At 71.0% G+C, this 57,671-nt stretch carries 48 protein-coding genes and 2 tRNA genes (2 of these 50 only partly in view); 11 read left to right on the top strand and 39 right to left on the bottom strand.

The features are described from left to right. The 9 genes from ACIOEW_RS02215 to hrcA all read right to left on the bottom strand — a co-directional run. A protein-coding gene (locus ACIOEW_RS02215) for an adenosine deaminase (protein ID WP_401960555.1) crosses the window boundary here: on the bottom strand, positions 1–96 show its 5' portion. 897 nt of this gene lie to the left of the window's left edge; only the first 96 of its 993 coding nucleotides appear in the window; its start codon is at positions 94–96; its stop codon lies off the left edge, out of view. Positions 97–132: 36 nt separating this feature from the next. Continuing rightward, positions 133–1,041 (bottom strand): ribonuclease Z, encoded by a 909-nt coding sequence (locus ACIOEW_RS02210; protein WP_401960553.1) that lies wholly within the window; start codon positions 1,039–1,041, stop codon positions 133–135. A 15-nt stretch (positions 1,042–1,056) separates the two neighbouring features. After that, positions 1,057–1,416: a histidine triad nucleotide-binding protein gene (locus ACIOEW_RS02205; protein WP_362540830.1), complete on the bottom strand. Its 360-nt coding sequence runs from the start codon at positions 1,414–1,416 to the stop codon at positions 1,057–1,059. A gap of 149 nt (positions 1,417–1,565) precedes the next feature. Beyond that, positions 1,566–4,781 (bottom strand): S41 family peptidase, encoded by a 3,216-nt coding sequence (locus ACIOEW_RS02200; protein ID WP_401960550.1) that lies wholly within the window; start codon positions 4,779–4,781, stop codon positions 1,566–1,568. Between the two features lie 68 nt (positions 4,782–4,849). After that, positions 4,850–5,353, bottom strand: a complete 504-nt coding sequence (locus tag ACIOEW_RS02195; protein WP_401960547.1) for a hypothetical protein — start codon at positions 5,351–5,353, stop codon at positions 4,850–4,852. 123 nt (positions 5,354–5,476) lie between these two features. Further along, on the bottom strand, positions 5,477–6,223 hold the full coding sequence (locus tag ACIOEW_RS02190) for a 16S rRNA (uracil(1498)-N(3))-methyltransferase (protein WP_401960545.1): 747 nt from the start codon (positions 6,221–6,223) through the stop codon (positions 5,477–5,479). Next, positions 6,220–7,293, bottom strand: a complete 1,074-nt coding sequence (locus ACIOEW_RS02185) for a nitronate monooxygenase (RefSeq protein WP_362540818.1) — start codon at positions 7,291–7,293, stop codon at positions 6,220–6,222. The genes ACIOEW_RS02190 and ACIOEW_RS02185 overlap by 4 nt, the downstream gene beginning before the upstream one ends. Before the next feature lie 124 nt (positions 7,294–7,417). After that, positions 7,418–8,554, bottom strand: coding sequence for a molecular chaperone DnaJ (gene dnaJ, locus ACIOEW_RS02180; protein WP_219573124.1), 1,137 nt, complete (start codon positions 8,552–8,554; stop codon positions 7,418–7,420). Beyond that, positions 8,555–9,571 (bottom strand): heat-inducible transcriptional repressor HrcA, encoded by a 1,017-nt coding sequence (gene hrcA, locus ACIOEW_RS02175; RefSeq protein ID WP_219573125.1) that lies wholly within the window; start codon positions 9,569–9,571, stop codon positions 8,555–8,557. It abuts the gene before it with no gap. 185 nt (positions 9,572–9,756) lie between these two features. On the opposite strand from hrcA, the gene ACIOEW_RS02170 reads away from it, so the two are divergent. Together ACIOEW_RS02170 and ACIOEW_RS02165 are read left to right on the top strand one after the other, a co-directional pair. Then, positions 9,757–10,488, top strand: coding sequence for an MBL fold metallo-hydrolase (locus tag ACIOEW_RS02170; RefSeq protein WP_362540813.1), 732 nt, complete (start codon positions 9,757–9,759; stop codon positions 10,486–10,488). A gap of 25 nt (positions 10,489–10,513) precedes the next feature. Next, complete coding sequence (locus ACIOEW_RS02165) at positions 10,514–11,335, top strand: DUF3097 domain-containing protein (RefSeq protein WP_362540810.1); 822 nt, start codon at positions 10,514–10,516, stop codon at positions 11,333–11,335. A gap of 101 nt (positions 11,336–11,436) precedes the next feature. Here ACIOEW_RS02165 and hemW read toward each other — a convergent pair whose 3' ends face one another. The 4 genes from hemW to lepA form a co-directional block, all read right to left on the bottom strand. Then, positions 11,437–12,669 (bottom strand): radical SAM family heme chaperone HemW, encoded by a 1,233-nt coding sequence (gene hemW / locus ACIOEW_RS02160; RefSeq protein ID WP_326736132.1) that lies wholly within the window; start codon positions 12,667–12,669, stop codon positions 11,437–11,439. Between the two features lie 89 nt (positions 12,670–12,758). Next, positions 12,759–14,663, bottom strand: coding sequence for a SpoIIE family protein phosphatase (locus ACIOEW_RS02155; RefSeq protein ID WP_401961504.1), 1,905 nt, complete (start codon positions 14,661–14,663; stop codon positions 12,759–12,761). Between the two features lie 213 nt (positions 14,664–14,876). Further along, a complete protein-coding gene (locus ACIOEW_RS02150; protein ID WP_401960541.1) occupies positions 14,877–16,766 on the bottom strand; it encodes an AMP-dependent synthetase/ligase in 1,890 nt (629 codons plus the stop codon). 285 nt (positions 16,767–17,051) lie between these two features. After that, positions 17,052–18,926, bottom strand: coding sequence for a translation elongation factor 4 (gene lepA / locus ACIOEW_RS02145; RefSeq protein WP_362540802.1), 1,875 nt, complete (start codon positions 18,924–18,926; stop codon positions 17,052–17,054). Positions 18,927–19,139: 213 nt separating this feature from the next. Between lepA and rpsT the strand changes: the two genes are divergently transcribed. Next, positions 19,140–19,406, top strand: a complete 267-nt coding sequence (rpsT, locus tag ACIOEW_RS02140; protein ID WP_136325190.1) for a 30S ribosomal protein S20 — start codon at positions 19,140–19,142, stop codon at positions 19,404–19,406. A 406-nt stretch (positions 19,407–19,812) separates the two neighbouring features. Here rpsT and holA read toward each other — a convergent pair whose 3' ends face one another. Then, positions 19,813–20,799 carry a DNA polymerase III subunit delta gene (gene holA, locus ACIOEW_RS02135; RefSeq protein WP_401960539.1) on the bottom strand — a complete coding sequence of 329 codons (987 nt, stop codon included), beginning with the start codon at positions 20,797–20,799 and terminating at the stop codon, positions 19,813–19,815. Positions 20,800–20,951: 152 nt separating this feature from the next. On the opposite strand from holA, the gene ACIOEW_RS02130 reads away from it, so the two are divergent. Next, on the top strand, positions 20,952–21,197 hold the full coding sequence (locus ACIOEW_RS02130) for a hypothetical protein (protein ID WP_362540796.1): 246 nt from the start codon (positions 20,952–20,954) through the stop codon (positions 21,195–21,197). 138 nt (positions 21,198–21,335) lie between these two features. On the opposite strand, the gene ACIOEW_RS02125 is transcribed toward ACIOEW_RS02130, so the two are convergent. Both ACIOEW_RS02125 and ACIOEW_RS02120 read right to left on the bottom strand, forming a co-directional pair. After that, positions 21,336–22,220, bottom strand: a complete 885-nt coding sequence (locus ACIOEW_RS02125; RefSeq protein ID WP_401960537.1) for a YceI family protein — start codon at positions 22,218–22,220, stop codon at positions 21,336–21,338. A 185-nt stretch (positions 22,221–22,405) separates the two neighbouring features. Then, a complete protein-coding gene (locus ACIOEW_RS02120; RefSeq protein WP_401960535.1) occupies positions 22,406–23,236 on the bottom strand; it encodes an arylamine N-acetyltransferase in 831 nt (276 codons plus the stop codon). 101 nt (positions 23,237–23,337) lie between these two features. Between ACIOEW_RS02120 and ACIOEW_RS02115 the strand changes: the two genes are divergently transcribed. Continuing rightward, a complete protein-coding gene (locus ACIOEW_RS02115) occupies positions 23,338–23,793 on the top strand; it encodes a pyridoxamine 5'-phosphate oxidase family protein (protein ID WP_401960533.1) in 456 nt (151 codons plus the stop codon). An 8-nt stretch (positions 23,794–23,801) separates the two neighbouring features. Here ACIOEW_RS02115 and ACIOEW_RS02110 read toward each other — a convergent pair whose 3' ends face one another. From ACIOEW_RS02110 to leuS, 5 genes are all read right to left on the bottom strand, one after another. Further along, on the bottom strand, positions 23,802–26,342 hold the full coding sequence (locus ACIOEW_RS02110) for a ComEC/Rec2 family competence protein (protein ID WP_401960531.1): 2,541 nt from the start codon (positions 26,340–26,342) through the stop codon (positions 23,802–23,804). Then, the gene (locus ACIOEW_RS02105; RefSeq protein WP_401960529.1) at positions 26,339–27,028 is read right to left on the bottom strand and encodes a helix-hairpin-helix domain-containing protein; all 690 of its coding nucleotides are present in this window, start codon (positions 27,026–27,028) and stop codon (positions 26,339–26,341) included. Before ACIOEW_RS02105 ends, ACIOEW_RS02110 begins: the two co-directional genes overlap by 4 nt. Positions 27,029–27,736: 708 nt before the next feature. Then, on the bottom strand, positions 27,737–28,582 hold the full coding sequence (locus tag ACIOEW_RS02100; RefSeq protein ID WP_362540778.1) for a DegV family protein: 846 nt from the start codon (positions 28,580–28,582) through the stop codon (positions 27,737–27,739). Between the two features lie 245 nt (positions 28,583–28,827). After that, the gene (locus tag ACIOEW_RS02095; protein WP_401960526.1) at positions 28,828–29,532 is read right to left on the bottom strand and encodes a hypothetical protein; all 705 of its coding nucleotides are present in this window, start codon (positions 29,530–29,532) and stop codon (positions 28,828–28,830) included. 163 nt (positions 29,533–29,695) lie between these two features. Further along, complete coding sequence (gene leuS / locus ACIOEW_RS02090) at positions 29,696–32,563, bottom strand: leucine--tRNA ligase (RefSeq protein WP_401960523.1); 2,868 nt, start codon at positions 32,561–32,563, stop codon at positions 29,696–29,698. Between the two features lie 394 nt (positions 32,564–32,957). Here leuS and ACIOEW_RS02085 point away from each other — a divergent pair, with 394 nt between their 5' ends. Beyond that, complete coding sequence (locus ACIOEW_RS02085; RefSeq protein ID WP_362540769.1) at positions 32,958–34,289, top strand: hypothetical protein; 1,332 nt, start codon at positions 32,958–32,960, stop codon at positions 34,287–34,289. Next, entirely contained in the window at positions 34,286–35,863 is a 1,578-nt protein-coding gene (locus ACIOEW_RS02080) for a ferredoxin (protein WP_401960520.1), read from the top strand. The genes ACIOEW_RS02085 and ACIOEW_RS02080 overlap by 4 nt, the downstream gene beginning before the upstream one ends. 60 nt (positions 35,864–35,923) lie before the next feature. On the opposite strand, the gene ACIOEW_RS02075 is transcribed toward ACIOEW_RS02080, so the two are convergent. The 9 genes from ACIOEW_RS02075 to ACIOEW_RS02035 form a co-directional block, all read right to left on the bottom strand. Further along, a tRNA-Ala gene (locus ACIOEW_RS02075) sits at positions 35,924–35,996 on the bottom strand. Positions 35,997–36,139: 143 nt separating this feature from the next. Then, positions 36,140–36,373 (bottom strand): hypothetical protein, encoded by a 234-nt coding sequence (locus ACIOEW_RS02070; RefSeq protein WP_362540763.1) that lies wholly within the window; start codon positions 36,371–36,373, stop codon positions 36,140–36,142. Between the two features lie 423 nt (positions 36,374–36,796). Continuing rightward, positions 36,797–36,869 (bottom strand) — tRNA-Ala (locus ACIOEW_RS02065). Between the two features lie 128 nt (positions 36,870–36,997). Then, positions 36,998–37,651: a histidine phosphatase family protein gene (locus ACIOEW_RS02060; RefSeq protein ID WP_326740606.1), complete on the bottom strand. Its 654-nt coding sequence runs from the start codon at positions 37,649–37,651 to the stop codon at positions 36,998–37,000. Beyond that, the gene (gene rsfS, locus ACIOEW_RS02055; RefSeq protein ID WP_350997062.1) at positions 37,648–38,079 is read right to left on the bottom strand and encodes a ribosome silencing factor; all 432 of its coding nucleotides are present in this window, start codon (positions 38,077–38,079) and stop codon (positions 37,648–37,650) included. The genes ACIOEW_RS02060 and rsfS overlap by 4 nt, the downstream gene beginning before the upstream one ends. 270 nt (positions 38,080–38,349) lie before the next feature. Continuing rightward, a complete protein-coding gene (locus ACIOEW_RS02050) occupies positions 38,350–40,164 on the bottom strand; it encodes an LCP family protein (protein WP_401960516.1) in 1,815 nt (604 codons plus the stop codon). Positions 40,165–40,183: 19 nt separating this feature from the next. Next, positions 40,184–40,801: a nicotinate-nucleotide adenylyltransferase gene (gene nadD / locus ACIOEW_RS02045; protein WP_350997056.1), complete on the bottom strand. Its 618-nt coding sequence runs from the start codon at positions 40,799–40,801 to the stop codon at positions 40,184–40,186. Positions 40,802–40,839: 38 nt separating this feature from the next. Next, positions 40,840–41,001: a hypothetical protein gene (locus tag ACIOEW_RS02040; protein ID WP_187285139.1), complete on the bottom strand. Its 162-nt coding sequence runs from the start codon at positions 40,999–41,001 to the stop codon at positions 40,840–40,842. An 84-nt stretch (positions 41,002–41,085) separates the two neighbouring features. Beyond that, a complete protein-coding gene (locus ACIOEW_RS02035) occupies positions 41,086–41,238 on the bottom strand; it encodes a hypothetical protein (protein ID WP_219571512.1) in 153 nt (50 codons plus the stop codon). A gap of 111 nt (positions 41,239–41,349) precedes the next feature. Between ACIOEW_RS02035 and ACIOEW_RS02030 the strand changes: the two genes are divergently transcribed. Next, positions 41,350–42,501 carry a M48 family metallopeptidase gene (locus ACIOEW_RS02030; protein ID WP_401960513.1) on the top strand — a complete coding sequence of 384 codons (1,152 nt, stop codon included), beginning with the start codon at positions 41,350–41,352 and terminating at the stop codon, positions 42,499–42,501. Here ACIOEW_RS02030 and ACIOEW_RS02025 read toward each other — a convergent pair. The 5 genes from ACIOEW_RS02025 to proB form a co-directional block, all read right to left on the bottom strand. Further along, positions 42,422–43,552 (bottom strand): hypothetical protein, encoded by a 1,131-nt coding sequence (locus ACIOEW_RS02025; RefSeq protein WP_401960510.1) that lies wholly within the window; start codon positions 43,550–43,552, stop codon positions 42,422–42,424. The genes ACIOEW_RS02030 and ACIOEW_RS02025 overlap by 80 nt on opposite strands. Before the next feature lie 539 nt (positions 43,553–44,091). Continuing rightward, complete coding sequence (locus ACIOEW_RS02020; protein ID WP_362540750.1) at positions 44,092–44,670, bottom strand: hypothetical protein; 579 nt, start codon at positions 44,668–44,670, stop codon at positions 44,092–44,094. Positions 44,671–44,735: 65 nt separating this feature from the next. Beyond that, the gene (locus ACIOEW_RS02015; RefSeq protein ID WP_401960507.1) at positions 44,736–46,019 is read right to left on the bottom strand and encodes a glutamate-5-semialdehyde dehydrogenase; all 1,284 of its coding nucleotides are present in this window, start codon (positions 46,017–46,019) and stop codon (positions 44,736–44,738) included. An 83-nt stretch (positions 46,020–46,102) separates the two neighbouring features. Beyond that, entirely contained in the window at positions 46,103–46,603 is a 501-nt protein-coding gene (locus ACIOEW_RS02010; RefSeq protein ID WP_401960504.1) for a hypothetical protein, read from the bottom strand. Positions 46,604–46,745: 142 nt separating this feature from the next. Next, positions 46,746–47,831 carry a glutamate 5-kinase gene (gene proB, locus ACIOEW_RS02005; protein ID WP_362541382.1) on the bottom strand — a complete coding sequence of 362 codons (1,086 nt, stop codon included), beginning with the start codon at positions 47,829–47,831 and terminating at the stop codon, positions 46,746–46,748. Between the two features lie 253 nt (positions 47,832–48,084). Between proB and ACIOEW_RS02000 the strand changes: the two genes are divergently transcribed. Then, positions 48,085–48,738 carry a dTDP-4-dehydrorhamnose 3,5-epimerase family protein gene (locus tag ACIOEW_RS02000; RefSeq protein WP_401960501.1) on the top strand — a complete coding sequence of 218 codons (654 nt, stop codon included), beginning with the start codon at positions 48,085–48,087 and terminating at the stop codon, positions 48,736–48,738. Here the strand turns inward: ACIOEW_RS02000 and rfbD are convergent. From rfbD to galE, 4 genes are all read right to left on the bottom strand, one after another. Further along, the gene (gene rfbD, locus ACIOEW_RS01995; RefSeq protein WP_401961500.1) at positions 48,719–49,600 is read right to left on the bottom strand and encodes a dTDP-4-dehydrorhamnose reductase; all 882 of its coding nucleotides are present in this window, start codon (positions 49,598–49,600) and stop codon (positions 48,719–48,721) included. The genes ACIOEW_RS02000 and rfbD overlap by 20 nt on opposite strands. 32 nt (positions 49,601–49,632) lie before the next feature. Beyond that, complete coding sequence (rfbB, locus tag ACIOEW_RS01990; protein ID WP_362540738.1) at positions 49,633–50,619, bottom strand: dTDP-glucose 4,6-dehydratase; 987 nt, start codon at positions 50,617–50,619, stop codon at positions 49,633–49,635. After that, positions 50,616–51,686: a glucose-1-phosphate thymidylyltransferase gene (locus ACIOEW_RS01985; RefSeq protein WP_362540735.1), complete on the bottom strand. Its 1,071-nt coding sequence runs from the start codon at positions 51,684–51,686 to the stop codon at positions 50,616–50,618. Before ACIOEW_RS01985 ends, rfbB begins: the two co-directional genes overlap by 4 nt. 295 nt (positions 51,687–51,981) lie before the next feature. Next, positions 51,982–52,953, bottom strand: a complete 972-nt coding sequence (gene galE, locus ACIOEW_RS01980; RefSeq protein WP_401960497.1) for a UDP-glucose 4-epimerase GalE — start codon at positions 52,951–52,953, stop codon at positions 51,982–51,984. A gap of 301 nt (positions 52,954–53,254) precedes the next feature. Here galE and ACIOEW_RS01975 point away from each other — a divergent pair, with 301 nt between their 5' ends. Further along, positions 53,255–55,486: a CDP-glycerol glycerophosphotransferase family protein gene (locus ACIOEW_RS01975; protein ID WP_401960494.1), complete on the top strand. Its 2,232-nt coding sequence runs from the start codon at positions 53,255–53,257 to the stop codon at positions 55,484–55,486. An 18-nt stretch (positions 55,487–55,504) separates the two neighbouring features. Beyond that, on the top strand, positions 55,505–57,671 hold the 5' portion of the coding sequence (locus tag ACIOEW_RS01970) for a CDP-glycerol glycerophosphotransferase family protein (protein ID WP_401960492.1). The gene runs 1,445 nt beyond the window's last position; 2,167 of the gene's 3,612 nt are visible here — the first part of the coding sequence; its start codon is at positions 55,505–55,507; the stop codon falls past the right edge of the window.

The raw sequence follows: 57,671 nt of genomic DNA, 5'->3' as shown, positions 1-57,671 counted from the left end.
CAGCGGCACGCCGTTGCGTGCGGCGAGCGCGAAGGCCAGCTCGGGTTCGAGGGTTCCTTCGATGTGGAGGTGGAGTTCTGCTTTGGGGAGATGCACGGTGTTCTCACTTACGCATGGTGATGCTGTTACGTGTCACGGGTGACGGGTCGGTACCGGGACCCGGATCAGGTCCTGGGCAATGGTCAGTTCGCCCTCGAACCCGGCCGCCCGGGCCTGGGTCTCGAAGACTTCCGGGTCCGGGTAGCGCTGGGAGAAGTGGGTGAGCACGAGGTGCCGTACACCCGCTTCCCGCGCGACCCGGGCCGCCTGTCCGGCGGTCAGATGGCCGTGGTCGGTGGCCAGTCTTCCGTCCTCGTCGAGGAAGGTCGACTCGATGACCAGCATGTCGCACCCTTCGGCGAGCACGTACACGCCGTCGCAGAGCCTCGTGTCCATGATGAACGCGAACCGCTGTCCGCGCCTGTGCTCGGAGACGTCGTCGAGGGTGACACCACCGAGGGCGCCCTCGCGCTGGAGCCGGCCGACGTCCGGTCCCGCGATGCCGTGCTCGGCGAGTTTCGCGGGCAGCATGCGCCGCCCGTCGGGCTCGACGAGCCGGTAGCCGTACGACTCGACGGGGTGCGAGAGCCTGTAGCTGCTGAGGGTGTACGTGTCCGTGGTGGCCAGCGGCCCGTCGGCGGCGACCGGGGCCTCGGTCAGCTCGACGGACTCCCGGTAGGCGGTGGCGTACCGCAGCCGTTCGAAGAAGTGCTGTCCGCTCGCCGGGTAGTGCGCGATGACGGGGTGCGGGACCTGGTCGAGGTTGATCCGCTGGATCACCCCGGCGAGGCCCAGCGAGTGGTCGCCGTGGAAGTGCGTGACGCAGATCCGGTCGATGTCGTGCGCGGCGACGCCGGCCCGCAGCATCTGGCGCTGGGTGCCCTCGCCGGGATCGAAGAGGATGCCCTCGCCGTCCCAGCGCAGCAGGTAGCCGTTGTGGTTGCGGTGCCGGGTCGGGACCTGGCTGGCGGTGCCGAGGACGACGAGTTCACGTGACGACATGGGGTGCGGCCGTCGCTAGCCGGGGGGCCACTGGAGACCGCGGCCGCCCAGGACGTGGGCGTGCGCGTGGAAGACGGTCTGCCCGGCTCCGGCGCCGGTGTTGAACACGACCCGGTATCCGGTCTCGTCGACCTTCTCCTCGGCGGCGACGTGTCCGGCCTCGCTCAGGATGTCGGCGAGGATCTGCGGCTCGGCGGCGGCGAGGGACGCGGCGTCGGGGTGGTGGACGCGCGGGATGACCAGGACGTGGGTGGGGGCCTGGGGATTGATGTCGCGGAAGGCGACCGTGGTGTCGGTCTCCCGGACGATGGTGGCCGGGATGTCGCCCGAGACGATCTTGCAGAACAGGCAGTCGGGCTGCGGTTCTCCTGCCATGGGGTGCGCTCCTCTGTCTCGGTGATCCGTTACGGGGCAGCCTAGCGGGGCACCCGGCCCCTGCGGCGTTCGAGGCGCGGGGTCCGGGGTTCAGCGGGGGTGCTGCCCCCGCTGAACCCCGGACCTCAATCGCTGGAGAGGCCTGAAGCTCACTCCGGCAGTGCCGGCGCCACCTTCGCGGGCGTGCGGGTCAGCGCCTCCAGTGCGATCCGGATCGCCTCGTCCAGCTGCGGGTCCCGGCCCGCCACGTGGTCCTGCGGCGCCATGACGACCTCGACGTCGGGATCGACGCCGTGGTTCTCGACGCCCCAGCCGTATCCCTCCAGCCAGAAGGCGTACTTGGGCTGGGTGACCAGCGTGCCGTCGACGAGCCGGTACCGGCTGTCGATGCCCACCACTCCGCCCCAGGTGCGTACGCCGACCACGGGGCCGATGTTCAGTGCCTTGATCGCCGCGTTCACGATGTCGCCGTCCGAGCCGGAGAACTCGTTCGCGACGGCCACGACGGGACCGCGCGGTGCGTCACCCGGGTAGCTGTAGGGCCGCATGCCGCGGGGCAGGTCCCAGCCGACGATGCGGCGGGCGAGCTTCTCCACCACCAGCTGTGAGGTGTGGCCGCCGCGGTTCTCCCGTACGTCCACCACCAGGCCCTCGCGGGCGACCTCGGTGCGCAGATCGCGGTGGATCTGGGCCCAGCCCGAACCGACCATGTCGGGGACATGGAGGTAGCCGAGCCGCCCGCCGGACTGCTCGTGCACGTATGCGCGCCGGCCGGCGACCCACGCGTGGTAGCGCAGGGCCTCCTCGTCGGCGATCGGCACGACGACGACGTGGCGCGGGTCGCCGCCGTCGACCGGCGAGACGGTCAGCTCGACGGGTTTCCCGGCCGAGCCGGTGAGCAGCTGTGCGGGACCGGTGAGCGGGTCGACGGGGTGTCCGTCGACTGCCACGATCGCGTCACCCGCACGGACGGCGACGCCGGGTGCGGCGAGCGGCGCACGGGCGGCCGGGTCGGAGGTCTCGGACGGCAGGATGCGGTCGATGCGCCAGCTCCCGTCGTCCGCGCGCGAGAGGTCGGCGCCGAGCAGGCCCTGCCGGGCGGAGTCGTCGCGCCAGCCGCCGGAGGGGGTCACATAGGCGTGCGAGGTGCCGAGTTCGCCCTGGACCTCCCACAGGAGGTCGATGAGGTCGTCGTGCGTGGCGACGCGCTCGAGTACGGGCCGGTAGCGGTCCAGGACGCCGTCCCAGTCGATACCGCCCATGTCGGAGCGCCAGAAGTTGTCCCGCATGATGCGGCCGGCCTCGTCGTACATCTGGCGCCATTCGGCGGCCGGGTCGAGAGTGCGGCGGACCCGGGAGAGGTCGACGGTGATGTTGTTGTCGTCGCTGTCGTCGTCGGAGCCACCGGACACCCGGCTGTCGGACGGGACGACGCGCAGCTTGCCGTGGCTGTGCAGGACGAGGCGCTTGCCGTCGCCGCTGACCGCGAACCGGCTGATGTCGGAGGCGAGTTCCTCGCAGCGCAGCTTCTCCAGGTCGTACCGCTCCAGGACGGGCTCGGGGTGGCGGGCGTCTGGGGTGGGGGCGCTCGTGCCGAGGACTCCGGTCACCGGGTGGCGCAGCCACAACAGCCCGTCCCTTGCTGCCCGCAGCGAGGAGTAGCTGGCGGCCTCGACGGGCAGCGGGACGATCCGGTCCGCGAGGCCGTCCAGGTCGATGCGGGTGACGGGGAGCGCGGTGGGGTTGTCCTCGCCGTCTCCGCCCTTCTCCTTCTCGGTCGGGCGGCCGTGGAGCTGCGGTCCGAACGGGGAGGGGGTGGTCGCGGCGAGCGTCAGCAGGTGCGGCCGGCAGGCTCCGATGAACGCCAGGTCGAAGACGTGGGAGTCGTAGACCGGGTCGAAGGCCCGCTCGGAGAGGAATGCCAGGTGCTTCCCGTCGGCGGTGAAGGCGGGTGCGAAGTCCCGGAACCGCAGCGGGGTCGCCTCCGAGACCGACAGGTCGGCGAGGTGGGCGAGCTTGAGCTGGCTCAGCGGTTCGGGGCCGGGGTGCGACCAGGCGAGCCAGGCGGAGTCGGGCGAGAAGACGAGCCCGGAGGCGTCGCCGTGCTCGCTGCGGTCCACCTCGTGGACCTCGCCGCTCTCCCGCTCGACGATGAGGACGCGTCCGTCGTGGGCGGCGACGGCGAAGCGGCTGCCGTCGGGTGCGGGGACCAGGTCGAGGACCCGGCCGATCCGGCCTGCGGCGAGGCGGCGCGGCACGGCACCCGGTCCGGTCCCGGTGGCGGGTGCGCACTCCAGCGCGTCGTCGCCCTCGGCGTCGGTGACCCAGACGACGTGCTGGTCGCCGTCGGCCTGGAAGGTGTGGGGCAGCCTGGCCCGTACGCCGGGTTCGACGGCGAGTGCGCGGGCCGGGCCCTCGCGGTGTGTGACCCAGTGGACGGCACCGCGGGACCCGACGGCGCTGCCGCGGCCGGTGCGGTCGGGGGATGCGGTGTGCAGGTGGCTGCCCGCGTGCACGGAGTGCGGCTGGAGGTCGGCGCGCTGGCCGCCGAGCCGGATGTCGAGGCGGCGGGGCGCGTCGCTCTCCAGGCTGTCCAGGAGCCACAGTTCACCGGCGGACGCGTAGGCGACGCGGGTGCCGTCGGTGGTGGCGTGCCGGGCGTAGAAGCCTTCGATGCCGGTGTGCCGGCGCAGGTCCGTGCCGTCGGGGAGGGAGGAGTGGAGCGCGCCGACGCCTTCGTGATCGGAGAGGAAGGCGATGCGGTCGCCGACCCACAGGGGGCACTCGATGTTGCCGTCGAGCTCCTCGTGGACGCGTACGAACTCCGCCGGGTCCCCCTCGGCCGCGATCCAGAGCTTGCCCGCCGTGCCGCCCCGGTAGCGCTTCCAGGTGGCGGCCTCGCGCCCCATGGTGGCCGAGAGCAGCAGGACCCGTCCGCCGGGCCCGTACGCGAGCGAGCCGACCGGTCCGTACGGGAGGGTCCGTGCCGGACCGCCGTCGACGGGGACGGCGCGGGCCCAGCTGCGCCGGAGCGAGACCTGGCCCTGGGTGCTGGTGACCAGTACGTCGCCGTCGGGTGTCCAGCCGCGCACGGCGGTCCGCGCGTCGCCCCAGTGGGTCAGCCGCCGGGAGGGGCCGCCGTCAACGGGGGCGACGTGTACCTCGGGTGCCCCGTCCCGGGTGGACGTCCAGGCGACGAGGGTGCCGTCGGGAGATATCCGCGGCTGGGTGACGGGGCGGTTGTCGGCGCTGACACGCCAGGCTCGGCCGCCGTCGAGCGGCGCGAGCCAGACATCGTCCTCGGCGGTGAAGGCGATCGAGTCGCCCTGGACATGGGGATACCGGAGGTAGGAAGGCTGTGTCACAACGATCAGCCTAGGCCGCGGCCGTGGCCGGCGGAACGATGTTGGCCGGAGTCCGCCGTCCGGGCCGCTCACTTCCCCTGGGGGTGTTCGGTGACGGTCACGGTCACGGTCACCGTCGGCCGGGCCCCTCCCCCGCCACCGCTGCCGCCGCCCCCGTTGCCCGGTGCGTGGGTCGAGGGCGGCGCCTCGCAGTTGCCGAGCAGGGTGGCCCGGAACACGGTCCGGGCGCCGGCCTTCGCGGTCAGGTCACCGCGTACGCACCGGCCGTCGACCGCCTGCCGGACCTGGCCGGTGATCTTTATGTCCCGGCCGTCCTTCGTCCTGCCGCTGCAGTCGACGTCGGCGACGCGGCGCGTGGAGGCGGTGGCCGAACCGGCCCGCGCGGACGGCGTCTTCGCCCCGTCCCCTTCCACGTTCGCCCTGCAGGTCAGCCACTGCACCTGCACGCCCTCGTGCTCCAGGGCGCTGGTGGCGGTGCGGTCCGTGGTCACGGCGATGGACGCGGTGTTCAGTCCGTCCACGGGTTCGCAGGCGGCGAGGCCCGCGACAGCTGCGGCCGCGAGGCAGATCACGGCCGGAATGCGACGGGGCCTTCGGCGGCCCCATGCCCTTGATGTCCCCATACGGGCAGCTTCCCACCGTTCCTGGCGCAGCGGTAGACCGCTTGCGGCCACAACTGCCCCGGAGGGGGGCCTCTACGACCAGCGGCCCGTGCGCCCCAGCAGCAGCGCAGTCGCCGCGGTGCCCGCCGTCGACGTGCGCAGCACGGTCGGTCCCAGGCGGCAGGTCCGGGCGCCCGCGCCGGCGAAGACGGCCAACTCCTCGGGTGAGACGCCGCCTTCAGGCCCTACGACCAGCACGATCTCACCCTCGTCGGGCAGGGCGACAGTGGCCAGCGGCTCGCTGTCGAACCCCCGGTCCTCGTGCAGCACTGCAGCGAAGTCGGCTGTGGCCAGAAGTGCGGCAACCTGTTTGGTCGTTGCCGCGTCCGCCACGTCAGGGAACCGGACCCGGCGCGACTGCTTGCCGGCCTCACGGGCCGTATTGCGCCACTTCGCCAGGGACTTGAGGCCTCGGTCACCCTTCCACTGGGTGATGCAGCGCGCGGCCTGCCACGGCACGATCGCATCGACGCCGGTCTCCGTCATCGTCTCGACGGCGACCTCGCCGCGGTCACCCTTGGGCAGCGCCTGGACGACGGTGATACGGACGCCGGGCCGGGGTTCCTCGTGGACGGACTCCAGGCCGGTGATCACCAGCCGGTCCTTGCCCTCGGCGGCGCTCACGACGCCTTCCGCCCAGCGGCCCCGGCCATCCGTCAGGACGACGTCCTCACCGGCGTGCAGGCGTTTCACGGAGACGGCGTGCCGCCCCTCGGGCCCTTCCAGAACGAAGCCCGGCCCCTGCGGCATCCGGTCGACGACGAAGACGGGTGCCGTCACTGTGTACTCCTTGTGCTCACTGCCGTCCGTGCGGCGTCCAGTTCCTCGGCCAGCAGCCTGACCAGCCGGCCGGCGGGAAGCTCGCGCGCCATCCGGTGTCCCTGCCCCGCCCACAGTGCCATGCCCTGCGCGTCCCCGGCCTTGGCCGCCGCCTTGCGCAGCACGGCGGTCAGCTGGTGCACCTGAGGATAGGCGGCGGGGGCGTAGGGTCCGTGCTCGCGCACGAAGCGGTTGACCAGTCCGCGGGCCGGGCGCCCGGAGAACGCCCGGGTCAGGGTGGTGCGGACGAACAGCGGATTGGTGAGGGCCTGCTTGTGCAGGAGATGGGCGCCCGACTCGGGGCAGGCCAGGAAGGCGGTGCCGAGCTGCGCGGCATCGGCACCCGCCGCCAGCACCGCGGCGATCTGGGAGCCGCGCATCACCCCGCCCGCGGCGATGATCGGTATCTGCACGGTCTCGCGCACCTGGGCCAGTAGGCAGAGCAGCCCGGTCCCGGCGCCGTCGATCTGCGGGTCGTCGCGGAACGTGGACTGGTGGCCGCCCGCCTCGATGCCCTGGGCGCAGACGGCGTCGGCGCCCGCCCACTGGGCGGCCTGTGCCTCCTCGGGCGAGGTGACCGTGACGACCGTGTACGTACCCACCGCGGCGAACGCGTCGAGGGTGTCGCGGGAGGGGCAGCCGAAGGTGAAGGAGACGACCGGGACGGGGTCCTCCAGCAGGATGGCGAGCTTCGCCTCGTAGCCGTCGTCGCCGCCGGTGTCGGTGTCGCCGAGCGGGGTCTCGTACCAGGAGGTCTCGCCCGCGAGCTGGTGCCGGTACACCTCGACGGCTGCCGGGTCGGCGAGGTTCGGCTGCGGCATGAAGAGATTGACGCCGAAGGGCTGGCCGGTGAGCCCGCGCACCTGCTTGACCTCGTTGTACATGCCGTCCGTCGTCTTGTACCCGGCGGCCAGGAAGCCGAGTCCGCCGGCCTCGGCGACGGCCGCGACGAGCTGCGGACAGGAGGTTCCGCCCGCCATCGGGGCCTGCACGATCGGATACCGGCAGAGATCGGTCAACGCGGATGACATGACCGCATCGTGTCATGTCCCCTGTGTCCGGTCATGCGCACCCCGCTGCCATGTTTTGTCCGCAATGCGGTACGGGCCCGGAAACCGGGCCCGTACGACATCGTTGCGCGACTCGGTCGCAGCCCTAGCGGCCGTTGAACGCGTCCTTCAGTCGCGAGAACAGGCCCTGCTGCCCGGGCTGGAACTGGCCGGTGGGCCGCTCCTCGCCGCGCAGTTTCGACAGCTCGCGCAGAAGGCGCTCCTGCTCCGGGTCCATCTTCGTCGGGGTCATCACCTCGACGTGCACGATCAGGTCGCCGCGCCCGCCGCCTCGCAGGTGCGTGATGCCGCGCCCGTGCAGCGGGACGGACTGGCCGGACTGGGTGCCCGGCCGGATGTCGACCTCCTCCAGCCCGTCGAGCGTCTCCAGCGGCACCTTGGTGCCGAGGGCCGCCGCCGTCATCGGGATGGTGACCGTGCAGTGCAGATCGTCGCCGCGCCGCTGGAACACGGCGTGCGGCAGCTCGTGGATCTCGACGTAGAGATCACCGGCCGGGCCGCCGCCGGGGCCGACCTCACCCTCGCCCGCGAGCTGGATCCGGGTGCCGTTGTCGACACCGGCGGGGATCTTCACGGTGAGCGTGCGCCGCGAGCGGATGCGGCCGTCACCGGCGCACTCCGGGCACGGCGTCGGCACGACCGTACCGAAGCCCTGGCACTGGGGGCAGGGCCGCGAGGTCATGACCTGGCCGAGGAACGACCGTGTGACCTGGGAGACCTCGCCGCGGCCGCGGCACATGTCACAGGTCTGGGCGGAGGTGCCGGGTGCGGCACCCTCACCGCTGCAGGTCGTACAGACGACGGCCGTGTCGACCTGGATGTCCTTGGTCGTACCGAAGGCCGACTCGGAGAGGTCGATCTCCAGCCTGATCATGGCGTCCTGGCCGCGACGGGTGCGCGAACGGGGTCCGCGCTGCGACGCCGTACCGAAGAACGCGTCCATGATGTCGGAGAAGTTGCCGAAGCCACCCTGTCCGAATCCGCCCGCGCCACCACCTCCGGAGGCGGACAGCGGGTCGCCGCCGAGGTCGTAGACCTGCTTCTTCTGAGCGTCCGACAACACCTCGTAAGCGGCGTTGATCTCCTTGAACCGCTCCTGGGTCTTCGGATCGGGGTTCACATCCGGGTGCAGCTCGCGGGCGAGCCTCCGGAAGGCCTTCTTGATCTCGTCCTGCGAAGCGTCGCGGCGCACGCCGAGTACGGCGTAGTAGTCCGTGGCCACTTACGACTCCGCCAGGATCTGTCCGACGTAACGTGCCACTGCGCGTACCGCTCCCATCGTTCCGGGGTAGTCCATGCGGGTCGGTCCGACCACGCCGAGTTTGGCGACTGCCTCGTCGCCCGAACCGTAGCCGACCGCGACGACGGACGTGGAGTTGAGCCCCTCGTGGGCGTTCTCGTGCCCGATACGTACGGTCATGCCCGAGTCCTTGGCCTCGCCGAGCAGCTTCAGCAGCACGACCTGCTCCTCCAACGCCTCCAGCACCGGCCGGATCATCACAGGGAAGTCGTGCCCGAAGCGGGTGAGGTTGGAGGTGCCGCCGATCATCAGCCGCTCCTCCGTCTCCTCGACGAGGCATTCGAGCAGGATCGAGAGCACGGTGGACACGGTTCCCCGGTCCTCGCTCTCGAAGGATTCCGGCAGGTCCTGCACCAGCTGCGGAACGTCCGCGAAACGGCGTCCCACGACCCGGCTGTTGAGCCGGGCCCGCAGATCGGCGAGAGAGGTCTCGCCGAACGGCGCGGGGCAGTCGACCAGCCGCTGTTCGACCCGGCCGGTGTCCGTGATCAGCACGAGCATCAGCCGGGCGGGGGCCAGGGACAGCAGTTCCACGTGCCGCACCGTCGAGCGGGTCAGCGAGGGGTACTGCACGACGGCGACCTGCCGGGTCAGCTGCGCGAGCAGCCGTACGGTACGTCCCACGACATCGTCGAGGTCGACCGCGCCGTCGAGGAAATTCTGAATGGCACGGCGCTCCGGCGACGACAGGGGCTTGACGCCCGCGAGCTTGTCGACGAAGAGCCGGTAACCCTTGTCCGTCGGGATGCGTCCCGCACTGGTGTGCGGCTGGGCGATGAAGCCCTCGTCCTCCAGCACCGCCATGTCGTTGCGGACGGTGGCCGGGGAGACCCCCAGCTTGTGCCGCTCCGTGAGCGCCTTGGAGCCGACGGGCTCCTCGGTGCCGACATAGTCCTGGACGATGGCGCGCAGCACTTCGAGTCTGCGTTCGCTGAGCATCGCGCACACCTCCAGCTGTGTACCTCGGTGGTTCTCGGGCCGTTCCCGGGTCTTCTCCTGGCACTCTGTGCGTACGAGTGCCAGCAATCCCCCGGCCAGTGTACGGCGACGGGGTAGCCCCCTAGCAAGGGCGACCGGCCACGCTACCGCGAGACTGCGCAGGTCGTTGCCGATAGCGTCGTCGTATGGACGCCTCTTGGGAAGAGTTCGGCTGGGAGCGACTCGGACACGGAGTGGGCCGGCGACGCCTTCCGGTGTGGGATGCGACGGTCGCCCTCGTGGCCGGGACCGACGGAGTACTGCTCTGCGACACCGGGTCGTCACTCCGTGAAGCGGTGGAGGTACGCACCCAGGCACAGGCGCTGCTGGGCCGAAGGGTGACGCATATCGCACTCAGCCACCCCCACTTCGATCATGTGCTGGGCACGGCGGCCTTCGCCGGGACGCAGGTGTACGGCGCGGTGGGCGCGGCGGATCTCCTGCGGCGCGGGGCGGACGAGTTGCACGCCGACGCGGTGCGGCACGGCCTGCCCGAGCACGACGCCGCCGAGTCCGCCGATGTGCTGGTGGCGCCCCCTCACGAGGTGTGCGCCGAGTGGACGCTCGATCTGGGCGGCGGGCGCGAGGTGCTGCTCGTGAACGCCGGTCCGGCGCACAGCGGTCACGATCTGGCGGTGCTGGTCCCCGGCGTCCCCGGCTCCCCCGCGATCGTGTTCTGCGGCGACCTGGTCGAGGAGTCCGGTGAGCCCCAGGCGGGCCCGGACGCCTTTCCCGCACGCTGGCCGGCGGCGCTGGACCGGCTGCTGGAGCTGGGCGGCGAGGACGCGCTGTACGTGCCGGGGCACGGGGCGGTGGTGGACGCCGCGTTCGTCCGGGCCCAACGCGACGACCTTGCTGCTCGGTTCGGCGTGTCGTAGCCCGTTCCCCGCTTATCGTCGTCCGATGCGCAGCTACCAGCCGGACCTGACCCCGCCGTGGAAGAAGTCCGCCCCCGTCCCCGAGGTGCCCGCCGAGCCCGATCTGGTCGTGGAGGACGTCGCCACCGGCTTCTGCGGCGCGGTGATCCGGTGCGAGAAGACGGCCGAGGGCCCGACGGTGACCCTGGAGGACCGCTTCGGCAAGCACCGGGTCTTCCCGATGGCGCCGCGCGGCTTCCTGCTGGAGGGCCGGGTCGTCACGCTGGTGCGCCCTTCGGCGGGCGGCCCGGTCCGGCCGGCCCGTACGGCCTCCGGCTCGGTGGCGGTGCCCGGGGCGCGGGCCCGGGTGGCGCGGGCGGGGCGGATCTACGTGGAGGGGCGGCACGACGCCGAGCTGGTGGAGCGGGTCTGGGGCGACGACCTGCGCATCGAGGGCGTGGTCGTGGAGTACCTGGAGGGCGTCGACGACCTCCCCGCGATCGTGCGCGAGTTCTCACCGGGTCCGGACGCGCGTCTGGGGGTGCTGGTCGACCATCTCGTACCGGGCTCCAAGGAGTCCCGGATCGCGGCGCAGATCTCGGACGGGAACGTCCTGGTGGTCGGCCACCCGTACATCGACGTGTGGGAGGCCGTGAAGCCGTCCTCCGTCGGGATTCCCGGATGGCCGGTGGTGCCGCGCGGCCAGGACTGGAAGACGGGTGTGTGCCGGTCGCTGGGGTGGCCTGAGAACACGGGTGCGGCCTGGCAGCACATCCTGTCGCGGGTGCGGTCCTACAAGGACCTGGAGCCGGAGCTGCTGGGGTGTGTGGAGCATCTCATCGACTTCGTGACGGCCCCTGTCGAGTAGGCCCGGCCCGCCCTCTCAACCCACCCTCGCAGGCCCGCCCTCTCAACCCACCCCCGTAGTGGCTGCGCTCTCGGCCGGCCCGCCCTCGTAGCCCTGTTCCCTCAGTCCACCAGGTCCCGCACCACCGCGTCCGCCAGCAGCCGCCCGCGCAGGGTAAGCACCGCGCGCCCCTCCCCGTACGGGCCGGGCTCCAGCAGGCCGTCGTCCACCGCCCTCCCCGCCGCCGCAAGGCCGGCCGGGGCGAGCAGCGACAGCGGGCAGCCGTCGACGAGCCGGAGCTCCAGCAGGATGCGCTCGACCCGCCGGTCCTCCGCTGAGAGGATCTCGCGGCCCGCGCCGGGCGAGCGCCCCTCGGCGAGCGCCTGCGCGTACGCCCCGGGGTGCTTCACGTTCCACCAGCGCACGCCGCCGACGTGGCTGTGCGCGCCGGGTCCGGCGCCCCACCAGTCGGCCCCGCGCCAGTACAGCTCGTTGTGCAGGCAGCGGCCCTCGGGCGTCCGGGCCCAGTTCGACACCTCGTACCAGGAGAAGCCGGCCGCGGCCATCGCCTCGTCGGCGATGAGATACCGGTCGGCGTGCGCGTCGTCGTCCGTCATCGGGATCTCGCCGCGCTTGATCCGGCGGGCCAGCTGGGTGCCCTCCTCGACGATCAGGGCGTACGCCGACACATGGTCGGGCCCGGCGCCGATCGCCGCGTCGAGGGAGGCGCGCCAGTCGTCGTCGGACTCCCCCGGGGTGCCGTAGATCAGGTCGAGGTTGACGTGCTCGAAGCCGGCCGCCCTGGCCTCGGCGACACAGGCCTCGGGCCGGCCGGGGGTGTGGGTGCGGTCGAGGATCTTCAGGACGTGCTGCCGGGCGCTCTGCATCCCGAAGGAGATCCGGTTGAAGCCGCCTTCGCGCAGCTCGGCCAGGTAGGCGGGCCCGACGGACTCCGGGTTGGCCTCGGTGGTGATCTCGGCATCGTCCGCGAGGCCGAACTCCTCCCGGATCGCCGCCAGCATCCGGACCAGGTCGGCGGCGGCCAGCAGCGTCGGCGTACCGCCTCCGACGAAGACCGTACGGACCTGGCGGGGGTCGTCCCCGAGGACCTTGCGGGCCTGGCGGACCTCGCCGATGAGGTGGGAGGCGTAGTTGTCCCGGGAGGCCAGCGCACCGCCGGAGCCGCGCAGCTCGGTCGCGGTGTAGGTGTTGAAGTCGCAGTAGCCGCAGCGGGTCGCGCAGTACGGCACGTGCAGGTAGAAGCCGAGCGGGCGTTCGGCGGCGCCTTCCAGGGCATGGCGGGGCAGCGCCCCGTCGTCGGGCACGGGCTCACCATCGGGCAGTACGGAAGGCATACCGTCCATTGTCGCGCGCCGCCCGCCGTCCGGACGCCACGCCCGGACGGCACAGGGGCGGCCGGATGGCCTCGGGCGCTTGGCCGCCGCTACTGGGCCTGCAGGACCAGCAGCGCCAGGTCGTCGTCCGGCGGGCGCTCGGCGAAGGCGTGCACGGCGTGCTTGATGCGGTCCGCGATCCCCTCCGCGGTCAGTCCGGCGCAGCCGGAGAGCGCCTGCGCCAGCCCGTCGCCGTCGTCGAACATCAGGGGGCCCGAGCGCCGCTCCGTGACCCCGTCGGTGACGCACAGGAGGCTGTCGCCGGGGGCGAGGTCAAAGCTCTGGGTCTCGTAGACGGCATCGTCCATGACGCCGAGGAGCAGTTGCGGTTCGGCGGCCGGCCGCACGGTGCCGTCGGGGCGCAGCAGCAGCGGCAACGGGTGCCCGGCGCTGACCAGGGTGCAGCGGGCGCCGCCGCCGGGCAGCGGCACGAGCTCCCCGTACAGCAGGGAGAGGAACCGGGACTGTCCGCTGTCCGCCGAGTGCTGGCCGCCGGCGGCGGCGACCATCAGTGCGGCCGCCTCGGCGGCCTCCATCGCGTCGTCGAGGAGCAGCCGGTTGAGACGGACCAGGACCTCGTCGGCCTGGAAGCCCTCACGGGCCAGCAGCCGCAGCCAGGGGCGGGCGAGTCCGGTCACGACGGCCGCCTCGGGGCCGCTGCCCTGGACGTCGCCGAGGACGAAGCACCAGCGGTCGTTGGGACACGGGAAGATGTCGTAGAAGTCACCGCCGACCACCCCGTCGTCGCTGGGCTCGTAGACCAGGGAGCTGGCGACGCCCGGTATGTCGGCGACCTTGCTGGGCAGCAGTCCGCGCTGGAGGATGCGGCTGATGGTGGCCTGCCGGGTGTAGGCGCGGGCGGCGCCGACGGCGAGACCGACCCTGCGTACGAAGTCCTCGATGAGCGCCGTGACCTCGTCGGGGACCCGGGCGATGCCTTCACGGCCGAGGAGTACGGCTCCCAGGGTGCGGCCGCCCGAGGTGATCCGGTAGGCGAGCGCGACGCCTTCGAGCCCGTCCGGCTGCCCGCCGTCCTCCGCGCTGCCGGGCCACGGCATCGACACGGGTCCGGTGCCGACCCGCTCGGGAAGCCGGAGCGGGTCGCCTTCCAGCAGGGTGCGCAGCGGCTGGATGCGGGTCTCGTCGACATGCCAGACCTTGGCGAGCCGCGGGACGGCCGCGCGGCCTGCGGTCTCGGGCTCCAGCCAGATCGCGCACCAGTCGGCGAGCCGGGGCACGAGTAACTGTCCGGCGAGCGCGGCCACGATGTCCTCGTCGAGCTGGCCGGCCAGCAGGTCCGAGGCCTCGGCGAGGAACGACAGCGCGCCGCGGCCCGCCCAGTCCGCGTCGTCGCGCAGGGCGCGGCGGGCGGTGGGGGCGAGCAGTTCGGCGGCGCGCAGTCCGCGCTGGAATCCGGCCTCCGGGCGCGCGTCGGGAAAGGGGTTCCAGTCGTCGACGGGGAGCCGGGCCCAGACGGTCTTGAGGCCGGTGCGGTAGGTGATGCCCCAGCGCTCGGCGAGGGTGGCGACGAGCTCCAGGCCCCGCCCGTACTCGGCGGGCTCCCCCGGTCCGTCCTCGCCCCCCGTGCCGTCCTCGGGACGGTCGCTGCGCACAGCGCGGGCCGGGTGGTGGTCGGAGACCTCCAGGACGAGCGCGGAGGCCTCGTCCTCGGTCGCCTCCTCCAGCCGGAAGAGCAGTTCGACGTTGGTCCCGGCGTGCACGACGGCGTTGGTGACGAGTTCGCTGACGACGACCGCCGCGTCGTCGGACAGCCGCTCGCTGAAGCCGACGGCCGCGGGCAGCCCGAGCCCGCTCCATTCGGCGAGCGCCGCCGCGACGAACCGCCGGGCCGCGGAGGGCGCGAGCAGGTTCCCGGGCAGGCTCGTCCGCGCGACGGGCTGTGCGCCCGCGGACGCGCCAGTGGTTCCGGGACGTTGCACGATGTCCCGCTGCAAGGGAATGGACCCCACAGGGCGGCTCCTGACCTGTTCTCGCTCTGCCTGTTCTCCGTTAAGACGGACCCTCTATGCGCCGCTGACGACAGGGACAGAGTGACAGATCGACCCTTCGCATACGCGTCGAGTTACCGAAGTTCCTGGAGAACACCGCCCGGCCCCACGCGCTGGGCGCGGGGGCCGGGTGCCGGGAACAGGCCGGGAGGCCGGTCGCTACGCCTCGCGGGAGCCCGCGTACATGTCTTCGATCAGGTCCTTGTACGCACGCTCGACGACCGGCCGCTTCAGCTTGAGGCTGGGGGTGACCTCGCCGTGCTCGATGTCGAGGTCGCGCGGGAGCAGCCGGAACTGCTTGATGGTCTGCCAGCGCTGCAGTCCCTCGTTGAGGCGCTTCACGTAGCCGTCGATGAGCTCGACGGTCCGCGGGGAGGCCACGACGTCCGCGTAGGACTTGCCCTCCATGCCGTTCTCGGCGGCCCAGTCGAGGATGGTCGGCTCGTCGAGGGCGATGAGCGCGGTGCAGAAGTTACGGTCCGCGCCGTGCACCAGGATGTTGGAGACGAACGGACAGACCGCCTTGAACTGGCCCTCGACCTCGGCCGGCGCGATGTACTTGCCGCCGGACGTCTTGATCAGGTCCTTCTTGCGGTCGGTGATCCGCAGGTAGCCGTCCACGGACAGCTCCCCGATGTCGCCGGTGTGGAACCAGCCGTCGGCCTCCAGCACCTCGGCCGTCTTCTCGGGCAGCCCCTGGTAGCCCTGCATCACACCGGGGCCGCGCAGGAGGATCTCGCCGTCGTCGGCGATCCGGACCTCGGTGCCGGGGAGCGGCTTGCCGACGGTGCCGGTGCGGTAGGCCTCGCCCGGGTTGACGAACGAGGCCGCGCTCGTCTCGGTGAGGCCGTAGCCCTCCAGGATGTGGATTCCGGCGCCGGCGAAGAAGAAGCCGATCTCGGGAGCGAGTGCGGCGGAGCCGGAGACACAGGCGCGGAGCCGGCCGCCGAAGGCCTCGCGGATCTTGGCGAAGACAAGGGTGTCGGCGACCTTGTGCTTGGCGCCGAGCGCGAAGGGGACGGAGGGGGTTCCGGTGCGCCGGAAGTTGTCCTGGGAGACCTTCGCGTACTCGCGGGCGACCCCGGCCGCCCAGAGGAAGATCTTGTACTTGGCCCCGCCACCGGCACGGGCCTTGGCCGCGACTCCGTTGTAGACCTTCTCGAAGATCCGGGGGACGGCCGCCATGTAGGTCGGCTGGACGACGGGCAGGTTCTCGATGATCTTGTCGACCCGGCCGTCGACGGCGGTGACGTGCCCCACCTCGATCTGGCCGGAGGTGAGGACCTTGCCGAAGACGTGCGCGAGCGGCAGCCAGAGGTACTGGACGTCGTCCTTGGTGATCAGCCCGGTGGCGACGGTGGCCTTGGCCATGTACGACCAGTTGTCGTGCGGCAGCCGTACGCCCTTGGGGCGGCCCGTGGTGCCCGAGGTGTAGATGAGGGTGGCGAGCTGCTCGGGGGTGATCGCGTCGACCCGCTCGGTGATCGCGTCCGGGTTCTTGGCCAGGTGCCCGGCGCCCAGGGCCTCCAGGTCGGCCAGCGTGAGCACCCAGCCCTCCGGGTCACCCTCGGCCGGTCCGGCGCCCTCGGCGTCGATGACGACGACGTGCGTGAGGTTCGGCAGCTCGGCGCGGCGCTCGCGGGCCTTGGCCAGCTGTGCGGCGTCCTCGGCGATCAGCACCCGGCTCTCGGAGTCGGCGAGGATGAACGCCGACTCCTCGGTGTTCGTCGAGGGGTAGATCGTGGTGGTCGCGGCGCCCGCGCACGTGACCCCGAGGTCGGCCAGGATCCATTCGACCCGGGTGCTCGCGGCGAGCGCGACGCGCTCCTCCGGTTGCACGCCCAGAGCGATCAGCCCGGCCGCGATGGCGTAGACCCGCTCGGCGGCCTGTCCCCAGCTGAGCGACTTCCACTCGTCGGGGCCCTGGCCGGCGGCCGCGGGGACGGGGTAGCGGTAGGCCTCCCCGTCCGGGGTGGCCGCCACCCGGTCGATGAAGAGGGTCGCCACGGAGGGCGGACGGTTCTCGATCATGGTCTTTGTGTCGCTCACGACATCCTCCGGGCCTGCGGCAGTGCTTCACGACGGGCTACTGGTTGCGGTGTGCTCTCCGCTTACGTCTACGTGCTTGATCCTGCTTGTTTAACTGGCGAGTAACTACGAAGCCGTGCTCAGAGTAAAGCGCCCGCGCGCCCCGCGTAAGAGGCAACAGGGCCCCGCTTCATAACGAACGGGCCCCCGCGGCGCAGCGTTCTGCGATGCGGGGACCCGTTCGTCTACCGGCCGGTAGGGAGTGGGGGCGAAGCTCCGTGCCACCGCTCGCCCCACGCCTCCGTACTACTTCTTGGCCTTGGTCTCCCCGGCGGACTCGTCGGTCGACAGCACGGAGATGAACGCGTCCTGCGGCACCTCCACATTGCCGACCATCTTCATCCGCTTCTTGCCTTCCTTCTGCTTCTCCAGCAGCTTCCGCTTACGGGAGATGTCACCGCCGTAGCACTTGGCGAGGACGTCCTTGCGGATGGCGCGGACGGTCTCACGGGCGATGACCCGGGAGCCGATGGCCGCCTGGATCGGCACCTCGAAGTTCTGCCGCGGGATGAGCTTCTGCAGCTTGGCGACGAGCCGGACGCCGTACGCGTACGCCTTGTCCTTGTGCGTGACCGCGGAGAAGGCGTCGACCTTGTCACCGTGCAGCAGGATGTCGACCTTGACGAGCTCGGCGGACTGCTCGCCGGTGGGCTCGTAGTCGAGCGAGGCGTAACCGCGGGTCTTGGACTTCAGCTGGTCGAAGAAGTCGAAGACGATCTCGGCGAGCGGCAGGGTGTAGCGGATCTCGACCCGGTCCTCGGAGAGGTAGTCCATGCCGAGAAGGGTGCCGCGGCGCTGCTGGCAGAGCTCCATGATCGCGCCGATGAACTCGCTGGGCGCCAGGACCGTGGCCCGGACGACCGGCTCGTGCACCTTGTCGATCTTGCCCTCGGGGAATTCACTCGGGTTGGTGACGATGTGCTCGCTGCCGTCCTCCATCTCGACGCGGTAGACCACGTTGGGGGCGGTCGCGATGAGGTCGAGACCGAACTCGCGCTCCAGCCGCTCGCGGACCACGTCGAGGTGGAGCAGGCCGAGGAAGCCGACGCGGAAGCCGAAGCCGAGCGCTGCGGAGGTCTCCGGCTCGTACACCAGGGCGGCGTCGTTGAGCTGAAGCTTGTCGAGAGCCTCGCGCAGGTCCGGGTAGTCCGATCCGTCCAGCGGGTACAGACCCGAGAACACCATCGGCTTGGGGTCCTTGTAACCGCCCAGCGCCTCGGTCGCACCGTTGTGCAGGGAGGTGATCGTGTCACCGACCTTGGACTGCCGGACGTCCTTCACCCCGGTGATGATGTAGCCGACCTCACCGACGCCGATGCCGTCGGACGGAGTCATCTCCGGGGAGGACACCCCGATCTCCAGCAGCTCGTGGGTCGCTCCGGTCGACATCATCCGGATGCGCTCGCGCTTGTTCAGCGAACCGTCGACGACACGGACGTACGTCACGACGCCACGGTAGGAGTCGTAGACGGAGTCGAAGATCATCGCGCGGGCCGGGGCGTCCGCCTTGCCGACAGGCGCCGGGACGTCCCTGACCACCCGGTTGAGGAGCGCGTCCACGCCGACCCCGGTCTTCGCCGAGACCTTGAGGACGTCCTCGGGCTGACAGCCGATGAGGTTGGCCAGCTCCTCGGAGAACTTCTCGGGCTGGGCGGCCGGCAGGTCGATCTTGTTGAGCACCGGGACGATGGTGAGGTCGTTCTCCATGGCCAGGTAGAGGTTGGCCAGCGTCTGGGCCTCGATGCCCTGCGCGGCGTCGACCAGCAGGACCGTGCCCTCACAGGCGGCGAGCGAACGGGAGACCTCATAGGTGAAGTCGACGTGTCCCGGGGTGTCGATCATGTTGAGGACGTGGGTGCTGCCCTGGCCCTCACCGGCAGTGGGCGCCCAGGGCAGCCGGACCGCCTGGGACTTGATGGTGATGCCACGCTCGCGCTCGATGTCCATCCGGTCGAGGTACTGAGCGCGCATCTGCCGCTGGTCGACCACACCGGTCAGCTGGAGCATCCGGTCGGCAAGGGTCGACTTGCCGTGGTCGATGTGCGCGATGATGCAGAAATTGCGGATCAGCGCCGGGTCGGTACGGCTCGGCTCGGGCACGTGGAGAGGAGTCGCGGGCACGCAGGGTCCTGATTCTTGAGACGCCGAACGCCGTGTCTCGGGTCGATGTCGGGTCGGTCGGATCTGTACGTAGCCTCCATCGTCCCACGCCTGCGGGGTGAAGACCGGTTTGGGCCGGTCGGAGCGCGGCTGGTACCGTGGGCAGCTGTGCCTCGTGGCCCTTGGGCCGCAGGACACACACCGAAGATCCAACGAACCTGAAAAGGCTCTGTCGTGGCGAACATCAAGTCCCAGATCAAGCGGAACAAGACGAACGAGAAGGCGCGCCTGCGCAACAAGGCCGTCAAGTCCTCGCTCAAGACCTCGATCCGCAAGGCCCGCGAGGCCGTCGTTGCAGGCGACGTCGAGAAGGCCACCGTGGCCGTTCGCGACGCTTCCCGCGCTCTCGACAAGGCTGTCTCGAAGGGTGTCATCCACAAGAACGCCGCCGCCAACAAGAAGTCGGCGCTGGCCACCAAGGTTGCCACCCTCCAGGGCTGAGCATTCTGATGTGATCGCCGGAACGGACCAAGCGGGCCCTCTCTCCCGCTCCTGACCGGCACCCCGCGCCGCACACCGAACCTGCGTTCGCCACGCGGGTGCGGCGCACCAAGCGCAAAGCGAAGGCCCCGGCCGGCCCCCTCCCCAGGGGGTCGACCGGGGCCTTCGGCATGCGCGCGTACGAAAATCCGGGTCCCGGGGCCCGGGACCCCGTCGAACCCGCCCGGCGGCTGAGGACAGGGCGACCGGCCCTACGAACCCGGCCTGCTGAGGAGCAGGACAGCCGGCCCTACGAACCTGGCCGACTGACGGCAGGGCGACCGGCCCTACGAACCCCGACCGGCTGAGGCAGGCCGGCCGGCCCTACGAACCCGGCGCCCCTACCCCGTCTCGCGTGGGGTCACCACTACCGCCCCGTCCGTGCGGCCCTTGCCACCGCGACCACGGCCTTCTCCAGCGCGTACTCCGGGTCGTCCCCGCCGCCCTTGACGCCCGCGTCCGCATCCGCGACCGCTCTCAGCGCCACCGCCACCCCGTCCGGCGTCCATCCCCGCATCTGCTGGCGCACCCGGTCGATCTTCCACGGGGGCATGCCCAGCTCGCGGGCGAGGTCCGCCGGCCGCCCCCCGCGTGCCGACGAGAGCTTGCCGATCGCCCGGACTCCCTGCGCCAGCGCGCTGGTGATGAGGACGGGGGCCACACCGGTCGACAGCGACCAGCGCAAGGCCTCCAGGGCCTCGGCCGCCCGCCCCTCGACCGCGCGGTCGGCGACCGTGAAGCTCGACGCCTCCGCGCGCCCCGTGTAGTAGCGCCCGACGACGGCTTCGTCGATCGTGCCCTCGACGTCCGCGACAAGCTGTGACGCCGCACTCGCCAGTTCCCGCAGATCACTGCCGATGGAGTCGACCAGCGCCTGGCACGCCTCGGGCGTCGCCGAGCGTCCCAGCGTCCGGAACTCGCCCCGCACGAAGGAGAGGCGCTCGGCGGGCTTGGTGGTCTTCGGGCACGCCACCTCCCGCGCCCCGGCCTTACGGGCCGCGTCGAGCAGCGCCTTGCCCTTGGCGCCGCCCGCGTGCAGCAGCACGAGGGTGATCTCCTCGACCGGGTCGTCGAGATACTTCTTGACGTCCTTGACCGTGTCGGCGGAGAGATCCTGCGCGTTGCGCACGATCACCACCTTGCGCTCGGCGAAGAGCGAAGGGCTCGTCAGCTCGGCGAGGGTGCCCGGCTGAAGCTGGTCGGAGGTGAGGTCCCGGACGTCCGTGTCGGCGTCGGAGGCCCGGGCCGCCGCCACCACCTGCTGCACGGCGCGGTCCAGGAGTAGGTCCTCCTGCCCCACGGCGAGCGTGAGGGGGGCGAGCGGGTCGTCGGTGGAATTCCTTCTGGTGGCCATCGCCGTCCAGCATCCCACGGGCCGCTGACAGCCCTGCTGCGACTGCCGGTCTGGCACGTAGCCCTCAGTCCTCATCCCTCGGCCCTCGGCCCGTGACCCGTAGCCCGTAGCCCGTAGCCCGTAGCCCGTAGCCCGTAGCCGAGAATGGGCGGGTGAGCGATGTGAGACATGTACTGGTGCTGCCCGACCGCGATGCCGCGGAGGAGGCGGCCGGAGAGCTGGCCGACCGATTCGGGGTCGCCGAGGAACCACAACTCGTACGCGACGCCCTGGCCGGCGAGGACGACGCCGAGGACGCCCAGTGGCTGGTGGTCGTGGAGGACCCGGCCCGGCGCCTGGACTCCGCGGCGCTCGATGCGTTCGCCGCGGAGTACGAGGGATGGCTGGAGGCTCCGTAGGGGCTCGGCGGCTACTCCGGGGCTGCCGAGGGCTGTTCCGGGGCTGCCAGGGGGCTGTTCCGGACGCCGTTCCGGACGCCACCCCGAAACCCGTAACCGTGGTCCGTGGTCCGTGGTCCGTGGTCCGTAGCCAGCGAATCAGCGCTTGGGAACGATCTGGATGTCCATGTCGATCTCGATGCTGGAGCCGACCGCGGCGATGCCACGGGCCAGCATCGTCTGCCAGGTGAGGGTGAAGTCCTCACGGTGCAGCTCGGTGGTGGCGCGGCAGGCGGCGCGGGTCTCGCCCTCCAGGCCGTTGCCGACGCCGAGGTACTGGGTGTCCAGCGTGACCGTGCGGCTCACCCCGTGCAGGGTGAGCGCGCCGCTCACGCCCCAGCGGGTGCCGCCCCGGTGGACGAAGCGCTCGCTGTAGAACTCCAGCGTCGGATAGCGGCCGACGTCGAGGAAGTCGCCCGAGCGCAGGTGGTCGTCGCGCATCTGAACGTTCGTGTCGATCGAGGCGGCGTCGATGATCACGTGCATGGCCGAGTCCTCCATGCGGTCGGCGATCCGGACCGCGCCGGCGAAGGTGTTGAACCGGCCGTGGATGCGAGCCATCCCGATGTGCCGGGCCGTGAAACCGATCTGGGAGTGCATCGGCTCGATCTCCCACTCACCCGGGTCGGGCAGCTGCGGAGGCGCCGAGAGCTGCAGGGTCACATCACCCAGGCCCGCGTGACCGCCCTGGGCGACCGCCGCCGAGCCGTGGAACGGGGTGAACCCCTCCGCGGTGACAGCCAGCCGGTACTCTCCCGCCGGCACCGTGGCGACGACATTGCCGAACGAGTCCGTCTCCCCGCCGACGACCTTGCGCCCCGCGGCGTCCGTGACGACGAACTCAGCCTGCTGCACTGCCTCGTTGACCGGGTCGATCACTCGGCAGCTGAGGACACCCGCGGAGTCCGGTATGGCGAGTCCGGCGAGAGCGTTGCCGCGAACGACACCCGTCGCCGCCTTGTTTCCGAGCCAACGGCCGAACATCTCCACGCACCCCCGGGGGCTGTTTCACCTCGGGCCGAAGGGTTGGACACCGTTGCCGGAACAGCGGCCCGCCGACGAGCATGCATTCGATCACCCTTGTGGCGTTCGAGGCAAACAGAGCGGCTCGCAGGGGCTTGGGTGGAGGTGTTACCGAAGGTCCGAATTGATCGTTCCGTATGTGTGTGTCACCCGTTCGGCACAGAAACGCCGGCCCCCCGCTCGGAGGGGAGCCGGTCGAGGCGCACCCCGAAGTGCTCGCGGTAGGCGGCGAGAACCTCCTGATCACTTTCCAGCTGCGTCTCGTGGCGCTCCTCCCCCACCGTCGTGAGGAGCCTGTGGCCCTTGAGCGTGATCCGCCCGGTGGTCGTGAAGCGCGAGCAGACCGGCGACCGGGTGAAGCCTGAATCGGGCGAGGTCCGGTGGTACCAGGCCCCGACCCGGAAGTCGTCGAGCGCCCGGGGTCGCGGGTCCAGGCGGAACTGGGGTGCGCCGCCCCGCAGCACATCGACGTCCCCGTGGTCCTCACCACCCTCGGCGGGGGCCTGGGCGATCCGGAAGGTGCCACGCGGGTCCTCCTGGTCCGTGTGGTCGTCGAGCGCGAGCGGATGCTGGGCATGGTCGCCGAAGCCGACATCGGCGAGCCACGGCCCGGTGCCGTCGTCCGTCTCCACCCGCAGCGCCATGTGGTCGTACGGGATGCCGAGCCGCCCGTCGTCACCGTGGACCCGTGCCTGGAGCAGCGTGACGCGGAAGCCGAGCGCCCGCAGCAGTACGGCGAAGGCGCCGTTGACTTCGTAGCAGAACCCGCCGCGGCGATCCGCCACGATCTTGTCGAGGAGCGCCTTCTCCTCCAGCACGATGTCCTCGCCGAGGTGGATCGAAAGGTTCTCGAAGGGCACGGTGGTGAGATGGCGCAGCTGCAGCTCGCGCAGCGCCGTGGCATCGGGGCGGGCCGGCCGGGTGGCGCCGATGCGCTCCAGGTAGGCGTCGATGGTCTGGGGCAGGTCCGGGTCCATGAGGGCAGTCTGTCCCCACAAGCGGCACCGTGGCCTGAGCCGTTGGTCCTAGGACCGGCGGCGGAGGCGTGACGCAGGGCGTATTCACTAGCGTGCGGGGCATGACGAATCGGGAGCCGGCGCGCAGCCGCGAACAGCGCAAGCAGGATGCGCTCGATCATCTGGAGAAGGACGAGGACGCCTGGGTGTCGACCGCCTCGGCCGACGGAGTACCGACTCTGGTGCCGCTGTCGTTCGTATGGGACCGGGGGACCCTGCTGATGGCCACCCGGCGTACCAACCCGACTGCGGTCAACGTGACGTCGGACGGGCAGGCGCGGATCGCACTGGGTCCTACCCGCGATGTGGTCCTCATCGAAGCGACGGCGGAGCTCATCGAGAACGCGGACCTTCCCTCGGAGTCGAGTGACGCCTTCGCCGCGAAGCTCGGCTGGGACCTGCGGGACCTTTCCGCCTGGGTGTACCTGCGTTTCACGCCGTACGCGGTCAGGGCGTGGCGGGAGAAGAACGAACTGGCCGACCGTGAACTGATGGCCGACGGCCGCTGGCTGGAGTGAACACGCCGTCATGACCGGCCCACCGCCCGCAGTCCCGGCCCGGCACCCGTCACCGCGACCGCGCCGTCCCTGTCCGTGCGGAGCACCACCGCTCCCCCGGATCTGAGCGCCTCCACCGTCCGTGGGGCAGGATGCCCGTACGGGTTGTCCCGGCCCACGCTCACCAGCGCGAGCCTCGGACGCGCGCTGCGGAGCAGTGCCGCGTCCTGGTGCGCGGAGCCGTGGTGGGCGACCTTGAGCACATCCACCCGGGGCAGTGTCGGGTGACTGCGCAACAGGCCCTGCTGGGCCGGAGGTTCGAGGTCGCCGAGGAGCAACAGTGTGAGCTCGCCGGTCCGTACGAGCAGGGTGACGCTGGCGTCGTTCGGTTCCTCCGGTACGGGACGTGCCGCCGGGCCGGCCGCGGCGGTCGCTCCACCCGGCGGCCACAGCACCTGCCACTCCAGCGCTCCGATCCGGCGCCGCTCACCAAGGGCGGTGCGCACCACGGGGATACCGGCCGCCGCGGCCGTCCGCCTGACGAACGCGGCCTGTTCCGGGGGTTCGTCCAGGCTCGTCGTCTGGATCGCGCCCACCGTCCTGCCCCGCAGCACACCGGTCAGGCCGCGCACGTGGTCGGCGTGGAAGTGGGTGAGCAGCAGCAACGGGATACGGGTGACGGCCAGATCGCGCAGACACCGGTCGGCGAGCCGGGGATCCGGCCCGGCGTCGACGACCACGCCCGCGCCGGGCCCGGCCGCGAGCACCAGGGCGTCTCCCTGGCCGACGTCGCACATCGCGAACGCCCAGCCGGGCGGCGGCCATCCGGTCAGCACCCGGGTCAGTGGCACCGGCCGGAGCACCGCGAGGACGAGCAGCAGCGCGGCGGCCGAACAGAGCCAGGGATGGCGCCCGATGCGCCGTGCGAACAGCACCAGGAGCACAGTCAGCGCGGCCAGCAGCAGCGCCCCCGGCCGGCCGTCGGGCCAGTCGGCCTCCGCCCCGGGGAGCGCGGCTCCGGTCCGGGCCACGGAGGCGATCCACCCCGCCGGCCATCCCGCCACCCGGGCGAGCAGTTCGGCCCCCGGCATGGCCACCGGCGCCAGGGCCAGCACGGCGAACCCGAGCACCGTGGCGGGCGCCACCGCGAACTCGGCCAGCAGATTGCACGGGATCGCCACCAGACTCACCCGGGAGGCGAGCAGCACCACGACGGGCGAGCACACGGCCTGAGCCGCGGCTGCGGCCGCCAGCGCCTCCGCCAACCGCGGTGGCACCCGCCGCCGTTGCAGCGCTTCGCTCCACCGAGGGGCCAGGGTCAGGAGGGCGCCGGTAGCGAGCACCGACAGGACGAAGCCGTAACTGCGCGCGAGCCACGGGTCGTAGAGCACCAATAGCAGAACGGCGGCGGCCAGCGCGGGAATCAACGATCTGCGCCGCCCGGTGCCGATGGCCAGAAGTGTGATCAGGCCACAGGCCGCGGCCCGCAGCACGCTCGGTTCCGGCCGGCAGACGAGCACGAAGGCGAGGGTGAGCCCGCCGCCGAGCAGAGCGGTCCCCCGGAGAGAGATCCCCCACGCGGGTGCCAGTCCGCGGCGTTCGACGCGCAGGGCGGTGCCGGGAGGTCCGATGAGCAGGACGAGCAGGATCGCCAGGTTGGCGCCCGATACCGCCATGAGATGGGTGAGGTCGGTCGCCCGGAACGCCTCGTGCAGTTCCGGTGTGACGCGTGTGGTGTCGCCGACGACCAGTCCGGGCAGCAGCGCCCTCGCATCAGGACCGAGGTCCTCCGTCGCCGTGCGCAGGCCTGCGCGCAATCCGCCCGCCGTGCGCTGGAGTCGGGTGGGCGGGCCGATGACACGGGGCGGTCCCTTTCCCTCGGCGCGCAGCACGGCGGTGGCGCGCTCCCCGCCGTGCAGCGGCGGGGCCAGCCTGCCACTGACGCGCAGCCGTGTGGAGGGAAGCAGCTGCTGCCACTGTGCGGCCGCACCTTCGGGCATGACGATGACCAGCACCGGCGTACGCAGCCGGACGGCCGGGCCGCCGGGTCTCGTCAGCCGGACGATCTCGGCGTCCAGCAGCAGGGAGACGGGGGTGCTGTGGTCGCCGCGCACCCGGGGGGACGTGCGGCGGGCATCGGAGGTCAGGGTGAGCTCCGCGTCGATGTGCGCGAACTGCCCGGCCAGACCGGGCACGGGACCCTGCCGCGCATCGGCCCTGTGCAGACCGGCGGACGCCGCCCCGGCCGCCGCGCAGAGCAGCACCGCCGCGGCAGCCGTGGTGTGCAGCCGCCGGCGGCCACCGCCGCCGCTCTCCGCTTGGCCGGTCCGCGGCGCGCGGGCCACCCGGAAGGGCGGAAAGCCCGGTACGGCCAGGAGGACCATGGCCGCCCCGAGGCAGAGCACCGCACCCGCCGCCACCCAGCGGCCCGGCGCGTCCAGGGCCGGTGCGGCACCCGCCCAGGCCGCCAGGGCCGGCGGGACCAGCCGAAGGTCGACCGGGCCTTCCTGACGCGGGTCGGCGCTCCCCAGCCGACGGCCCGACGCCGCGTGGACGTCCTGGGTACTCACGGTCGCACCAGTGGCTGGAGATCGGCGAACCGGCGGTCACCGATCCCGTTGACCTCACGGAGCTCGTCGACGGACCGGAAGCCTCCGTGCTGAGTGCGGTGGTCGACGATGTGCTGGGCGAGGACGGGACCGACGCCCGGCAGGGTTTCGAGCTGTTCCATCGTCGCGGTGTTGAGGCTCACCGGTCCTGCGGCGGCGGTAGGGCCGACGCCTCCTCCCGTACCGCCTGCGTCAGTCGGGCCCGGCGGGGCGCCCACGACGATCTGTTCCCCGTCCATGAGGACCCGGGCCCGGTTGAGGCTGTCGAGGTCCACACCCGGCCGGGCCCCGCCCGCCACTCGCAGCGCGTCGGCGACCCTGGCTCCGGCCGGCAGCCGGTGGATCCCGGGCCGCCTCACCTTCCCGCTCACGTCCACCACGACCTGCCCGCCCGGCCCGGTGGCGGGGGGTGTCCCGGGCGCGGGCTCCGGCGTGCCGGCCCCGCCCGCATCCCCGCCCCCGTCCCCGCCCGTATCCGTCTCCGCCACGGGCGCGTGCGCGGCCTCGCTGACCCGCTCCGGAGCGCGTACGGATCCTGGGCGCGCCGACCAGAGATGCGTCGCGGCGAACACCGCTGCCGCGACCAGGACGACAGTGAGTGCGGCCAGGGCCCTCGGCTCCAGCCCGCACCTGAGCTGAAGCCACACCGGAAGCCGCTCCCTCACTGCGGGAAGGGCCCGCCGCAGCCGCCCCGCGGCCACCGGCCCGAGCAGGGATGCGGGTGAATCCCCAAGTGAATCCCCGAGTGGAGACGCGGGTGGAGACGCGGATGCGGGCGCGGACCCGACCGCACCCTCGCCCGTCGCCGCACGCGTCTCACTGGCCACACCCGCCGTACGGGCCGCCATCGCCGCACGCGTCTCACTCGCCGCACCGGCCGCAATCGCCGTGCCGCCCGCCGACGAACCCGCGCCCATCCCCACCAGCGGCCGCGCGACCCGGCCCCCGTAACCGCCTGCCATCAGCGCGTCCGCACGGCTGCGCGAAGCCGCGGCCGCGGCGGTGCGCCCCCTGGCTCGCCGTCGTCGGCCCGGCCCTGTGCCCGCACCGCTCCGGACACGACCGTCCGAGGCCGGAACGCGCCCCGGCCCGCTACCGGACCCGGACCCGCCCGACCCGCCAGCCCCGCCGAGGCCGCCGACATGTCCGCCGCTACCGACGCGCCTGACACGGGAAACACGGGAGACACGGGTGACACGGCCGACACGGCCGACGTCGGCGCGATTGGTTGCACGATGTGATCGGGAAGCCATGCCTCATGACGCTAGGCACTTCCGCCGGAACCCGCTGAGCACACCCAATTCCGGTGGATAACCGCACCGTTGTGCATAACTCCACCACTCCGGAGAGTGAAGTCAGCGAGGCGAGATCACCGCGCCCAGCAGCCCGGGTCCGGTGTGTGCGCCGATCACCGCGCCCACCTCGCTGACATGCAGGTCGACCAGGCCCGGAACCCGTTCTCGCAACCGCTCGGCCAGCCGCTCGGCCCGCTCCGGGGCCGCGAGGTGATGCACCGCGATGTCCACCCGCCCGCTGCCCGCCCGCTCGGCAACGATCTCCTCCAGCCGGGCGATGGCCTTCGAGGCCGTCCGTACCTTCTCCAGCAGTTCGATCCGGCCGCCGTCCAGCTGAAGGAGCGGTTTCACGGCCAGGGCCGAACCGAGCAGGGCCTGCGCGGCGCCGATCCGGCCGCCGCGCCGCAGATAGTCCAGGGTGTCGACGTAGAAGTAGGCAGACGTGCCCGCCGCCCGCTTCTCGGCGGCGGCCACCGCGTCGTCCTGGCTGCCGCCCGCCTCCGCAGTCTCCGCCGCGGCCAGGGCGCAGAACCCGAGGGCCATGGCGACCATCCCGGTGTCCACCACGCGCACCGGTACCGGAGCGTCCTTCGCCGCGAGGACGGCCGCGTCGTACGTGCCGGAGAACTCCGCCGACAGATGCAGCGAGACGATGGCACTCGCTCCCGCGTCGGCAGCCGCGCGGTAGGCAGCGGCGAAGACCTCGGGGCTGGGCCGTGAAGTCGTCACGGAACGGCGCTTCTGCAGGGCCAGCGCGAGGGAGCGAGCCGAGATCTCGGTGCCTTCCTCCAGCGCCTGGTCGCCGAGAACTACGGTCAGCGGCACTGCGGTGATGCCATGCCGCTCCATCGCCTGGGGCGGCAGGTAGGCCGTGGAATCGGTGACGATCGCGACATGGCGGGACATGAGCGGGAGATTACCTGCCGGGGAGGCGGCTCGGCAGTTCGACCCCGCCTGAATGATCAGTTCCGGTCGCTTCGTGCCGCATCATTCCCTCCTCGTTCACCTGCGGCCCCAGGCCGTCACCGACCGCTCCCACCGACGGCGGCCAAGAAGATCCCATTCGTCGGACGCAGTCAGACCGTGCTCTCCGGCGCAGTCAGTCCGTGGCCTCCGGTGCCGGTGCCGTCAGCCCGTGGTCCCGGACGCCGTCAGTTCGTGGTCTCCGGCCGTGCCGTCTTCTGCCACGGATATCCCGTCCGCAGCCGGGGGTCCGGGGCCGAGAGGGCCTGCGGAGTCCCCTCGTCGCCTGCCGGGTCCCCGGCCGGCGGCTCCTGAACGCGGTCCGCCGGACGCCCCGGTGCCGGCTCCTCCGTCGTCCAGTGCCGCAGCGCCCCGGCCTCCACGTCGATCTGCGCGTTCAGCGCCTCCAGATCGTCGTCGGCGAACTGCCGGGCCCGGTCCCGGGCCGCCCATCGCAGCGACTCCGCGGCGCGCGTGATCCGCTCGGTGCGCTCCTTCAGGCCGGGCAGCAGCGAGGCGACCGTCGTCCTGTCGGGTTCACGCTCCAGGCGCTTCAGGTCCTCTTCCAGCTCACGGCCGTGCACCCCGAGGCGCTGGAACAGGCCCAGTGACTCCGAGAGCGAGGCGTCCTCGACCACACCCGACTGCAGCGCCTCCTGCGTGGCGCGCATCGAGGTGCGCAGCGAGAGACGGAGCTGAGCCAGCTCGCCGCCGACGCCCACCTGCCCGTAACTCTTGGCCCGCAGCGTGGTGTCCTCCACCGTGCGGCGCGCCTGCGTGATCGTGCGGTCCACACCACGCTTGGCCGCCCCGACGACCTTGACGGTCGCATAGACACCCAGCGCCATGAACGCGACGACGAGCAGCCCCAGGATCAGGATCAAGGCTTCCATGAGTGCCCCTCGGATGGTGTGACGGCTGACGGCACGGTTTCACCCGCCCCTCCACCGTAAACGGAACGGGCAGGCGGAGGGTTCCGTCGGAACCCCCAACCTGCCCGTAGGGGAAAGCCCTCACACCGGAAAGCCCTCACCCCGTCATGACGACGACCGTCGACTAGGCCGGAACGATGTTCACCAGCTTCGGCGCCCGGACGATCACCTTGCGGATGCCCGCCCCGTCCAGTGCCGCGACGACGGCCGGGTCCGCCAGAGCCAGCGCCTCCAGCTCCGCGTCCGTGATCGACGGGGAGATCTCCAGGCGCGCCCTGACCTTGCCCTTGATCTGGACGACACAGGTCACGGTCTCGTCCACGACGTACGCCGGGTCGGCTACCGGGAAGTCCTGGTGCACGACCGACTCGGTGTGGCCCAGCCGGCGCCACAGCTCCTCGGCGATGTGCGGCGCCAGCGGCGCCACCAGCAGCACCAGGGCCTCGGCGACGGGGCGCGGCAGGGGGCCGCCGGCCTTGGTCAGGTGGTTGTTCAGCTCGGTGACCTTGGCGATGGCCGTGTTGAAGCGCATCCCGGCCATGTCCCCGCCGACGCCGTCGATCGCCTTGTGCAGCGCGCGCAGCGTGTCCTCGCCGGGCTCGCTGTCGACGACGGTGACCTCGCCGCTCTCCTCGTCGACGACGTTGCGCCACAGCCGCTGCAGCAGCCGGTACTGGCCGACGACCGCGCGCGTGTCCCAGGGACGCGACACGTCCAGGGGGCCCATGGCCATCTCGTACAGCCGCAGCGTGTCCGCGCCGTACTCGCCGCAGATCTCGTCGGGCGTCACGGCGTTCTTCAGGGACTTGCCCATCTTGCCCAGAACGCGGGAGACCTTCTCGCCCTCGTAGTAGAACGCCCCGTCACGCTCCTCGACCTCGGCCGCCGGAACCGCGATGCCGCGACTGTCCCGGTAGACGAAGGCCTGGATCATGCCCTGGTTGTACAGCTTGTGGAACGGCTCGGCGGACGAGACGTGGCCCAGGTCGTGCAGCACCTTGGACCAGAAGCGCGCGTACAGCAGGTGCAGCACGGCGTGCTCGGCGCCGCCCACGTACAGGTCGACGCCACCGGTCGGCTGTCCTTCGCGCGGGCCCATCCAGTACTGCTCGATCGCCGGGTCGACCAGTTGCTCGGAGTTGTTCGGGTCCAGGTAGCGCAGCTCGTACCAGCAGGAGCCCGCCCAGTTGGGCATGGTGTTGGTCTCGCGGCGGTACTTTCGCGGACCGTCGCCCAGGTCCAGAGTGACGTTGACCCAGTCGGCGTTGCGCGACAGCGGGGTCTCGGGCTGGGTGTCGGCGTCGTCCGGGTCGAAGGTGCGCGGCGAGTAGTCGTCGACCTCCGGCAGTTCCAGCGGCAGCATCGACTCGGGCAGCGGGTGGGCGATGCCCTCCTCGTCGTACACGATCGGGAAGGGCTCGCCCCAGTAGCGCTGGCGGCTGAACAGCCAGTCGCGCAGCCGGAAGTTGACGGTGCCCTCGCCGACACCGTGTTCCTTCAGCCAGTCGGTGATCTTCGCCTTGGCCTCGACGACGCCCAGGCCGTCCAGCGAGACCTCGTCGTTGGCGGAGTTGACCAGCTTCGCCTCGTACGAGCCGAAGGCGTCCTCCCACGTCGAGGCGTCGGTGCCGCGGTCGTCCGACGGCTCCACGACACAGCGCATCGGCAGCTCGAAGGCGCGCGCGAAAGCGAAGTCGCGTGCGTCGTGCGCCGGTACGGCCATGATCGCGCCGGTGCCGTAGCCCATCAGGACGTAGTCGGCGATGAAGACGGGGACCTGCTCGCCGCTGACCGGGTTGGTCGCGTACGCGCCGGTGAAGACACCGGTCTTGTCCTTGGCCTCGGCCTGCCGCTCCACGTCGGACTTGGCCGCGGCCTGCTTGCGGTACGCGGTGACGGCCTCGGCCGGGGTGGCGTGGCCGCCGGTCCAGACCGGGTGGGTGCCGTCGGGCCAGGCGGCGGGAATGATCCGCTCGACCAGCTCGTGCTCCGGCGCCAGCACCATGTAGGTGGCACCGAACAGGGTGTCCTGGCGGGTGGTGAAGACGGTGATGCTGCCGGCTCCGTCGACGGGGAAGTCGACGCGCGCGCCCTCGGAGCGGCCGATCCAGTTGCGCTGCTGCAGCTTGATGGCCTCGGGCCAGTCCAGCCCGTCCAGGTCGTTCAGCAGCCGGTCGGCGTAGGCCGTGATGCGCATGTTCCACTGGCGCAGCTTGGCCTTGAAGACGGGGAAGTTGCCGCGCTCGGAGCGGCCGTCGGCCGTGACCTCCTCGTTGGCCAGGACGGTGCCCAGGCCGGGCGACCAGTTGACGGGCGCGTCGGAGGCGTAGGCCAGCCGGTGGTCGCTCAGGATGTCGGCGCGCTCGGCGGCGCTCAGCGCACTCCAGTCGCGGCCGTCGGGGGTCGCGCGCTCACCGGACTCGAACTGGGCGACCAGCTCGGCGATCGGCCGGGCCCGGTCCGCGTCGGTGTCGTACCAGGAGTTGAAGATCTGCAGGAAGATCCACTGGGTCCACTTGTAGTACTCGGACTCGATCGTGGCGAACGAGCGGCGCTTGTCGTGGCCCAGGCCCAGCCGGCGCAGCTGGACCGTCATGTTCTCGATGTTGGCCTCGGTCGAGATCCGCGGGTGCGTGCCGGTCTGCACGGCGTACTGCTCCGCAGGCAGACCGAAGGCGTCGAAGCCCAGGGTGTGCAGGACGTTGTGGCCGGTCATCCGCTGGTGGCGGGCGTAGACATCGGTGGCGATGTAGCCCAGCGGGTGGCCGACGTGCAGGCCCGCACCCGAGGGGTACGGGAACATGTCCATGATGAATTTCTTCGGCTTGGCGGCCAGCTCCGGGTCGCCTGCCAGGTCGCCGGTCGGGTTCGGTGCCTCGTACGTGCCCTCGGCGTCCCAGAAGTCCTGCCAGCGTGCCTCGATGTCGGCGGCCATCGCTGCCGTATAGCGGTGCGGCGCAGCAACCTCGGCTGCGGAATTCGTCTCGCTCATGATCCTCAAAGCTCCATCGATCGTCATCTGCCGGCGCCCACGTCTACGGACACGCGTCTACGGAAACGAAAAAACCCCTCGCACAGGAGGGGACGCCGCGCTGATGCCGACCAGGCGTTCTCACCGGTCGGGACTGATCAGCACGGCTCGCTAAGCAGAAGGCGTACGGCACGCATGGCGTCAGGGTACCGCACAGGCCCGGCCGCCATCCGGGCACCGCCGATCCGTGGACACGACGGGTGGCGAACCGGGCGGCAGAACGTCCGGGAAGCGTGGGTTACTCCGCGTAATGCCCTCTATCGGGGCAACCACCCAAACCTCGTACCGGCCGGTATGGAGCGCCTTAGCATGCGGCAACGGGACCGCTTTGCCGAGCCATTCGGAGTCGCCCCCCATGAACCCTCATCGCAAGATCCGCTCAACGGCCGCCCCGCTCAAGGGGCCGAGTCGTCACGTACAGGGCGGGCTGACCGTCGCTGTGCTGGTTCTCCTGCCGCTGCTCGCCGTGGCGGGCAGCGACGGTCTGCGCGCCACGCTCGACTTCACGACCGGTGTCCTCTCGCTGGTCTCGCTCACCGCCGCGGTGGGCTGGGGCCTGCTCGCCACCGACCGGCTGTTCCTCTCCTCGCGCCAGCGACTGGTCGGCCAGGCCGTCCACCGCACCGCCGCTGCCGCCTCGCTGGGCTTCCTGCTGCTGCATGTCACGGTGAAGGTCTCGCTGGGGCATGTGGCTCTGCTCGGCGCCCTCGTGCCCTTCGGTCTCGGGGCCGGCGGTACGGCGGGGCTGATCGGTTTCGGTGCGCTGGCCGGTCTGCTGATGGTGGTGGCGGCCGCGACGGGCGCGCTGCGCAGCGCCTTCGCCGGCCCCGGCAAGGTCGCCGGTCGCTGGCGGGCGCTGCACGCACTGTCCTACCCGGCGTGGTGTGCCGCGCTGGTGCACGGTCTGTACGCGGGCCGGCCGCCCGCGGTCTGGGTCGTCGTGATGTACAGCCTGTGCCTGGTCGCCGTGGCGGCCGTGCTGTGTCTGCGCATGCTGCCCGTGCCGGTGAAACGGCGGATCGCCGGAGTGATCACCGCTCTGATCAAGCCTGACGCCCTGCCTGCCGAGCCGGATCCGGTGACCCGCGAGGCCCCGCTGCCCGGTGCGGACACCGCGGCGCTGCCAGGGTCGTACGGAACAGGCACCGCCGTCACCGGCCGGGACGGGCTCGGCAGCCTGGTACGGGGCACCCCGCTGCCCTCGTCGTTCGAGCACCCCCGGACCACGCTCCCAGCACCTGCCCCACCGCTGTACGAGGCCCCGCCCCGCAGCTCAGACCGCCTCACGACGGGCTTGCTCCCGAGTGCGTCCGGCGGGCTGAGGGGCTCCGGGCCCGGGATCGCCGCCGGGTACCGCGCGGTCTCGGCGCCCGCCGGGACCGCCGCCCGCCGGCAGCAGTCCGGGCACTGGCCGACGCCGTCACCCGCCCCGCCGACCCGGGCAGTGCGCCCGCCGCCCGAGCCCGCAGGGGCGGCGCGTCCCCCGCACGAGCCCCCCGCCCCGTCCTTCGAACCCGTGCGGGCGCCCGCCGCCCCCTACGTCCCCGCCCAGGAACCTCCGTACGCCGCCGCCGGAGGAGCGACCGCTCCGCTGCCCGCCGTCGGCGACACCGCACCGCTCCCGGGGCCGTTCTACCCGCCCCCGGCCGGAGAACCCTGGACCGCACCCGCAGGAGACCGACCGTGAACATCCCCCTCCCCGACGTCCCCGAGGTCCGGGTCGTCGGTCTCCCCCAACTGACCAGCGGCTTCGACCTGGTGGAGCGGCTCGACCTCGGCATGCACCTGAAGGTGCACGGACCGCTGGAGCCGATGACCGGCGAACGCCTGGCGGAACTCGCCGAGTCCATCTCGCTGAACGGCCGCGGCGGTGCCGGATTCCCCTTCGGCCGAAAGCTGCGGGCCGTCGCCAAGGCGTCCATCCGGCGCGGGGTACGCCCGGTCGTCGTGATCAACGGCAGCGAGGGAGAGCCCGCCTGCCGCAAGGACACGGTGCTGCTCAACCGCGCCCCGCACCTCATCCTGGACGGCGCCCTGCTGGCGGCCGAGGCGCTCGGCGCCCGCACCCTGATCGTCGCCGTCACCCGCAACTCCACGGAGATCTCGGTGCGCTCCGCACTGGCCGAGCGGGGTCTGTCCGACCGGCGGGGCCAGCCGTTGCGGGCCCGGGCGGTACGGACGCCGGAGCGGATGGTCTCCGGTGAGGCCTCGGCCGTCATCCGGGCGGCGTCCGGTGGCCCGGCCCTGCCGCCGGGGCGCCGCGAGCGGGCCGCGGAGTCGGGGGTCGGCGGCGCCCCCACCCTGCTGTCGAACGCGGAGACGTACGCGCAACTCGCCGTCGCCGCCCGGATAGGCGCCCGCCGTTACGGGAACACCGGCCTGCCCGACGAGCCCGGCACGGTGCTCCTCACACTCTCCGGCGCGGTCGCACGCCCGATGGTCATCGAAGTGCCGACGGGTGTGCCGCTGCGGTACGTGCTCCAGCTGGCCGGCGCTCCTCCGCTGCCGCAAGGCGTGCTGACGGGCGGCTATCACGGCAACTGGATCAGTGCGCACGCCATGCACGACGCCGTCGTGTCCCGGGAGTCGCTGGCCGCGGCAGGCGGGGCGCTGGGAGCCGGGGCGATCCTGCCGATCGGGCAGGAGACGTGTCCGCTCGGCGAGTCCCTGCGCGTGGCGAACTGGCTGGCCGCCGAGACCGCGGGCCAGTGCGGCCCGTGCAAGCTCGGGCTGCCTGCCGCCGCCGGCGGGCTCTCCGACGTACTGAACGGGGGCGGCCCGGCTGCTCTGGAGGCGCTGCGTGAGGTGACGCTGGCGGTCAAGGGGCGGGGCGCCTGCAAGCATCCGGACGGTTCGGCGCGCTTTCTGTCGTCCACGCTCTCCGCGTTCACCGACGACCTGGCCGCGCATGTGCTGGACGGCGGCTGCGGGCGCGAGACGTTGGGGGTGCTCCCCCTTCCCGCACCCGGGTACCAGGATGTGGAGGAGTCCATTCCCAGCGGCGAGAAACTTGCCGTGGACTGGACGCTCTGCCGAGGTCACGGCCTCTGTGCGGACATCGTCCCGGAGTTGATCAGGCTGGGCCCCGACGGGTATCCGGCGCTGGCGGACGCCGCGGTTCCGATGCATCTGCGCGGACGCGCGCAGCGTGCCGTACGCCGTTGTCCCGCCCTGGCGCTCCGGATCGAACAGCAGGCTCCCGAGCGGCCCGCGCTGCCTCCGGGCACCGGCCGGAAGGCCCTCGGCAGCGGCCGGAGTTGAACTGCCGAAAACGACTGGCGGGCCACCCGAATCGGATGGCCCGCCAGTCGATCTTCACTGTGGAGCTAAGGAGAATTGAACTCCTGACCTCCTGCATGCCATGCAGGCGCTCTACCAACTGAGCTATAGCCCCGCGTTGTCCTGCCCGGTCTCCCGTGGCGACATCGAGAACATTACCGGTCACCCCGGCCGTCCACCAAATCGATTCCGGTCGACCCCTCCCCGGCCCCTCTCCGGCTCCCCTCCGACCCGTCTCCGGCCGATCGACGGGGCCGGTCAGGCGGTGGCGAAGGAGTAGAAGCGCTTGAGCGTGCAGTGCTCCTCCAGCAACCGTCCGTAGATCGGCTCCCCCTCCAGCTCCCGGTAGGTCTCGATGGGGTCGCCTTTTATGACCAGCGCCCGTGCGCATTCCTCGCACCAGTACTGGTAGTCCGTGTTGACCGGGTCCATGTCCCTGACGATGGGCGTACCGCTGCCGCACCAGTCGCATTTCCGCCTGTGCGCACCCATGGATCAGCTCCGGCTGCGGCCGCGGGCCGTACACATGGGGAGGATCCCGGTGAGATCACCGGGCGTTCGGCGTCCCGGAAGGCCGTTGCCGGCCGGCGGGAGAGGAGCGGCCGGGAGCGGGCTGCCGGCGGAACGGCGGGCGCATGCGCGGCCTCGGCGGACGAGGGGCAGGTCCGGGACCTCGTGGCGGCTCGCAGGCATCGCGCACTCCTCCCCGTTCGGTCCGTCTCCCCTCCGGCGGTCCGATTCTGCCATGACCCCGCAAGGGGGCCAGCCCGCCGGAGATCCCGTCCTCCGCCGACGCCGCGGAAGCAGGGGGCAGGCGGCAGCTGACGGCGCCCGCGCGCCTGCCCGAGGACAGGTTGCGCGGGCGCGGGGAACAAGCAAGGATCCCGCCCCCTGATGGGGACGGGATCCTGATTGTGGAGCTAAGGAGAATTGAACTCCTGACCTCCTGCATGCCATGCAGGCGCTCTACCAACTGAGCTATAGCCCCGCTGTTCGCTGTGTTTCCCTGCGTTTCCGCGCTGCGAACAAGAAGAACTTTAGCCTGTGACCAGCCAGAAAGTGAAATCCGGCCGAAGCTACCCGATGACGCCCTGCGGGCGCCGCCCGGGCACCCGGTCAGGCGTCGTCGCCGAGCACCGGTTCGGGCAGGGTGCCTGCGTTGTGTTCCAGCAGACGCCAGCCGCGGGCGCCCTCGCCCAACACCGACCAGCAGCAGTTGGAGAGTCCGCCGAGCCCTTCCCAGTGGTGCGCTTCCAGACCCAGCAGCCGGCCGATCGTGGTCCGGATGGTGCCACCGTGACTGACGACGACGAGCGTGCCGTCGTCAGGCAGCTTGTCGGCGTGCGCGAGCACGACGGGGGCTGCCCGGTCGGCGACCTCGGTCTCCAGCTCGCCGCCGCCGCGCCGCACGGGCTCGCCGCGCTTCCAGGCCGCGTACTGGTCGCCGTACAGTCCCACGATCTCCTCGTGGGTGAGGCCCTGCCAGGCGCCCGCATAGGTCTCACGCAGTCCCGGGTCGTGCGCGACACCGAGCCCGGTGATCGCGACGAGCTCGGCCGCCGTGGCCGCGGCCCGCCGCAGATCGGATGCGACGATCGCGTCCGGCTTCAGCGAGGCGAGCAGCCGGGCGGCCCGACGGGCCTGCCCGACGCCTTCCTCGGTGAGATCGATGTCCGTGGAGCCCTGGAACCGGCGCTCCAGGTTCCACGCCGTCTGGCCGTGTCGCCAGAGGACGATCCTGCGGCCCCTGCCGCTTCCGCTGCCGTTCAGCTCTGCTCACCTTCCGTGCCGCCGGTGAGCTGTGCGTGCTCCTCGGCCTTGCCGCGGGTCTTCACGGCGTCCTCGGGAAGAGGAATCTCGGGGCAGTCCTTCCACAGGCGCTCCAGCGCGTAGAAGACGCGCTCCTCGCTGTGCTGGACATGGATGACGATGTCGACGTAGTCGAGGAGGATCCAGCGCGCGTCGCGGTCGCCCTCACGGCGGACCGGCTTGGCGCCGAGCTCCTTCTGGAGCTGCTCCTCGATCTCGTCGACGATCGACTTGACCTGGCGGTCGTTGGGGGCCGAAGCCAGCAGGAAGGCGTCCGTGATCGACAGCACGTCGCTGACGTCGTACGCAATGATGTCGTGCGCGAGCCGGTCGGCGGCCGCCTGAGCGGCGGCGTTGATGAGCTCGATGGAGCGGTCCGTGGCGGTCACATGCAGGCTTTCGTCGGCGGTCAGATCAACCTCTAGGGTCTCACGGACCGCCGACAGCCCACGCAGTCATCTTCCGAAGAGCGTTCAGGAGTCGTCCGCCGGCGTTCAGGGGCGGCTCCGGAACCGCTCAGGCAACCGCTCAGGCAACCGCTTCGGAGCCGCCCGCACCCGGCCCGTGAGCGGTTCGGGAACGGCGTCGGGGCGGCCCCGGAACCGTCCCGGAGCCGCCCCTGAACAGGACCGGCGGACCGGCCCGGCCGTACCACCGGCCTACTTGATCTTGTAGTCCTGGCCGATGACAACGGACACGTCCGCGTTGCCGGCCGGCTTGCCCTGCTTCGCCGCGCTCGCCGGCAGCCCGAGGGTCGCGGCGACCTCGGTCGCCTTCTTCTTGTCCGCCGCGCCCCTGTAGACGACCTCGGAGGACGCCACCGCGCCGGACTTCCCGCTGTTCACGAAGGTGTAGCCGCCGTTGACCAGCTCGATCCGGGCGGACTCCGTACCGCGGTCGCTGCCCGTGGCGTTCTTGACGCCGACCCGTACCGCCGCGTCCGCGGACGGGGCCTTGAACGTGCCGCCCAGGATGTCCTTGACGACGCTGTCCGTGGCGGCCTCGGTGAGGGTGCCGTCGTCCTGGACCGGCAGCAGCGCGGTCTTGTAGTCGCCGAGCTTGGCGTGCTCGGCGAGCTTGGCCAGGGACGCGCCGAGGTCCTGCTCGGGCAGTGACGGGTCGAGGATCTGGGCCAGCGTCTCGACGGTGACCGTGGCGGCCTTCGGATCGTCGGAGATCTTCCGCAGCACTCCGCGCATGACCTGCCCGAACCGCATCAGCTGCCTGGCCTCGGCCTCGTCGGGACCCCGGTACGTGGCGTACGCGACGGCCATCGGCCCGCTGAGCGTCTGCGCCTTGCCCTTCTTCACCAGGGGCGCGGCCCCCTTCTTGGCGTCGGGAACAGCGGTGTCGGTGTCGACCTCGATGTTGCCGACCAGGTCGACGAGGTTCTCCAGATACGGGGTGTCGAGCCGCCACGTGCCGCTGATCTCGGTGCCGAGCAGTGTGTCGATGGACTCGCGGGTTCCGGAGGTCCCGTCGTCGTCGACCGATTTTCCGAGCGTGGTGGTGGCACCGTCCTGGTCGGCGACGGCCAGCGAGTTGGGCAGCAGAACCGTGGTGCCCTGCTTGGTGGTGACGTTGTCGACGAGCAGGGCCGTGGACGTGCCGCCGCCCTTGGTGTTGTGGAGGTGGACCACGATGACGTCCCGCCGCTGCGGACCGGTCGCCGTGGTGTTCTCCTTCTCCGACGCGGAGAGGCCGGGGATCTTGTCCGCGGACCACAGGTAGCCGACGCCGCCGAGCACGACGAGGACGGCCACGACGATCAGCGCGACCATCCGGTTGTGGCCGCGCCGGCGTGCCTCCTCGCGGCGTTCACTGCGGCTCTCGGTGAACTTCAGCCAGTCGATGACGTCTTCGGAGTCCTCGTCGGGCTCCTCGATGAAGGAGAACTGCTCCGTGCGGTAGTCCCGGTCGCCCCGGCGCGGCCCCGGAACGCCTGCCTCAGGCTCCGCTGCCCGCTGCGGCTCGGGAGCCCGCTGCGGTTCCGGAACCCGCTGCGGCGGAGCGGCAGCGGGCGCCGGGGCCTGCTGCGGGACGCTCCACTGCTGCTGCGTGGTGTCGACCGCGGCAGGCTGCTGGCCCGTGTCGTAGCCGTAACCGCCGTCGTAGCCGTAACCCTGCTGCGGAGGTTGCTGCTGGGACGGCTGGTGCTGCTGCGCGGCGTACGGATCGTAGTGCTGCGGGGGCACGGCAGGCTGCTGTTGCTGCTGTTGTTGTTGTTGTTGCTGCTGCTGCTGCTGCTGCTGCTGGGCGTACGGGTCGTAGCCGTATCCCTGACCACCCTGCGGCGCCTGCTGCTGGGGCTGCTGGGCCTGGTGCGGCGGCTGAGGTGCCTGCTGTGCGTACGGGTCGTACTGCTGCTGCCCAGGCTGCGGCTGCTGCTGGTACACCGGCTGCCCGTACTCGTCGTAGCCGACGATCTGCGGCTGCTGGTAGTACGGGTCGTACGGATTCTGTCGGTCGTTCACCGGTGCCCCTCTCCGTGGCTCATTCGCCGCGGTAAAGCTGGCGCTTGTCGATGTAGCGGACCACACCGTCCGGCACCAGGTACCAGACCGGGTCCCCCTGGGCGACCCTCTCGCGGCAGTCCGTGGACGAGATCGCCAGTGCGGGGACCTCCACGAGGGATACGCCCCCCTTCGGCAGCCCGTCGTCCGTCAGCACGTGCCCCGGCCGCGTCACACCGATGAAGTGGGACAGCGAGAAGAGCTCTTCGGCATCCCGCCAGGTGAGGATCTGGGAGAGCGCGTCGGCGCCCGTGATGAAGAAGAGGTCCGCGTCGCCGTGGACCGCGCGCAGGTCCCGCAGGGTGTCGATCGTGTACGTGGGACCGTTGCGGTCGATGTCGCTGCGGCTGACCGAGAACTGCGGGTTGGAAGCTGTCGCGATGACCGTCATCAGATAGCGGTCCTCGGCCGGGGAGACCTGCTTGTGGCTCTTCTGCCACGGCTGCCCGGTCGGGACGAAGACCACCTCGTCGAGGTGGAACTGGGCGGCCACTTCACTGGCCGCCACCAGGTGTCCATGATGAATCGGGTCAAACGTCCCGCCCATCACGCCGAGTCGGCGCTTTCCGCGGCCGGTAGGCACTTCCTGCTCTCCCATGCGTGCAGAGCCTACTGGCACAGCTGTACGCCTCGGCCTCAGCGGTCGCGGTTGAAGCGCGTGGTGATCCACAGAAGGAGGAGAAGCGCGACAAACGCACCGCCACCGGTGAGGAGCGGGCTGAGACTTTCGTGGTTACCACCGTGCTCGCCCTCGGCGGCGACGGTGACCAGCTGGTGTGCGGTGCTCGTGAGGCTCATCTTCAGCAGGACCTATCGATCGGGAGTCGGAGGGAAGACGTCGCGGACATCGTATGCGGGTGCCCCGGGCACGCTCACGCCGACTCAGTCGTTGTTGTCGTCGTTGCGGTATCCGCGCAGCAGGAACCAGGCCAGCAGGGCTGCTCCGACGAGCGAGGCGATCAGCACGATGCGGATCGTGTTGCCCGGCCCCTGGTCCTCGGATGCGGCAGCGAGCAGAGCAACGGTGTGCGGCATGTCGGGCGTCTCCTCAGTTGTCCACAGCCCCCCGCACACCGTAGCCCCAGCACCTACGCTGGGATTTGTCAGGGGGCGAGCGATGTCTCGTACGAAACAGGGGGCCCATTCATGACCGACGGCAGCCACGAGAACCATGGCCAGGTGCCGAGCAGGCAGCGCAGGCGCTTCCCGGGAATCTCCTCCCGGGCGTACGAACACCCGGCGGACCGCTCCGCCCTGGTGGCACTGCGCAAGCTGAGCGGTTTCGACACCGTCTTCAAGGCGCTGAGCGGACTGCTGCCGGAGCGCAGTCTGCGACTGCTCTTCCTGTCGGACTCCGTCCGGGTGAGCGACGCGCAGTTCAGTCATCTCAACGACATGCTGCGGGACGCCTGTTACATCCTGGACCTGGAGAAGGTCCCTCCGATGTACGTCAGCCAGAACCCGCAGCCCAACGCCATGTGCATCGGCCTGGACGAGCCGATCATCGTGGTGACGACGGGCCTGGTGGAGCTGCTCGACGAGGAGGAGATGCGGGCGGTCGTCGGGCACGAGGTGGGGCACGCCCTCTCCGGCCACGCCGTGTACCGCACGATCCTGCTCTTCCTCACCAATCTCGCCCTCAAGGTGGCCTGGATCCCGCTCGGCAATGTCGCGATCATGGCGATCGTCACTGCGCTGCGCGAGTGGTTCCGCAAGTCGGAGCTGTCCGCGGACCGGGCCGGGCTGCTGGTCGGCCAGGACCTGCAGGCCTCGATGCGCGGGCTGATGAAGATCGCCGGCGGCAACCACCTCCACGAGATGAACGTGGACGCGTTCCTCGCCCAGGCCGATGAGTACGAGAAGGCGGGCGACCTGCGCGACTCCGTCCTCAAGATCCTCAATGTGCTCCCCCGTTCGCACCCGTTCACCACGGTGCGCGCGGCCGAGCTGAAGAAGTGGTCCGAGACCCGCGACTACCAGCGGATCATGGACGGCCACTACCCGCGGCGCGACGAGGACAAGGACACCTCGGTGACGGACGCCTTCAAGGAGTCCGCCTCGCACTACGCCGATTCGGTGCGCAGCAGCAAGGACCCGCTGATGAAGCTGGTCGGCGACATAGCGGGCGGAGCCGGCGACCTGGGCGGCAAGCTCCGCGACAAGTTCACCGGCGCGGGCGGCAGTGGCGCCAAGGGGGCCGGGACGGCCAAGGGCGACGCTACGGACGGCTCACAGCAGTCTCCGGGGCCTGAGGACCCCGAGGGGCCGTCTGCGGCGCCCGGGACGGCAGGGAGCTGACCGCCAGCGTCCCGCACAGCGCCGCGGTGGGCAGGCCCGTCGCATAAGGGTCGGTGCCCGCGGGGCCGCCGCCGGCCGCCCGTTCGCCCGCGAGCAGCGGCCGCAGTGCCCCGGTGGTGTCGGCGGAGCAGGACTGCGGCCCGGCCTGGACGTAGCTGGTCTGCACCTCCAGCCGGTGCAGCCGCAGATCATCACGGTCGAACCGGAAGCGCATCTCCCGCCGTACGGTGAACAGCGAGGCGCCGCCCGTCCGTTGGGGGCCCGAGACGGCCGGGCGGAGCACATAGGCGAAGGTGTGGTCCGACACCACCTCCAGGGCGTCGGCCCCCACCTCGGCGTACCGCAGGGTGCCCCGGACCCGGATCTCCGGATCCGGGGTGACCTCGTCCGGATCGAACCGCACCAGCCAGCCCGACACCGCGTGCTGCCCGTCGTCGTGCGGCTCGTTCATGCTCCGGTCGAACTGGCCCATCTGGTCCGGGTCGAGCAGTGATTCCACGGGGCGCACCGCGGTACCGCCGAGGACGTCGAGGTCGAGCGAGGAGGCCACCAGGTAGTCCTTGGCCGTGGCCAGGGCGGTGTACACCTGGCTGTCGGAGAAGTTCTCCGTCCGCCGGGTGACCGGGAGGCTGATGCCTGCGGCCCCTTTCGGGAACGGGGCGGCGGGGCTGTTCGCGAAGAGGGCGGCCGTGGTGCCGGCCGGCACGACCCCGCGGGGCGCCAGCGGGACGAGAGTCATCCGCAGCGGCTCGGCCCGCCTGGTGACGGGGTTCGCGTAGGGGTGGCGGAAGCCCATGAAGACGGCGGCGCCGAAGGCCAGGGCTATCAGGACGACCAGGGCGAGCGCGGCCCTTGAACCGTTGCGGACGGCACGGCCCGGCAGGCTCCGGACCGCACGGGCGTGTTCTCCCATGCGCTCCTGGGCGGAGAATTCCTGCAGCCGGGCAGCCCGGACGAAGGACTCGTCGAAGACCAGGGACCGGTACTCGTCCTCACTGCCGCTCGCGCTGTTCTCCGACGGGCCTTCGGGTGGATCTCCGTGGTCTGCCATGACTTCTCCCGACTCCACGCCACCGACCGGGGCCGAAACGGTGCGCCCCTTCCGGCCGAAAGGCTCCGGACAGGGTCTGCCCGTCATGCGTGGGCATGAACGGACAAGTGAGAAGCCCCCTCTTCGAGCGGGTGAGGGGTCATATCTTCAGAGTAGGTCGATTACGGCCGAGGTAAACGCGGCGACGGGCGGGAACTGCCGCGACGTTCCCCCGGTCGGGCGGTTCAGGCCGCGGAAATCACGGCGCCCTGGACCAGGCCCGGAAGTCACGGCGCCCTGAAACCGGGCCCGGAAGTCACGGCGCCCTGGACCGGGGCTCGGGCTCGGCGGCCGCGCGGAGCAGGCGTGGCGTCGGCGGGCGGGAGCGGACGCCATGGAGGCCGACGTGGTGGCGCCGGCGGGCGCGGCACGGCGGGGCGGCCCGGGCCGCCGGCACGGCACAGGGCTAGTGCGACCCGTGAGCCCTTGCGCGCATCGGGGCACGGCACGGCCCGGCCCAGCCCGGCAGGCCAGCCCGGGCCCGACAGGCCCGGGACGCGTCAGGGGGTGCGAGGAACCGCGGAAACCATCGGGCGGGAGTAGCCGTCCGCCGCGGACGGGGCCGAGGTGGGCCCCGGTGCGCTGTCCACGCCGCTCGTGGCCGGTGGCGGGACCTGGTCCTGACGGTCGCCCGAGGTGTTGCGGTACACAGCGCTGAAGGCCAGCGCGACCATACCGACGCCCATCAGCACCGCCAGCAGCCAAGCCACCGGCCGGTGCCACCGCGCGGTACCCCGGTAGGGGCGGAGGGCGCCGCCGTGACGTCCGTAGGGGCCGCTGTCGCTGTAGTCGTCATCCCCGTCGAGCGGGTCGCCGTAGGCGCCTGTGCGCCCGAACCCGTCGTCGTAGAGGTCGTCGTCCAGCGGCCCACCGCCGGCCCGGGCCCGGTGCGCATCGGCATCGGCGCGCGCCTCGGCAGCCGCCAACAGCCGCTCGACGGCGGTCGGTTCGTGGAACTCGGCTGCCTGTACGAAATCCTCGTCGAACACCACGGAGGCGAAGTCCTTGTCCGCGCCCCCGCGGTCGTCGTCGGGCTCCCAGCCGTTCGGGAACGGCCTGCCCCCCACGTCGTCCGGCACGGCTTCAGCCTAGACCCGCGGGGTGCCTTTGGGCAGGGAGACGGCGCATTCGCCGCATTCCGTGGTCACCTCACGTGGCCGTCACCGGTCACGATGTACTTCGTGGACGTCAGCTCCGGCAGCCCCATGGGGCCCCTGGCGTGCAGCTTCTGTGTGGAGATACCGATCTCCGCACCGAAGCCGAACTGACCGCCGTCCGTGAAACGCGTCGAGGCGTTCACTGCCACCGTCGTCGAATCCACCAATTGGGTGAACCGGCGGGCCGCGGCCTGTGAGGTCGTCACGATCGCCTCGGTGTGGCCGGAGGACCAGAGCCGGATGTGCGCCACGGCCGCGTCCAGCGACTCCACGACGGCCGCCGCGATGTCGTACGAGAGGTACTCGGTCTCCCAGTCCTCCGGCGTCGCCGCCACCACGGTGGCCTTGGACCCCTCGGCGTACTCCAGGACCCGCTCGTCGCCGTGCACGGTGACACCGGCCTCGGCGAGGGCGTCCAGGGCCCGCGGCAGGAACGCGTCGGCGACGTCCTTGTGGACCAGGAGCGTCTCCGCGGCGTTGCAGACGCTCGGGCGCTGCGCCTTGGAGTTCACCAGGATGGCGACGGCCATGTCGATGTCGGTCTGCGCGTCCACGTACACATGGCAGTTGCCGGTACCGGTCTCGATGACCGGGACGGTGGACTCCTCGACGACGGTGCGGATCAGCGACGCGCCGCCGCGCGGAATGAGTACGTCGACCAGGCCGCGCGCCCGCATGAGCTCGCGTACGGAGTCACGGTTCTCGCCCGGGACCAGCTGCACCGCGTCGGCCGGCAGTCCGGAGCCGCCGACCGCGTCGCGCAGCACCCGGACGAGTGCGCTGTTGGAGGCGTGGGCGGAGGACGAACCGCGCAGCAGCACCGCGTTGCCCGACTTCAGGCAGAGGGCCGCGGCGTCCACCGTCACATTGGGCCGGGCCTCGTAGATGATCCCGACCACGCCGAGGGGGACCCGGACCTGGCGCAGATCGATGCCGTTGGGCAGGGTCGAGCCGCGCACGACCTCGCCGACCGGGTCGGGCAGCGCCGCGACGTCCCGCACGTCGGCCGCGATGGCCCGGATCCGCTCGGGGGTGAGGGTGAGCCGGTCGACGACCGACTCGCCGGTCCCGGCCTCGCGGGCGCGGGCCACGTCCTCGGCGTTGGCCGCGAGGATGTCGCTGGTCCGCACTTCGAGCGCGTCCGCGATCGCCAGCAGCGCGTCGTCCTTCGCCGCGCGCGGAAGTGGCGCAATGTCGGCGGCCGCGGAGCGGGCCCGGTAGGCGGCCTGGGCGACCGGGGACATGTTGTCGTACGGCGAAAGCGTGGTCATGCCCGCAGACTAATGCGCACGCTGCGGGCATCCGTCACGTATCCCGTGATGCGAGACGGCCGTCCGGGGGACGGGCGGCCGGGTCAGTACGGGTGCACGCCGACCGGGGCGGCCGGGGGCGGCCCGTATCCCTCGGCGATGCGCTGGTGGTACGTCTCGCGGTCGATGACCTCCAGGCCGACGATCTCCCACGGTGGCAGCCCCGCACTGGAACGGTGCTCGCCCCACAGCCGCAGGGCCACCGCCGCCGCGTCGTGCAGGTCGCGGGCCTCTTCCCAGTAGCGGATCTCCGCGTGGTCGTTGGCATAGCGACTGGTCAGCAGGAAGGGGTGGTCGTGCGCGAGCTGTTCGAGGCCGCGTCTGACCTCCTTGAGCGGGATCTCGGCACCGGAGACACAGAGCGTGATGTGCCACAGTTTCGACTGGGTGCGTTCCTGGCCCGCCACCGTCGGTTCCGGACCGGTGGTCCGCTCGTCCCTCCGGTCCGCGGAGCTGCCCCCGTCGAAGCCTGGGCCCGCTCCGACGCTGGTCAGGGCGCGGCTACCCGTTCCTCGGGGCGGCGCCCCCGGGCGCGCTCGTCTCACCGGCGGCCTCCTGTGAATGTGTTGCTTTGCTGTACCCCGCAGTGTCCCTGCTACAAAGTGGACCAGTACGCGGCCCGGCTTGGGGCGGTTTTCGTGAAGGTCTCTGCCCGAAGGCTGGACTTTCAGCCGTTTCAGGGGTCGGTCAGGTGTGGAGAACGACGAGATCGTCCCTGTGTACGACTTCGCGCTCGTAGGCGGGGCCGAGTTCGCGGGCCAGGTCGCGGGTGGAGCGGCCGAGGAGCTGCGGGATCTCCTTGGCGTCGAAGTTGACGAGCCCGCGGGCGACCGGCCGGCCCCGCAGATCGCGCAGTTCCACCGGGTCGCCCGCGGTGAACTCGCCCTCGACCGAGGCGATCCCGGCCGGCAGCAGCGAGCTGTGGCGCTCCACGACCGCCTGCACGGCCCCGTCGTCCAGGGTCAGCGAACCCTGCGGGGTGGAGGCGTGGGCGAGCCACAGGAGCCGGTCCGCCGAGCGGCGCCCGGTGCGGTGGAAGTAGGTCCCCGTGTCGCGGCCCGCCAGCGCGTCGGCCGCATGACTCGCCGAGGTCAGGACGACCGGCACGCCGGCCGCGGTGGCGATCCGGGCGGCCTCGACCTTGGTGACCATGCCGCCGGTCCCGACGCCCGCCTTGCCGGCGCTGCCGATGCTGACCCCGGCCAGATCGGCGGGGCCGGTGATCTCCGCGATGCGGGTGGTGCCCGGGATGCTCGGGTCGCCGTCGTAGAGGCCGTCCACGTCCGAGAGGAGGATCAGCAGGTCGGCGCGGACCAGGTGGGCGACGAGCGCGGCGAGCCGGTCGTTGTCGCCGAACCGGATCTCGTCGGTGGCGACGGTGTCGTTCTCGTTGACGATCGGCAGCGCGCCCATGTCCAGGAGCTGGTCCAGGGTGCGGTAGGCGTTGCGGTAGTGGGCGCGGCGGCTGGTGTCGTTGCTGGTGAGCAGCACCTGGCCGACGCGGACTCCGTAGCGGGCGAAGGAGGCGGTGTAGCGGGCGACGAGCAGCCCCTGGCCGACGCTGGCCGCGGCCTGCTGCCTGGCCAGGTCCTTGGGCCTGCGGTGCAGTCCGAGCGGGGCGAGTCCGGCCGCGATGGCGCCGCTGGAGACGAGGACGACCTCCCGCTCGCCGCCGCTGCGCACCTTGGCGAGCACGTCGACGAGGGCGTCGACCCGGTCGGCGTCGAGGCCTCCCGCGGCGGTGGTGAGGGAGGAGGAACCGACCTTGACCACGATCCTGCGGGCCTCCGTGACGCCCTGCCTGGCCCCTGACACGCGCATCCCCCATGGTTCGCCTCGCTGGACCCCGCAATCTACGCGAGCGCGGAATCCGGCGCCTTCGCGTTCCGCACCGTGGACCCGCTTTCGTCCGCATCCATCCCGTTCCATATCTGTTCCGTATCTGTTCCCTGCCGCGGCTCGTTGCAGGAGACGTCGGCTCCACCGCCGAAGAATTCGGCGAATCTCAGGAACAGGACGTGATCGCATGCGCCAGCTCTCCATTCCCGGGGCCTGGGTGCACGAGCCCGAGGTCATCCCCGACAGCCGCGGCAGCTTCCACGAGTGGTTCAGGGCCTCGGACCTCGGCGAGGCCGCCGGGCACGGGCTGGGGCTCGCGCAGGCCAACTTCTCCACGTCCCGCCGGGGCACACTGCGCGGGATCCACTTCGCCGACGTGCCACCGGGCCAGGCGAAGTACGTCAAGTGCGTACGCGGAGCGGTGCTCGACGTGATCGTGGACGTCCGGGCCGGCTCGCCCACGTTCAAGCGGTGGGAGGGTGTCCGCCTCGACGACACCGATCACCGGGCGGTCTACATCGCCGAGGGGCTCGGCCACGCCTTCATGGCGCTGACCGACGACGCCTGCGTCCTCTATCTCTGCTCGGAGAGCTATGCACCCGGGCGCGAGCGCGGTGTCGATCCGCTCGACGCCGAGCTGGGCATCGCCTGGCCGGCGGACATCGCGCCGCTGCTGTCCGGGAAGGACGCCTCGGCGCCCTCGCTGGCCGAGGCGGAGCAGCAGGGGCTGCTTCCCTCGTACGGGGAGTGCGAGGCGTACTACGCACGGCTGCGGGCGGCCGGCCCGCCGCTTGCCGGGGTGCGGGCGGGCGGACCCTCGCTCAGCCCGGCCGGCCGCTGAGCAGGACAGGCACCAGGGGGCGTTCCGCGGCGAGCAGGGCCGGGAACGCCTCCTCCAGTGCCGTGCGCCAGTTCCTGACGGGTTCGATCCCGGCCGCCGCGAACCGGCCGTGTGCGAGCACGCTGTACGCGGGCCGGGGGGCCGGGCGGGGATAGGCGCCGCTGGTGGTGGGCCGGACGCGGGCCGGGTCGGCGCCGAGCAGCCGGAAGATCTCCTGGGTGAGACCGAACCAGGTGGTCTCGCCGCCGCTGGTGCCGTGGTAGACGCCCGCCGGGGCGGTGCCGTCGAGCGCGGCCTGTCCGAGCCGGACCAGCCGGCCGGCCAGATCGACGGTCCAGGTGGGCTGTCCGCGCTGGTCGTCCACCACGTCGAGGGTGTCCTTGACACCCTCCAGCCTGATCATCGTCCGGACGAAGTTGGCGCCGCCCACGCCGTAGAGCCAGGCCGTGCGCACGACGTAGCCCGTGTCGGGGAGGGTCTCCAGCACGGCGCGTTCGCCGGCCAGTTTGGTGCGCCCGTAGGCGCTGCGCGGGGCGGTGGGGGCGTCCTCGGCGTACGGCTGCCCGCCGTCCCCCGCGAACACGTAGTCGGTGGAGACGTGGATCAGGACGGCGCCGTGTTCTCGGCAGGCCGCGGCGAGGACCGCGGGTCCGGTGCCGTTGACCCGCAGCGCGGCGTCCTCCTGCTCCTCCGCATCGTCGACGGCGGTCCAGGCCGCGCAGTTGACCACGACGGCCGGGCGGTGCGTGGCGAACGCCTCGCGGACGCGGCCGGGGTCGGCGACGTCCAGGGCCGTGCGGTCCGCGGCGACGACGGTGACGTCTTCGTGGGCGAGTGCGGCCATGAGGTCCTGTCCGAGCATCCCGGCGGCCCCGGTGACCAGCCAGACCGGGCTCACAGGGCCGCCCTCCCCTTGAGCGGCTCCCACCAGGAGCAGTTCTCGCGGTACCACCGCACGGTCTCGGCGAGGCCGCTGCGGAAGTCCTTGCGGGGCTCGTAGCCGAGCTCCTCGCGGACCTTGGTGCAGTCGACCGAGTAGCGCCGGTCGTGGCCCTTGCGGTCCTCGACGTAGGTGACATCGGTGTCCCAGTCGGCGCCGCACGCCGCCAGGAGCAGCCCGGTGAGCTCCTTGTTGGAGAGCTCGGTGCCGCCGCCGATGTTGTAGACCTCGCCCGCGCGGCCCTTGGTGCGGACGAGTTCGATGCCCTGGACGTGGTCGTCGATGTGCAGCCAGTCGCGGACGTGGGCGCCGTCGCCGTACAACGGGACCGGCCGGCCCTCCAGCAGGTTGGTGACGAAGAGCGGGATGACCTTCTCGGGGAAGTGGTGGTGCCCGTAGTTGTTGGAGCAGCGGGTCACCCGCACGTCGAGTCCGTGGGTGCGGTGGTAGGAGAGTGCGATCAGGTCGCTCGACGCCTTGGAGGCGGAGTACGGGGAGTTGGGCGCGAGCGGTTCGCTCTCGGTCCAGGAGCCCTCGTCGATCGATCCGTAGACCTCGTCGGTGGAGATGTGCACGAAGGTGCTGACACCGGCCCGGTGCGCGGCGTCGACGAGGGTGTGGGTGCCCAGGACGTTGGTCCGGACGAACTCGGCGCCGCCGTCGATGGAGCGGTCCACATGTGATTCGGCGGCGAAGTGCACCACCTGGTCGTGCCCGGCCATGAGGCCGCCGACCAGCTCCGCGTCACAGATGTCGCCCTGCACGAACGAGAATCCGGGGTGGTCGCGCACCTCGTCGAGGTTGGCCGGGTTGCCCGCGTAGGTGAGCTTGTCGAGCACGGTGACGGCGACGTCACCGGGGCCGCCCGGGCCCAGCAGCGTACGGACGTAGTGGGAGCCGATGAAGCCGGCGCCGCCGGTCACCAGGATGTGGGTGGTCATGACGAGATCTGAACCTTGCTGTGGTCGCCGAGGACGAGTCGGTGGGCGGACGGGCTGCGGGGCGCGGGGGTCACCTCGACCTCGTGGCCGATGAGGGAGGCCTCGACGCGGCGGACACCGTCGATCGAGGCTCCCCGCAGCACGATGGAGTACTCGATCTCGCTGTCCTCGATCCGGCAGTCGTGGGCGACCGAGGTGAACGGCCCGACGTAGGCGTCGCTGATCACCGAGCGGGCGCCGATGATGGCGGGCCCGACGATCCGGCTGCGGGTGACCCGGGCGCCCGGCTCGATCCGGACCCGGCCGATGATCTCGCTCTCGTCGTCGACGTGAGCGCCCTGGGTGCACGGCTCGACGGTCTCCAGCACGGTGCGGTTGACCTCCAGCATGTCGGTGACGTTGCCGGTGTCCTTCCAGTAACCGCGGATCGTGGTGGAGCGGACGTCGCGCTCCTGGTCGATCAGCCACTGGATGGCGTGGGTGATCTCCAGCTCACCGCGCCAGGACGGTCGGATGGAGCGGACGGCCTCGTGGATGACCCGGGTGAAGAGGTAGACGCCGACGAGCGCCAGGTCGCTCTTGGGCTCCTTCGGCTTCTCCTCCAGGGCGACGACCCTGCCGTCCCCGTCGAGTTCGGCGACGCCGAACGAGGTCGGGTCGGGCACCTGGGTCAGGAGGATCTGGGCGTCGGGCCGGTCCGCGCAGAACCCCTCGACCAGACCGGCGATCCCTCCGACGATGAAGTTGTCACCGAGGTACATGACGAAGTCGTCGTCACCCAGGAAGCGCTGGGCGATCAGGACCGCGTGTGCGAGGCCGAGCGGCTCGGACTGCGGGATGTAGGTGACGTCGATGCCGAACCGGGAGCCGTCGCCGACCGCCGTACGGATCTCCTCCTCGGTGTCCCCCACGATGATGCCGACCTCGGTGATGCCGGCTTCCGCGATGGCTTCGAGTCCGTAGAAGAGCACCGGTTTGTTCGCCACCGGGACCAGCTGTTTGGCCGAGGTATGAGTAATGGGACGAAGACGGGTGCCCGCCCCACCGGAAAGTACGAGAGCCTTCACAGTTCTGCCCCACGATGAGTCGGCGGTCCTGTCGCAGTGGCTGCGACCTACCGGGTGACCTTAGTCAGATTCGGCCACTCATCCGCAGCGAAACAGCTCCGTCTACCCGCTTACCGACTCATCCGGAGGAAAAGCGACGGGCCCCCGTAACCATTCGGCTTTGTTTCGCATCCATCGGTTCACGAAAATCGCCACACACATGCGCGATATCGAACTCGATGTCGAATTCTCCGGATTGCGCACACCCGTTTCGTACGCACCTTTGCGCACGCCTTCCGTACACCTTCGCACCGCGCTACGGGTGGCGGATCCGCCAGCCCTGCCAGGCGGATTCGATCATCTCGTCGACGCCGCACCGGGCCGACCAGCCCAGCTCCGCGCGGATCCGCTCCGCGCCCGCGACCACGCGTGCCGGGTCACCGGCGCGGCGGGCGGTCACCTCGGGGGCGATGCCCACGCGGCCCGTCGTCCTGAGGATGCGGTCGACCATCTCGCGCACCGAGCTGCCCTCGCCGCGGCCGATGTTCAGCGTGAGATCCGTGCCGGGCTCGGCCCCCTCCAGCCGGCGGGCGGCCGCGAGGTGGGCGGAGGCGATGTCCTCCACATGGACGTAGTCGCGGATGCAGGTGCCGTCGGGCGTCGCGTAGTCGTCGCCGAAGATCCGCGGCCCCTCGCCGGCCTCCAGGCGCTCGAAGACCATCGGGATGAGGTTGTACACCCCGGCGTCGGCGAGCTCAGGTGAGGCCGCGCCCGCGACGTTGAAGTAGCGGAGCGAGGCGCAGCGCAGTCCGTGGGCCCGGGCGGCGGCATGGATCAGCCATTCACCGACGAGCTTGGTCTCCCCGTACGGGCTCATCGGCGCGCAGGGGGTGTCCTCGGTGACGAGGTCGACGTCGGGCATGCCGTAGACGGCGGCGGACGAGGAGAACACCAGACGGTCGGCTCCGGCCGCGACCATGCTCTCCAGCAGCACCTCCAGACCGGTCACGTTCTCCCGGTAGTAGTGGAGGGGGCGCTCGACGGACTCGCCGACCTGCTTCTTGCCCGCGACGTGCACCACACCTGTCACGGAGTGGTCATGGATCGCCGCGTCCAGGGCCGGCCGGTCCAGCACACTGCCGGTGACCAGGGGCACCCCGTCGGGCACGCTCCCCGCATTGCCCGTCGACAGGTCGTCGTACACGACCACCTGCAGATCTCCGGCGAGCATCGCCCGCACGACGTGCGCACCGATGTATCCGGCCCCACCCGTAACCATCCACGTCATTCTGTGCGTCTCTCCCTCTGTACACGGCCGCACCCGTACACGGCTCTACCGAAAGGTTCACTCTGCGTGCACGGAATTTGAATCGGACAAATAATCGGATCAGTATTATCGTGCGCTAAGAAGCCTTGTCCGGGTGACATCCAGGGAACACCGGACAGTGAAGCCGGAACAAACACGAGACCACGGCAGGCGGATGCCAATCAATTACGCTGTTCAGGTGTTCAGGCGCTCCCCGATGATTCCACAATGCGAATCGGCGCCTCCGCACGGACCCGCAGACGGCTCTCTGGACTGGTGAAGGATGCCTCGACTGACACTCATCGTGCCTGCGTACAACGTGCGGGCGTATGTCCGGGAGTGCCTCGACTCCGTGTTGCAACAGGACTTCACCGACTTCGAAGTCGTCGCCGTGGACGACTGCTCGCCGGACGGCTCCGGCGCCATCCTCGACGAGTACGCGGCGCGCGACGCCCGGGTCCGGGTGCTCCATCTCAGCGAGAACGTGGGACTGGGCCACGCCCGTAACGCCGGAATCGAACAGGCGACCGGCGACTACCTGATCTTCCTCGACAGCGACGACACCCTGACGCCCGGTTCGCTGAACGCGATCGCAGGCCGGCTCGACGCGACGGACGATCCCGAGATCCTGATCTACGACTACGTGCGCAGCTACTGGGACGGCCGGCTGCTTCCGAACCGGCGGGCCGGCCTCCTCGGCTCCAGCGACCCCGCGGCCTTCCCCCTGTCGGAGCGGCCCGAGTTGCTCGATCTGCTGCAGATCGTCTGGAACAAGGCCTATCGCCGCGATTTCATCGAGACACACGGGTTCCGATTCCCGTCCGGGTACTACGAGGACGCTCCCTGGACCTACACCACCCTGGTCGCGGCGGAACGCATCGCGCTGCTCGACCGCATCTGCGTGCTCTACCGGCAACGGCGCGAGGGCGGAAACATCCTGCGCACGGTCAGCCGCAAGCATTTCGACGTATTCGACCAGTACGACCGCGTATTCGCCTATCTGGACGAACATCCGGAACACGATTCCTGGCGTCCCGCGCTTTTCGGAAAAATGGTCGACCACTATCTCACCGTGCTGGAAAAGCCGGGCCGCCTCCCCAAGAACGCGCGGTCCGACTTCTTCCACCGGGCGGCCGCCGACTACAACCGCCGGCTGCCCGAAGGGTTCGAGCGTCCGGGCGGTGGCCGCGGTTACAAGTACGCGCTGCTCGGCAAGGATGCCTATCTGGCCCTGACCGGCGTCACCCGGGCGAACCGGGTACGCCACCGGGCGCGGGCGCGCACCGGCGAGCGCGTCAACCAGGCCAAGCGGGCCGCCATGCGGGTGTCCTACCGGTCCCAGCTGCGGCTGCCGATCAACGAGAACCTCGCGGTCTTCTCCGCCTACTGGAGCCGGGGCTACTCGTGCAACCCCGCGGCCATCGACGCCGAGCTGGCCCGGCTGGCCCCGCACATCCGCCGGGTCTGGGCGGTACGCGCGGAGCATGTGAGCCAGGTGCCCAGGGGTGTCGAGGTGGCTGTCGTCGGCTCCCGCGAGTACTGGACGGCGCTGGCCCGCGGCACGTACTTCATCAACAACGTGAACTTCGCGGACGCGCTGGTCAAGCGGGAGGGCCAGATCCATCTGCAGACCCACCACGGCACCCCACTGAAGACGATGGGGCTCGACCAGGCCGACTACCCGGCCTCCACGAGCATGAAGATGGAAGACCTGCTGCGGCGGTGCGACCGCTGGGACTACAGCCTTTCGTCCAACAGCTTCTCCACCTCGGTGTGGGAGCGGGTCTATCCGTGTTCCTTCACCTCGCTGGAGACCGGCTATCCACGCAACGACGTGCTGGTCAACGCCGGAGCCGAGGAGGTCGCGGGGGCCCGTCGCGAACTCGGTGCGGCGGACGGCTCCAAGGTCTTTCTGTATATGCCGACCCACCGTGAATACCAGAAGGAATTCACCCCGCGGATCGACCTCGAGAAGCTGGCCGACGAGCTGGGCCCCGATGTCACGCTGCTGGTGCGGGGCCACTACTTCTACAAGGCCACCGGCCGGCTCGCCGAGCTCCAGGCCAGCGGCCGCGTGATCGACGTCTCGGCGCACCGGAGCGTGGAGCGGCTCTACCTCGCGGCCGACGCCCTGATCACCGACTACTCGTCGGCGATGTTCGACTACGCCAACCTCGACCGGCCGATCGTGATCTTCGCCGACGACTGGGACACGTACAAGGCCGTCCGTGGCAGCTACTTCGACCTGATGGCCGAGTCTCCAGGCGCCGTCGCCACCAGCCAGGCACAGCTCACCGAGATCCTTCGGTCCGGCGAGTGGCAGAGCCCGGCGTCCGCCGCTCTCCGCAGCGCGTTCCGTGAGCGCTTCTGCGACTTCGACGACGGCCGGGCTTCGGAGCGGGTCGTCCGCAGAGTCTTCCTGGGCGAGGAGAACCTCCTTCCCGTCGTACCGCTCACCGACCGCAGAACGGCACCCACCCCAGCCCAGGCGCTCGAGCTGTTCGAGCGGGTCTGACCGAAAGGAACTCCAGCCATGGCCCCTCGTCTCAGCGTCATCGTGCCGATCTACAGCGTGGAGCAGTATCTGCCCGCCTGCCTGGACTCACTGGCTGCGCAGACCCTCAGGGACCTCGAAGTCATCATGGTGAATGACGGGTCCCCCGACAATTCGGCCGCCATCGCGGCCTCGTACGAGGCCCGCGACCCGCGGTTCCGGCTGATCACCAAGGAGAACGCCGGCCTCGGCGCCGCACGGAACACGGGGCTCGGACTGCTCGCGCCCGAGAGCGAGTTCGTCGCCTTCGTCGACAGCGACGACATGATTCCGCCGGATGCCTACCGCCTCATGCTGGCAAGCCTGGACGAGAGCGGTTCGGACTTCATCACGGGCAACGTGCTGCACATCAACAGGACCAAGGTGTGGCAGTCCCCGATGCACCGCATCCTCGCCGGGGGCGCCGTCCAGCGCACCCATGTGTCCGTGAACAGGAAGCTGCTCAACGACAAGATCGCCTGCAACAAGGTCTTCCGGCGCTCGTTCTGGGAGAAGCACAAGCTGGCCTTCCCCGAAGGTGTGCTCTACGAGGACGTTCCGGTCATCGTGCCCGCTCAGTTCCTGGCCGAGGCCGTCGACATCATCAGCACTCCCACGTACTACTGGCGGCTGCGCGAGGGCGAGGGCGCCCCGTCCATCACCCAGCGCAGGACCGAGCCGAAGGCCGTACGCGACCGCTCCGCCGCGGTGGAGTCGGTGAGCCGCTTCTTCGGCAGGCAGCCCGGGGAGGAGGCCGCGACGCTGAAGCGCGAGTACGACCGCACCGTCCTCAAGGGCGATCTGCGGATCTTCCTCAATGTGCTCCCTGACGGGGACGAGGAGTTCCGCGCCGAGTTCCTGCGCGTCATCAACCAGTTCCTGAACCAGGTGGATCCGCAGGTGGTCATGGAGCTGACCGCCACCCAGCGGGTCAAATGGCTGCTGGTGCGCAAGCACGCCATGACCGAGCTGGTCGAGCTGATCGATTCCGAGCGGCGCGGCGACCCGATCGAGATCGAGGGGCGGCTTCGGAAGTACGCGAGCTTCGCCGCCCTGGACCACAGTGCCGACCTGATACCCAAGCGAGCCCGACGGATCGACCCCGACCTCACGCCCCGAGCTCCGCTCCAGAAGATCACCTGGGAGAACGGGAAACTGCGCCTGTCCGGCCACGCGTGGATCGACCGCATCGACCAGTCGACGAAGCACAGCGCCGTCAAGGTTCTGGCGCTCAAGAAGCACGGCTCGCGACGACGCACGCTGCTGCCCCTGCGCAACGTCTACAGCCCGGAGTGCACCGCGCTGTCCTCCCGGAAGCAGAACAACTACGACTGGGCGGGCTGGGAGCTGCTGTTCGACCCTGCGAAGCTCCGCAAGGGCGGCCAGTGGGTGGAGGGCACCTGGCACGTCGGCCTGGGCATCGCCTCCGCCGGGCTGGTCCGCAAGCGTGCCGTGCACGCGAGTGGAGCGGGTTCGGCCAATCATTCGCCGTACCAGTGGCTGGACGAGAACTTCCGGCTGCTCCCCAACACCTCCACGGGCGCCCTGAAGCTGCGTGTCGAGCGGGTACGCGCCCTGGTCACCGGTCACCGTGCCGTGGACGAGAGCGTGGAGATCGAGGGTGAGATCCGGGTCCCGCTGACGGCGGGCGAGTCGGTGAACCTGGAAGTCTCCAACCGCAAGAGCGGGGAGGTCATCTCCTACCCCGCCGTCCTGGAGCCCGCTCCGGACGGCCGCGCTTCCTTCCGGGTCCTCGTGCCGCTCAAGGACATCGCGCTGCTGCCGGAACACCAGGACGTCGTCGACGAGGGAACCTCCGCGGAAGGCGCCAACCCGGCCCTGGCCTCACGGCGCAACTGGAGCACCGAGCTCGTCGCCGCCACCCCCGACGGGACGGAGCGCCGGTTCGGCACCGTGGTCCGTGACGGACTTGCCGACCGCCAGATCCGGCTCCCCGCCACCATCGCCGAGGGTGCCGAGCGGAACGAGCTCGCACTGGTCTCGGGAAGCAACGGCTACCTGAAGTTCTCCGGACGCCCGGTCCAGGCCAAGATGACCGCTGTGCAGATGGCCGAAGGCGAGTACATCGTCCACGGCTCCACGCCGGCCGATCTGAGCGATCCGTCCTTCCTCATCAAGGCCCGTGACTTCTTCGACGAGAAGACCG

This window comes from Streptomyces sp. NPDC087901 (genome assembly GCF_044742205.1).
GTDB lineage: Bacteria > Actinomycetota > Actinomycetes > Streptomycetales > Streptomycetaceae > Streptomyces.
Note: the sequence above shows the minus strand (reverse complement) of the source record. Positions and strands in the feature narration are given on the sequence as shown.

Coding starts and splice junctions, on each gene's coding strand:
- ACIOEW_RS02210 (WP_401960553.1), bottom strand. CDS start 1,041: ATGTCGTCACGTGAACTCGTCGTCCTCGGCACCGCCAGCCAGGTCCCG.
- ACIOEW_RS02205 (WP_362540830.1), bottom strand. CDS start 1,416: ATGGCAGGAGAACCGCAGCCCGACTGCCTGTTCTGCAAGATCGTCTCG.
- ACIOEW_RS02185 (WP_362540818.1), bottom strand. CDS start 7,293: ATGTCATCCGCGTTGACCGATCTCTGCCGGTATCCGATCGTGCAGGCC.
- hrcA (WP_219573125.1), bottom strand. CDS start 9,571: ATGCTCAGCGAACGCAGACTCGAAGTGCTGCGCGCCATCGTCCAGGAC.
- ACIOEW_RS02170 (WP_362540813.1), top strand. CDS start 9,757: ATGGACGCCTCTTGGGAAGAGTTCGGCTGGGAGCGACTCGGACACGGA.
- ACIOEW_RS02165 (WP_362540810.1), top strand. CDS start 10,514: ATGCGCAGCTACCAGCCGGACCTGACCCCGCCGTGGAAGAAGTCCGCC.
- hemW (WP_326736132.1), bottom strand. CDS start 12,669: ATGCCTTCCGTACTGCCCGATGGTGAGCCCGTGCCCGACGACGGGGCG.
- holA (WP_401960539.1), bottom strand. CDS start 20,799: ATGGCCACCAGAAGGAATTCCACCGACGACCCGCTCGCCCCCCTCACG.
- ACIOEW_RS02125 (WP_401960537.1), bottom strand. CDS start 22,220: ATGTTCGGCCGTTGGCTCGGAAACAAGGCGGCGACGGGTGTCGTTCGC.
- ACIOEW_RS02120 (WP_401960535.1), bottom strand. CDS start 23,236: ATGGACCCGGACCTGCCCCAGACCATCGACGCCTACCTGGAGCGCATC.
- ACIOEW_RS02115 (WP_401960533.1), top strand. CDS start 23,338: ATGACGAATCGGGAGCCGGCGCGCAGCCGCGAACAGCGCAAGCAGGAT.
- ACIOEW_RS02100 (WP_362540778.1), bottom strand. CDS start 28,582: ATGTCCCGCCATGTCGCGATCGTCACCGATTCCACGGCCTACCTGCCG.
- ACIOEW_RS02095 (WP_401960526.1), bottom strand. CDS start 29,532: ATGGAAGCCTTGATCCTGATCCTGGGGCTGCTCGTCGTCGCGTTCATG.
- leuS (WP_401960523.1), bottom strand. CDS start 32,563: ATGAGCGAGACGAATTCCGCAGCCGAGGTTGCTGCGCCGCACCGCTAT.
- ACIOEW_RS02085 (WP_362540769.1), top strand. CDS start 32,958: ATGAACCCTCATCGCAAGATCCGCTCAACGGCCGCCCCGCTCAAGGGG.
- ACIOEW_RS02070 (WP_362540763.1), bottom strand. CDS start 36,373: ATGGGTGCGCACAGGCGGAAATGCGACTGGTGCGGCAGCGGTACGCCC.
- nadD (WP_350997056.1), bottom strand. CDS start 40,801: ATGGGAGAGCAGGAAGTGCCTACCGGCCGCGGAAAGCGCCGACTCGGC.
- ACIOEW_RS02040 (WP_187285139.1), bottom strand. CDS start 41,001: ATGAGCCTCACGAGCACCGCACACCAGCTGGTCACCGTCGCCGCCGAG.
- ACIOEW_RS02035 (WP_219571512.1), bottom strand. CDS start 41,238: ATGCCGCACACCGTTGCTCTGCTCGCTGCCGCATCCGAGGACCAGGGG.
- ACIOEW_RS02030 (WP_401960513.1), top strand. CDS start 41,350: ATGACCGACGGCAGCCACGAGAACCATGGCCAGGTGCCGAGCAGGCAG.
- ACIOEW_RS02025 (WP_401960510.1), bottom strand. CDS start 43,552: ATGGCAGACCACGGAGATCCACCCGAAGGCCCGTCGGAGAACAGCGCG.
- ACIOEW_RS02015 (WP_401960507.1), bottom strand. CDS start 46,019: ATGACCACGCTTTCGCCGTACGACAACATGTCCCCGGTCGCCCAGGCC.
- ACIOEW_RS02000 (WP_401960501.1), top strand. CDS start 48,085: ATGCGCCAGCTCTCCATTCCCGGGGCCTGGGTGCACGAGCCCGAGGTC.
- rfbD (WP_401961500.1), bottom strand. CDS start 49,600: ATGCTCGGACAGGACCTCATGGCCGCACTCGCCCACGAAGACGTCACC.
- rfbB (WP_362540738.1), bottom strand. CDS start 50,619: ATGACCACCCACATCCTGGTGACCGGCGGCGCCGGCTTCATCGGCTCC.
- galE (WP_401960497.1), bottom strand. CDS start 52,953: ATGACGTGGATGGTTACGGGTGGGGCCGGATACATCGGTGCGCACGTC.
- ACIOEW_RS01975 (WP_401960494.1), top strand. CDS start 53,255: ATGCCTCGACTGACACTCATCGTGCCTGCGTACAACGTGCGGGCGTAT.